Source organism: Rhodococcus sp. I2R (assembly GCF_020889545.1).
In the GTDB taxonomy this organism is placed as follows: Bacteria; Actinomycetota; Actinomycetes; order Mycobacteriales; family Mycobacteriaceae; genus Rhodococcoides.
This window is the reverse complement of record NZ_JAHUTG010000022.1, coordinates 1-55,968: the sequence shown is the minus strand read 5'-3', so window position 1 is coordinate 55,968 and position 55,968 is coordinate 1. Positions and strand designations below refer to the sequence as shown.

The window sequence follows — 55,968 nt, the reverse complement described above, 5'->3', positions numbered from 1 at the left end:
CGAGATGCTCGGTCATCTCCGCATCCAGTGCGGTCTCGAGGACGTTCTTTGTGAGCTGATTCAACAGCCCGTTCGGGCCCATCAACTCCACGCCCTGCTCCTTGGCCTGAGCCAGGAGCTGCTCGGCCAACTGCTTCTGATCCACCTCATCCGCCATGGGATCCAGTGTTTCGGTCATCTCTGATCCTTCCCGCCAAGCTCAGCTCGGCGTGTCGAACCAAGACCGGATCAACCGTTTATCTGACAGTCCCGGTCAGGCCTGCGACCGCGTCGCTGGCCCGATGTGGCGATGCGTGGCGTGCATGGACTGCCGACAGAGTGCGGGGGAGTGCCTTTTCGCCCGCGAGAGTGTGCACATAGCGCGTAGTTGCATTGTGAAGGGCGAGAAGGCATGCGAGCAAGCTTGTGCAGAAGAAGATCTGCATGATTGTCAGTGTGAGATTGCCCGCGTTCGCGGCAGTCAGCATGAAGATGAACGACCCTTCGCTTTCGGTGGCCGAGGCGACCACGTCGTCGACGCCGATGCTTCCGATCACCAGCCAGGTCGTCAGTACATAGAACGCGGCAATCGCAGCTATGGCACCGAAAGTTGCTCGCGGAATGGACCGTTCGGGTTCCTTGGCCTCCTTGGCGTAGATGATGGCCGACTCGACGCCGATGAACGACGTGAAGCCCACCATGAGCGCCGGCCCGAGTTGCCCAGAAAAGACGTGGTCGGGAGAGAAGACGTCGAGCGGCAGTGCAGGCAGGCCGTGCTTGACGAGGATGGCGATGTCGAGCACCACCAGAATGGCGAACTCAGCGATCATGAAGGCGAGGAGAAGCTTGGCTGATGAATCGACCGATCGGCGGCCGAAGACGGCGACAACGGTCATTGCCGCTGCGGTCCACGCGAACCACGGCAGTTCGATGCCGAGTCCGGCGAGGATGAGATTGGAGAAGTATCCGAACCCGGTTGCCAGTGCCAGCGCCCCGGCGAAATAGGCGACGGCGATCGCGTATGCGGTACCGCGGCCGAGGCGGGGGCCGAGACCTGCCGTGACGAACGCCGCGAAGCCGCCGGCGCTCGGGACGGCTCGACTCATCGCCACATACCCGGCAGCGGAGCACGCGATGAGAATTGCGGCAATCAGGAAGGCCACCGGGAGACCGGCTCCGTTGCCCAGGATGAGGCCGATGGGCACGTTGCCGATCACCACTCCAAGGGGAGCCGCGGCCGCGACGACGAGCATGACTATGCGCCCAGTGGTCAGGCTGCCCCGTAGATGGGGCTGCGTGCTCACCTGGACGCCTTGATGGGGGATGAAACTCTTGTGGTCGACATATGTGCTCCTGGAGTTGGTTTGGTGGATGGCAGACCGAGGCGCGGGTTCATGGCCTTGTGCGCGCGAGATCGGTGAAGGCGGCATCAGTGCGCTCGAGCGCGGCGGCGATGACTACGGGCGTATGCGCCGACGAGAGAAACATGTTGTGCCAGGGATGAAGGATGACGCCGTGCCGCACCGCAGCGGCGGTGAACGCGAAAGCAGTGGTGAGCTCGACGTCATCGCCGAACCGCAGCATGGGCATCGAGACCGGACCGGTCTGAACCAGGTCGAAGCCGTGGTCCGCCGCCTGCCGTGCGAGCCCGGTTCTGAAGTCGGCACCGGCGCGCGTCAGTTCGGCCAGACCGCCCTCGCGCAGAATGCGTGTTGTCTCGATCGACGCCGCCATGGCGACGGAGCCCATCCAGAACGAACCCGTGACGTAGACCTCGGATGCCGCATCGGCCAGCGCGTCGATTCCGGTCACGGCCGAGAACGCGTAGCCGTTGGCGATCGCCTTGCTGAACGCCGTGAGATCGGGTCGCACTCCGATTGGCTCCCAGCTGCCGGCCATGTCGATGCGAAAACCCGTGCGGACCTCGTCGAGGATGAGGACGATGCCGAGTTTCGTCGCGAGTTCTCGCACCCCGCGTGCGAACTCGGGCCGCACCTCCTCTTGGTCGACCATGGCGTCGTGCTGGTGCGGCGTGAGGATGATGGCAGCGACATCGCCGTCGGCCGAATCAACTGCGGCCTTGACGGATTCGAGATCGTTGTAGGTGAACTCGACGATATTGGCGCGGTCCTCGGCCGTCACACCGGCAGGCATCGGGGTGAACCACGGGGTCGCGCCGTGGTATGCCGACGTGGCTTTGAGCAGCTTCTTGCGTCCGGTCGCGGCGCGCGCGATCACGACGGCCATGCTGGTCGCGTCGGCGCCGTTCTTGGCGAACATTGCCCAGTCGGAGTGAGCGACCGTGTCCACCAGATTCTCGGCGGCTTCGACGAGCACCGGAGTGGGTCCGGCGATGGCGTCGCCCAGGCGCTGGTGAACGCCCGCGGCCGCGTCGACCTTGGCGTTCGCGTATCCGACCACCATCGGCCCGAAGGCGCACATGAAGTCGACATAGTCGTTTCCGTCGACATCCCACACCATGGCGCCTTCGCCGCGGGCGTAGAACTGCGGAAATCCCTCGGGCAGTACTTTTTGGACGGAGAGGTGGCCGTACATTCCGCGTGGAATGACCGCCGCTGCCCGGGCGCGCAGTGCAGCATCCGCGGCGAGTGTGCGTGGTGAGATGGCGATTGTCATGGTGTCCTTCAGTGGTCGGTGATTCTGATGCCTTTTGCCAAGTTTGTAGGACAGCTGTCCTAAATAGATTTCGTCAATGTTCCGGTCGCGTAAAATAGGTCAGACGTCCGATAAAAGAGAGAAGGCACCAGTGCCGAAGGTTGTCGACCACAGTCAGCGTCGCGTCGAGATCATCGAAGCAGCGTCACGCGTCATCGTCCGTAGCGGTCTCAACGGCATGACGATCCGCGAGGTTGCAAGGGAGGCGGGCGTGTCCAACGGGGTGATCGACCACTACTTCGACAGCCGCGACGACATCGTCATCTCTGTCCACCGACGGGCGTACGCGCAGGTGGCCGAACGTTGGGCACGGAAGCTCGACGGGCGATCGGGACTCGATGCGTTGCGCCTGCTGCTGCTCGAAGCACTTCCGCTCGACGAGGAAAGGCATCGGGAGGCTCGTCTGGACATGAGCTATTGGGCAGCGGCAGTCGCGTCGCCCGCGCTCAACGATGTTCGACGCCAATCGATTGCCGAGGCTCGCAGATGGTGGTCGAGGCTTCTCGACGAGGGGAGGCTCGAAGGTCGGATTCGTACCCGTGTTTCGGATGACGTCATTCTGGACGAGATTCAGGTCCTGATCGACGCGCTCAGCCTGCAGGCGGTGATGAACCCGGATGACATGCCACCCGAGCGCCAGCTCGCTCTCGCTGAGTCGTTGCTGGCGCGCCTGGTTCAGTCCTCGTGAACATGCGCAGCACGTAGAAAAATGAGATTGTCGCGCTTCCGAATGCTCAGATCGGGGATGCGAGCGTTGCGTTGTAGAGGGTCAGGATCGGGTCGATGAGAACTGTTCCTGTGGGACTATCGAATTGCACGGATTCTCCGGTGGCCTCGGTCATTCGAACCCCTTCCTGGCGTCGATACTGACAGCCTGAACCGTTGTCGCAGGCGTCGCAGAAAGCTCGTTGTCCTCCACAGCGCTCTTCGAGCGTGTGGTTGCGTAATCTGGAAACCGTGAGAAGTGGTCGAGGTCGTGCGTAGGGGTTCTGGTGAGCTCGAGGAGTCGATTCTTCGTCTTCTCGGGGAGCACCAGGAGCTGTCGGTGTCCGATGTCCGCGAGCGTCTGAGCGCCGATCTGGCCCATACGACTGTGATGACGGCGCTGGTTCGGCTCCGTGAAAAGGGACTGCTGACTCGTCGGCGAAAAGGTCGCTCGTTCATCTATGCCCTGCAGGCCCCGTACGCGGATCTGCCCGCACTGCGCGCGGCGATCCGGATGCGTAGCGAACTCGACGCCAGGGAGGAGCGCGCCGACGTCCTGGCCAATTTCGTGGCGGCGTTGGGCCCGGACGACGAGGCGGTCCTGCGTGAGCTGCTCGCCCGTGATCGCAGCAACCAGGACCCGGATCCGTCGTGAGCGGGTTCGGGGTCGCCGTGGCTCTGCCGTGGGTTGCATCCGCGGCACTGCACGTCTACTGCCGTCGCGTCGATCGTGATCTCACCCCACCCTGGGCGGTGATCGCGCTCCCCACGCTTGCTGCAGCGTCGGCGCTTTCGGTCGTCGCCTCGCTCGTAGCCGTGGCCACAGTGTCGTTGTCCTTGACGGTTCTTCCGATCCGCGCAGTCGGCGTGCTGGCGGTGTGCTTTCTTCTCTGGCGCCTGGTCCTCGCGATGGCGCATCTGAGAAAGATGGTCGCCAGTGCGCGCGTGGCATCGGCCTTCGGTAGGGAGGCTGCAGGTAGGGAGGCTGCAGGTAGGGAGGCGGGGAGTAGACGTGGCACGGTCGTCGTGGATTCGCCCGAGCCCGACGCGTTCGCGGTGCCGTCGGGTGGTGGCGCAGTGGTGGTCACGACCGGTCTCGTCGACGCTCTGTCCGATGCAGAGCTGCGGGCGGTGATCGAACACGAGCGAGCGCACCTGCGTTTCCGTCATTCGATGTGGACGCAGATCTGCGAGGTAGCTGCCGTGATCGATCCGTTGCTGCGTCCGGTGGTCGACCGCGTGCGCCATGCCGCGGAACGTCACGCCGACGAAATCGCCGCGAGGCACGGCCGCGCCGTGACGATGACCGCACTCGCACGGACCGCGCTGCTCGGTGCGGATCGAAAAAGAGGCGCTGCGTCCTACGCCCTCCCCGGTACGGGCGGTGATGTTCTCGCGCGGGTGCGGGCCCTGAGCGGCCCCCCGCCCGGCCGCCAGCGTGTGGTCGTCGTCATCGCCGGCGTGGTTGCGCTGATGCTGTTTTCGGTGGTGTCGTTGGCTCTGCTCGACGTCACCCAGGATGTGTTGTTCCCGGAGCCGGGTGAGGCGCCCACGTCCGTTCTGCGGTGACCACTCTCGACCGCGGGGGCCTCTAGATTCCCGCGACCCCCACCAGCTGACCGACACCGTAGGTGACGATCATTGCCAGAGCGCCACCGGCGACGATGCGGGTCACCGCGCGTCCGCGGCGCGCGCCGCCCAAAGCGGCGCTGACCGTGCCGGTGAGAGCCAATGCCCCCAGTACGACGAGGAACGTCAGCGGAATTCGAATGTTCATCGGCGCCAGGAGTATTGCCAGCAGGGGGAGAAGTGCACCGCTGACGAACGCAAGGGCAGAGGACACAGCGGCATGCCACGGATTGGTCAGAGCATCGGGGTCGATACCGAGTTCGATGTCGACGTGCGCCGCGAACGGATCGTGTGCGGTGAGCTCGCGAGCCACGGTCCACGAAGTCTCGGTGGAAAGGCCCTTGGCCTGGTACATCTCGGCCAACTCGGCGAGTTCCTGATCGGGCTCGTCGCGGAGTTCTCGCCGCTCCTTGTCCAAGAGTGATCGTTCGGCGTCGCGTTGACTGCTGACGGAGACGTACTCACCGAGCGCCATGGACACCGCACCCGCGATGAGCCCCGCGACGCCAGCTGCGAACACCGGACCTCGGTCGGTGGTCGCAGCAGCGACTCCGACTACGAGCCCGGCCGTCGAGACAATTCCGTCGTTCGCGCCGAGAACGCCGGCGCGTAACCAGTTGAGACGACTCGCGAAATTGCCGTGGGGTTCCGCTTCGTGGGGTTCGGGGCCGGTTCGATCGTCTGTCATTCTTCCGAGTCCTCTTGCACAACTTGGGAATCAGCGAAATCGCTCCACGACGCGGTGGCGCCGGTGTCGCCGATACGATACACCTGAACCATCGTCGCTGCTCCAATTACGACGGCGAGCAGTACCACGACCAGCGACTGCCACCGCGGGACCGTTGATTCGCGTCGTTCGCGAAAGTGCAGAAAGACGAGGGCAGCGGCGACCACGACAAGACCCAGTGAGAAGAAAGTCATCGAATCGCCCAGTTCGGCATGGATTTCGACCGCAGCGGTCTCGGGCACCCGCTCCTCCAGCCACTCACCGGCTTCGGTGGTCAGGGGTGTGAGAATCAGGGTGATGACCGCGAGCGCGGCGATGAGCCACACGAGTCGACTTCGCACCGGCTGAAAGATGCTCGCACCGATCGCAAGGATAGCCGTCAGTGGTGCGAGAACGACGATGAAATGGACCAGCAAGATATGTACAGGTAGGCCGTTGAACGTCGACACGCGAACTCCTTGTTGTCCGGGGGGCGCCGAATCGCACCGGTTTTATGCTACACGGCGTGTAGTAGTTGCGCCGGGTGCATCTGCGCCGACTATTCGGTCGCCGGCTCGCTACCTCCGCGGCTACGACGCGTTGCGGAATCGACCACCGCCTCGAACGCATCGACCACCAACGCGACCAACTCGTCGAGATCGACGCCAGCAGAATCGAAATAGACATCCGCGGTTCGATCGAGAAAGCCGGTCCATCCGGAGATCGCGGCGCTCACCAGTGGAGGCTGCGGATCCGGGAGGTTGACCATCCTCGCTATCTGGCGTTCACCCTCGGCCCGCGCCTGTCTCACCGCGGTTTCGACACCGCTGTCGCCGAGTTCGTCCTCCCGGACGACGCGTACATACAAGGCGCGGTGATCTCGAAGAAATTCGATGTGACGTCGCACGAAACCCTCGAGGCGGGCCCGCTCTGTTCGCTCCTCGTCCAGGGGGTCCTGGGCCTGCGTCAACTTCGACAGCACGTGCGCCAGGGCGGCTGCAACCAGGCCGTGCTTGTCTGTGAAGTAGTAGAAGAGCAGTCCGTGTGCCACGCCTGCACGACGGGATATCGCCGCCGCGCTGATGTCGGAACTGCCTTCGGACATCAGCTCGATGGCTGCGTCGATCAGGGCCTGACGACGGTCTCGTCGAGGGCGGGCGCGCCGAGACTGCTCAGAACCGGAGGATGCGTTCGGTGACACCAACGCCACAGTAGTGCACCGACATGCCTGTGATCTCGGAGTAAATTGACTATCAATCAATATATTGACTAGAAGTCAAAGTCTCCGTAGGCTCGGTCGCACGCAACGATCACCAGGAAAGGTCGTTCAATGAGCACGACGCAGGACGCGCAGAGTCGGAAGCCGCCACGGTTGGCTCCTGACTACATTGCGCACTGGGTGGTCAAGTCCACCCGCACCGAGCAGATGGTGCGGTGGTACGGAGTGGTTTTCGGTGCCGAGATCGCGTACCAGGACGATGGGATCACGTTTCTGACCTGGGACGACGAGTCTCATCGTCTCGCCATCATCGCCGTCCCCAAGCCCTTGAGGTTCATGTTTCCGCTGGCCAAGTTCCGGCGTAAGGCATACGGGATCGACCACATCGCTCTGACGTTCGTCTCGCTGGAGCGACTGCTGGAGAACTATGTGCGACTCAAGCGTGAGGGCATCTTCCCCGTGTGGTCGATCAACCACGGGCCCACGATCTCGCTCTACTACGAAGATCCCGATGGAATCCGCCTCGAGTTTCAGGTCGAGAACTTCGATCCCGAGAACACTGCCGCATTCTTCTTCACCGAGGAGTTCGCGAAAAACCCGATCGGCGTCAACATCGACCCCGACTACCTGCTCAGCCGGCTCCGCAACGGCGCAACCCATGAGGAACTGCGCCGACGCGAGGCCGGAACCCGACCGGGGCGCTCTGTGATTGCGAACAAGAAGACCATTACTCCGAAAACTCTGTAGGGGGATCGTAAGTCATGCCTGTCAACATCATTCGAACGATCGACAGCTGGTGGCGTCTCGACGGTGACCTCGCAGTTCGGATCGACACCGCCGCGCACACCACCCGCGAGCTACTGGCCGACCGGGAAGCCATCGATGCTGCGTCGGGTACAGGGACGCACCTCGCCGAGCTCGAGCTGGTCTCGCCCATCACTACCCCGTGCCGTGTGGTGGCGCAGCTGCTCAACTATCGGTCGCACGCGATCGATGCCGGTTCGGATCCGAAGACTCTCCAGCCCACCTTCTTTCGCAAGTCCTCGGCCTCGATCAGCGGCCCGAACGATCCCATTCGTCAGCCACCTGAGGTCGCTCTTCTGGATTATGAGATCGAACTGGGCGTCGTCGTCGGTGCGGATATCCCGATCGGAACGACGGTCACCGACGACAATCTGTCGGCGTACGTCGCGGGCTTCGTCGTCGCGAACGACGTCTCGGCACGAGAGATTCAGCTGACCAAAGTTCAGGTGTACGAAAGCAAGTCGTATCCCACCTTCACCCCGCTCGGGCCGCGCCTGGTACTCCTGGACAACGACGAACTGCGTCGGCTGCCGGAGTTGCACATGACGCTGGCGGTGAACGGAGAGACCCGCCAGGATCAGACCATCGGCAACGACCTCATCACCCCACCAGCGGATGCACTCACCAGGTTGGCCCGATTCCAGAACATGACTGCAGGCGACGTACTGCTCACCGGAACCCCGATCGGAACCGCCATCTCCGCACCATCGAAGGTCATACAGAAGATCGGTGAACTGATCCCGCCTGATCTGAAATGGAAGTTCTTCTTCGCACGACAAGCGAAGAATCCGAAGTACCTTTCCGTCGACGACGTCGTGACCGCCACCATTCGAACCGCAGACGGTTCGATCGACCTGGGTACACAGGAGACCGTAGTCCGATGACCGCCTCGATCGTCATCGTCGGCGCCGGGCCCGCCGGTACCACGGCCGCACTTCTACTGGCACGCAGAGGTATTCGAAGCATCCTGGTGGAGCGCCGCAGCAGCCCACTGTTCCATCCCGCCGCGCACGTGATCAACGCCCGCACGCTCGAGATATGGAACGAATACAGTCCCGAACTGGCGAAGTCGATCGCAGCGATGTCGCCACCGCACGAGACCGTCAACCTGATCAGCTGGTACGGCGGCCTGTCCGACGAGACCATCGGCTCGATCGACCTGCTTTCCGATCCCGAGCGCAAAGCCGCCGTCGAGAGCCAGAGCCCTTTCATGGTCTCGCACATCGGGCAACACATTCTGATGCCCGCGCTGTGGGACGCTGTCGAAGCCGAGCCACTGATCGAGTTCAGGCGCGGTGTGAGCGTGCACTCCGTCGAAGGCTCCTCAGATGCTGCCCGCGTCACCCTGGCTGGAGATCCTTCGGAGTTGCAGGCCCAGTACGTGCTCGCCTGCGACGGCGCGAACAGTGCGATACGCGACGCGGCCGGAATCGAGCTGTCCGGACCGGTGCTGGCAAACATGGGCAGTGCGTTCTTCACGTCCACGACGCTGTTTCCCGAGGACGCCCGCCCGCTGCTCAGCTGGATCTACACCCCGGATCTGTGTGGCGTGCTGATTGCACACGCCGATCACCGCTACATCCTGATGACGGCGTACCTGCACCCAGACCAGGAGATCGCTGTGAACAGCCGCGGCTTCTGGCGCGAGATGTTGCCGAAGGTGCTGGGCGACCACGAATTCGACCTGGAGTCGACGGGCACATGGATAATGACCTCGCAGACCGCCGACAGGTTCCGGCGTGATCGACTCCTCCTCCTGGGGGATGCGGCACATCGCTTTCCCCACACCGGCGGGTTCGGTCTCAATTCGGGCGTCCAGGACGCACACAATGTGGTGTGGAAGCTCGACGCCGTCCTCTCCGGTGCTGCCTCGCCGTCACTGCTGGACACCCACGACACCGAGCGCCGCCCGGTGGTGGAGAAGTTCGCCGAACAGAGCGTGACGAACCACTTTCGGATGGACGCCATCGGCAAGAAAGTGGGTATCACCAACGCGATGTTGGCGCGCGCCACCGCGGCCATGGGTCGGCCACCCCTGGCCAAGATCCCCGGTCGAATCATTGCGCCACTCGCCGCCGCGGCAACGCGTGGACAGATGAGACGCTCACGAAGACTGAATCCGGACGTCCCCGGCGCGGGCCAGCTGCGGCAACAGATCGCCGACGCGATTCCGCTCCAGGTGGAGCACTTCGTGTCCACCGGCTTGCAGTTCGGTTACCTGTACACCAGCCCGCTGATCGCCGGTGACTCCACTGCGAAGCCCACCGAGGACGTGGTCGACTACGTGCCCACGACGTATCCGGGTGCCCGGTTGCCACATGCGGTGTTCTCGGTCGACGGAACACTGGTTTCGGCTCATGACGCTCTCGACCCGAATTTGCTGTCGCTGTTCACCTTCGACCGCGATTCGTGGTCGCCGGTGGTGGAGGAGCTCGCAGACCTCGGACCCGGGGTGTCGCTCGTTGCCGTCGATGCGCCCGCTGGAGTCGATCGTGACGCTCTGATCGCACTGTACGAGGTCGGTGACGTCGGTGCCGTGCTCGTCCGTCCCGACGGCCATGTGGCTTGGCGCACAGCGACGTCGGCAGAGCAGGCTCGGCAGTCACTTGCCGATTTCCTCGGCCGACAATGGGGTGCCTACTTCATGGGCCGCGTCTGAGCATCAACTGCACACCATGTCCGCGAACAGGTCCAGGGCGTCGTCGACTCGGTCTTGATCCGAGGTCACCGCAAGGTCGAGTTGCAGGCCTCGGATCTGGGCGAGAACCGAGGTGGCCAGTGTGCGGGCCCGGGCGGGGGAGTGGCCGTCGGCGCGGAATCGTTCCGTGAGGGGCGAGAGAAAGTCGTCCACGAGCATGGTGGCCGATCTGCCCAGGGGGTCACTCCCGCCTCCGCGAGCGGCGATGATGGCGAACAGTAGTGAGAACTGACGCCGCTCGGCGGGTTCACACAGCAGCTGCCACAGCCGCCGCAACTCGTCGGCGATCGAACCGTTCGACGGACCATCAGCGGAATGCGCCTCGATGCGCGCCAGTAGGTCGCGCCGGATCTTGTCGAGGACGTCCACCAGCAGCAGATCCTTCGACTCGAAATGACGCAACAACGTGGCGTGTGTGACGCCGACTGCCTCTGCCGCCTGCCGCAGTGACCAGTCGAGAGTGCCTTTTTCCAAGACGAATTCGGTGATTCTCGCGAGCAGCTCGGGCCGGCGATGCTGATGTCGCAGCGTTCGCCCGTCCGATCCCGTGCTCGTAGTGTTCATGCCGGGATGGTAGTCGTGAGTCACACAGTTTTCGAGATCTGCGGGCGACGGTCGAACCAGGGGCGCGCTTGTTCGAGCTGGGCGGCCAGCTGCAGCAGCAGGGCCTCGTCGCCGAGTTGGCCGGTGAACTGCGCTCCCATCGGAAGGCCGTCCGGTGTCCAATGCATCGGAACAGTCAGCGCCGGACGTCCCGTCAGATTCGCCAGCTGCGTGTACGGAACCCAGCGCAGGTTCTTGTCGATCATCTGCTCGACGAGGGGGGGTGTCGCAGGAAGCCGGCGGTGCGCGTCTTGAGCAGCAGCGACCCCGCCCGACGCTGAAGCATCGGAGTGTCCAATTCTCCGATGCGCGGCGGCAGATCCGCCAGCGTCGGCGTCAGGAGTAGATCGTACGTTTCGAAGTACGTCGACAGTCGCCGCGTGTGGTCGTGGCGACGCGCAACCGCGTCGACGTAGTCCACGCTCGGTGTGGCCCGTCCTATGGCGGCAATGATCCTGGTGTCGAATTCGAAACTGTCTTCGCTGCAACCTGTTCGACGCTTCGCCTCGTCCAACTCCCAGGCCAGGACGACGAACCACGTCAACAGGAAGTCGCGGGCAAGCGCCTCGTCGTCGAACGGCGGGGTGTCGAGGATGTCGACGTGGTGACCGAGGTCCTCGAGTGTTTTCGCCGTTGTCTCGACGGCTGCGACCGACTCCGGATGAGGATTGGGGTTGATCGACGATTTCACGCACAGGCCGATGCGGAGGCCGCGCGGCGCGTCGTTCAGCCGGGAGAGGAACGATTCGCCTGGGATGGCAGGCTGGAACGGGCCGCTGGTTTCGCCGCCCTCGAGTACGTCGAGCATGGCTGCGGTATCGCGTACCGACCGTGAGACGACGCCCTGAACTGCTGCGCCGTGCATCATTTCGCCGAGAGCCGGACCCATCGGCAGGAGGCCGCGACTCGGCTTGAGGCCGACGAGACCGCAGCACGCTGCGGGTATGCGGATGGATCCGCCGCCGTCGTTGGCCCCCGCCACCGGAACGATCCCGGCTGCGACTGCCGCGGCGGATCCTCCGGATGATCCGCCCGGAGTACGACTGAGATCCCAAGGGTTGTGCGCCGGACCGAACAGTTCGGGCTCGGTGATCCCCTTCGCCCCGAACTCCGGCGTATTGGTCTTCCCGAAGATGACGAGGCCGGCGTCCAGCCATCGCTGTACGACGGTCGAATGCTCGGTCACCGGGGTGCTGGCAAGCGAGGCGGAACCGCTGCTCGACGGAAGTCCGGCGACATCCTGAGCGAGATCCTTGACGAGAAACGGCACCCCGGCGAAAGGCCCTGTCAGCTCGTGGTTCACGCGTTCGCGTGCCTGCGTCTGCATCGGTCGTACGATAGCGTTGAGTGCCGGATTGACGGCCTCGGCCTGGCCGGTGGCGGCGTCGAGCAACTCGGTGGGCGTTACCTGACCGGTCTGCACGAGTTCGGCGAGACCGAGTGCATCGAAACGCTGGTATTCATCGAGGCGCATGCTGATGCAGCGTATCCGCGCGCGGAGATATGTCAACCACTTGGTTTGGATATATCGGTCTTCTCTCGCAACTACGAGTAGGCGGCCGTACCGACACGTTCGAGACCGGCGACGCGCGCGGCGATGTTCTCGCTGAGGTCGCGGACTTCTGCGGCGAGCGCGCCGCGAGACTTGGTATCCGATTCGTGCACGAAGGTGGTCGATCCGACCGTCGCACCGCAGTATTCGACGATTCCGCGTTCGATCTGTGTCCGGAAAGCCTCGTAGACACCATGGCGTTCGAAGCTCTCTGCGTCGTCACCTGCCACCGGGATCAGGTGGACGGTGAGTCGGTCCAGTTTCTTCTCGAATGCGCTTCCCGAGGTGAATTCGTAGGCCCAGCCGGCAACGAAGACGCGGTCGATCCAGCCTTTGAGCAGTGCGGGCATCGACCACCAGTACATCGGGAACACGAGAATCAGGTGGTCTGCGCGATCGATTCGTTCCTGCTCGGCCAGTGCATCTGCGGGTGCATCGGCCTTGCCTTTGAAGAGGGCCAGATCGGCCTCGGTGAATCGCGGATTGAAGTTCTCGGCAGCGAGGTCGGCGATTTCGACGATGCCGCCTGCTGCGTGGATCGCATCGGAAGTGGCTCGGGCAACGTGGTGGGTCAAGGAGTTGGGGTCGGGGTGGGACACTACGACGAGGCTGGTCATGGAAGGTCCTTCTGTTGGCCAACGGGTATATACCAAGAGTAGGTTACTTTTAGTACATAGCGCAAGGAGGTGTCCGATGGTTCGGACGAGACTGTCCCGCGCCGACAGATACGAGCAACTGATCGACGTGTCCTGGGGTCTGGTGCGACAAGAGGGCGCGGATGCTCTGACGCTGGGTCGGCTTGCCGAACGTGCCGGTGTCGCGAAGCCGGTTGTGTACAGCCACTTCGCCTCACGCGCAGACCTGCTGGCCTCGCTTTTTCGGGAGTTCGACGATCGCCAAACGGCAATGCTCGAGGAGTACCTCGAAGCCTCGGAGGAGTCCTTGGTCGGGCGAGCGAATGCCATCGCAAACTCGTACGTGGGGTGTTCATTGGCTCAGGGGCGTGAACTCACGGGGGTGCTGGCTGCGCTGGAAGGTTCGCCGGAGCTCGAGCAAGTCAAACGTGAGTCCGAGCAGGCCTACTCCGACCGATGTCGGACGATCCTCGCGCCTGTCTGCAGTGCAGACCGGTTGACGCAGCCATCGATGACGGCAATTTTCGGTGCTGCGGAGGCGCTTTCGCAGGCGGCGGTATCGGGAGCGCTCTCGGCCGACCAAGCGAAGGATGAACTCGCGACGCTGATCGTTGCGGTCATCGGCAAGACCTGAAGCTGCGAGTTTGCCGCTCAGCCGCAGCGCAGTCGGATATCGTCGGCTGGGCTGCGAAAATGTGTGCCGACTGACGAACTACGACTCGACGGACAACCTATGACGGCATTTCGAACACAGATCCTGCGCGCCCGTGAGTCGTTCTGGTTCCTGCCCGCGCTGCTGGGGATCGCCGCGCTCATGCTGGCCCAGTCGTTGATCTATCTCGACCGCTTCATCGACGACAAGCAGCTCGGCGGGTGGGGCTTTCTGCTGTACCGAGTCGGTGCGAGCGGCAGTCGCGACATTCTCGGCGCCATCGGCGGATCGATGCTGGCGGTGGCGGCGACTTCGTTCTCGATCACGATTGCGGTGTTGGCCACGGCGAGCTCGACATACGGTCCGCGACTGGTTCGGAACTTCATGTCCGACAGAGGCAATCAGTTCGTCCTGGGCATCTTCGGGGCCACTTTCCTGTACAGCTTGATGGTTCTGCGCTCCATTCGTTCCGAATCGGGCGATGGGGTGAATTTCGTCCCCGACATCGCGGTCAACGTGGCCGTACTCCTCGCTGTCATCGACGTGGCGGTTCTCGTCTACTTCATCCATCACATCGCCGACTCCATCCAGGTTTCGACGCTGTCGGCGCGGGTGCGCGGAGAGCTCATGGCGGTCATCGATGCCATGTACCCGAAGGACTCGCCCGACGACGCCACCGAGACGCGTGCGTTGCCCGGTACCGCCGTCGATGTGGACTCCGAGGCTTCGGGCTTCGTCGTCAGAATCGACGAACAGGCGTTGGTCGTGGCCGCGTGCAAAGCGGACAGTGTCGTCGAACTGCGTGTTCGTGCCGGAAGTCATGTGATCGAAGGAGAATGCATAGCCGCAGTCAGCGGCAATACCGGCGACGAGATCGCGAAAGAAATTCGCGGCGCCGTGGTTCTGGGCAATACCCGCACACCGACGCAGGATATCGAGTTCGCGGTTCAGCAGCTCACCGAGATGGCAGTGCGGGCGATGTCGCCGAGCACCAACGACCCGTACACAGCCCGCAACGCACTCGCCGAACTTGCCGTCGGCCTGGTGCCGCTGAGCACCCGTCCTAGGCCTCTGCTCGGCCGCAACGATGGCGAAGGGAACTATCGGTTGGCGATCTCGCGTGCGAGCGTCTCGGAACTGATCGACCAAGTCTTCGACGCAATTCGTCAGTACGGGCTCGGCAACCCGCTGGCCGTGATCGCCGCGGTAGAACTGGGCGAGCGGATCGGCCTGGCGACCGTTCACCAGGAGGTTCGCGGAGCCGTGGTGAAGCAGCTGGCGGCTCTGCGCAACGCGTACGGGTCGGCAGAGGTGGACTCGGTCGATGCGGACAAATGCCGGCTGCGCATCGACGCGGCTACCTCGGCGATCACCGCGAAAGCCTGATCCGGCACGTGTGTTCCGTGCAGTCAGTCCTGAAGGTCTGGACGGGCAACCCTGCCGCACAGCATCATTGAGCGAAAATTTCTGCCCGGAAACTATTGGCACTCTATGGGGGAGAGTGCTAATTTAGGACTCGCACAGTGAAGAGCGATCCGCCACAGGGGCGGGTGCATCGGTTGCAGGAGGTGGTTGCTGTGCTTCGCTTCGATCCGTTCCGTGACCTCGATTCGCTCACCGCGAACATGCTCGGTGCGTCGTCAGGTTCGGACCGTGCCCCACGGTTCATGCCGATGGATCTCTACAAGGTCGATGATCACTATGTTCTCAGTGCCGATCTGCCGGGAGTCGACCCGGGTTCGATCGATGTCGACGTCGATCGCGGGACGCTGACCATCACCGCGCATCGCACGGCCCCGGGTAGCGAAGGGGTGCAATGGCTCTCGTCCGAGCGGTTCGCGGGAACCTACCGGCGTCAGCTTTCTCTCGGGGAAGGAGTCGACCCCGACCGCATCTCGGCCTCCTACGACAACGGCGTCCTGTCGGTCACCATCCCACTTGCTGAGCGTGCGAAGCCGCGCCGAGTCGATATCGCCCGCGCCGATGACAAGGGAACCCGGTCCATCGAGGCGCAGTCCACCTGATCTGCTTCCGTCCCTACGTTTGCGCGCCCTCCTGAGCGGGCACCCTCCTCGGTAGAGGGATCTGAAGAGGCGGAGGCGAGTAGATGGAAGCAGTGGTATGGACCGAAACAGCCGAGCGGCAAGCTTGGTGGAACTCGGTACTGGGAATCGACGCGCAGGCCACGGACGCCAGCGCAGCCTGAGATGCACTACAACATGAAAATACCTGCACGGATGTTCCTTATCCGTGCAGGTATTTCGTGTGCCTAGATGACGCCCTGCGCGATCATCGCGTCGGCGACAGTGATGAAGCCGGAGATGTTCGCGCCGTGCACGTAGTCGCCGGGCATCCCGAACTCCTCGGGCCGTCTCGACGGCGCGGCTGTGGATCCTGCTCATGATCGCTGCGAGTCGCTCGTCGGTGTACTGGAAGGCCCAGGAATCGCGGGATGCGTTCTGCTGCATCTCGAGTGCCGATGTCGCCACACCGCCGGCGTTGGCCGCCTTGCCCGGCGCGAAAGCGACGCCGGCCTCTCGCAGCACCTTGATTGCCGCCGGAGTCGTCGGCATGTTCGCGCCCTCGGCCACCACGTTGACGCCGTTCTTCACCAGTGCAGTGGCGGCCTTGTCGTCGAGTTCGTTCTCGGTCGCCGACGGCAAGGCAACGTCGCAGGGGACGTCCCAGATCGACCCGTCGGCGGTGAAGCTTGCGTGGGAGTGGGCATCGACGTACTCACTGACACGGCCACGCTGCACCTGCTTGATGTCCTCGAGGACCTCGAGATCGATGCCCTTGGAGTCGACGATGTAGCCGGACGAGTCGGAGCAGGCGACGACGAGTCCGCCGAGTTGCTGGATCTTTTCGATTGCGTAGATCGCGACATTGCCCGAGCCGGATACGACCACCCGGGTGCCGTCGAGCGATCGATTGTGGGTCTGCAGCATGTCGTTGACGAAGTACGCCGCACCGTACCCGGTCGCTTCGCGCCGCACCTGTGAGCCACCCCATCCGGTGCCCTTGCCGGTGAGCACCCCGGACTCGTAGCGGTTGGTCAGTCGCTTGTACTGGCCGAAGAGAAAACCGATCTCACGCCCACCGACGCCGATATCGCCTGCCGGCACGTCTGTGTGTTCCCCGATGTGGCTGTGCAGTTCGGTCATGAACGACTGGCAGAAACGCATCACCTCGGCCTCGGAGCGTCCCTTCGGGTCGAAGTCGGAGCCGCCTTTGCCGCCGCCGATCGGCAGACCCGTCAGCGCATTCTTGAAGATCTGCTCGAATCCGAGGAACTTCACGATGCCCAGGTTGACGGTGGGATGAAACCGCAAGCCGCCCTTGTAAGGGCCGAGGACGCTGTTGTACTGCACCCGGAATCCGCGGTTGACGTGTACGGCGCCGCGGTCGTCGGTCCACGGCACCCGAAAGATGATCTGACGCTCGGGCTCGCACAGGCGCTCGATGAGTCCGGCCTCGGCGTAGTGGGGATGGCGATCGAGCACGACGTGCAGCGAATCGAACACCTCGGCGGCCGCTTGATGGAACTCGGGTTCACCGGCATTCCGTGTGCGGACTGTGCTGCAGTCAGTCCTCGGTGAGCTCGGGGGCCAGCTCACGCGTCGCCATTCCGCCGTCCTTGCCGGTGTCGGTGGGGCCGGGATGACCGGCCTTCGGCTCGTCATGGTCGTGGCTGTTGTCGTTCTTGTCCTGCTCATTTGTCGTCATCGGGGGCGGATAACCGTTCGCCCCCGATTTCAACCCGGCTGCGATGTTGGCTTGCGAATGAAGAAGGAGGCTGCGACCGCGATGAGCGAGACGACGCCACCGCATAGGAACGCAGTGTGGATTCCGTCCTGGTTCGCAGCGACGTCCCCGACTCCCGAGGCGATCCGTGAGGTGGCCGTCGTCGACATGACGGTGACGAACAGGGCCGTGCCCGCCGCACCGGCCAGCTGCTGAATGGTGCTGAAGATTGCGCTGCCGTGGGAGTAGTACTGCGGCGGCAGCGACCCGAGGGACGAGGTCATCAGCGGCGTCATGATCGTCGCGAGCCCGATCATGAGGATGCAGTGGATGGCGACGACCATCGGGAGCGCGGAATCGGCGTCGAGCAGCGTCATCAGCCACAGCGCGAGGCTGACGACGATCGAGCCGGGGATGACGAGAGGTCGCGGTCCGACGCGGTCGAACACCCGGCCGACGAACGGCGCGAGCACGCCCATTGCCAGCCCGCCGGGAAGCAGCAGCAGACCGGTCGTCAGAGTGTCGAGGCCGCGGATGTTCTGGAGGTAGAGCGGCAGCAGGATAAGTGCCCCGAACAGGGCCATCATGGAAATCGTGAGCATGCCGAGTCCGATGCTGAACGTCGGCGTCGAGAACGGGCGCAGGTTCAGCAGGGCGCGGTCGGAGTCTTGGCGCGCGATCTGCCTTTGCACGAACACAGCGAGCGCGACGGCGCCCACGACGAGCGGGATCCACACCGGAACCGAGGAGCCCTCCGCCGAATGCCCGATGCTACTCAGGCCGTAGACGAGACCGCCGAAGGCGAGGGCCGAGAGCACGACCGACGCGGCGTCGAACGAGGGCTTGCTGGTGGGTGTCACGTTCTTGACCAAGCGGAATCCGACGGCGAACGCGACCAGCGCGATCGGTAGAACCAGCCAGAACATCCAGCGCCAGTCCAGTGCCTGCAGGATGATGCCGGAGATCGTGGGGCCTATCGCGGGTGCGACGGCGATGACGATGGAGATCACGCCCATCATGCGGCCGCGGCGGTGGGCTGGCACCAGATTGAGCACGGTGTTCATCAGCAGCGGCAGCATCAGGGCGGTGCCGCTGGCTTGGACGATGCGTCCGGTCAGGAGCAGTTCGAACCCCGGTGCGGTCGCGGCGAACAACGTTCCCACCGTGAAGAGCGACATCGATGCCACGAACACCTGGCGCAGCGTGAACCGCTGGAACAGGAAGCCGGTGGTGGGGATGACGACGGCCATGGTGAGCATGAATCCGGTGGTCAACCACTGTGCGGTGGTCGCGGTGATGGAGAGGTCGGTCATCAGGCGCGGTAGCGCGACGCTCATGATCGTCTCGTTGAGGATCATCACGAAGGAGGACACCACGAGGATGCCGATGAGCAGGCCGGCGCCGGGTGGTAGCTCCGAGGTGCCGGACTGGCTCTTCGATGAGTCGATCGCGTCTGTCTGCATGTCTGTCGATGATCCTTCTGGGAACTGCGGCGAAGTGGGTGTCGATAGTGTGAGTTCAATTGAGAGTGACTGTCAACATGATTTCCGCTGGTAAGTTGGCGTCAACGAAAAGGAGTGGTCGTGATGGACCCGAACGTGCCGGACCTTCGAGAGCGTCGGCGCCGCGCGACCCGCCACGAGATATCCCTCGCTGCGCTCGACCTGTTCGAGCAGCGCGGTGTCGCTGCCACTACCGTCGACGAGATCGCGAAAGCGGCGGGAGTTTCCGCGAGCACCTTCTTTCGGCATTTCAAGACGAAGGAGGAGTCGATCCTCGCTGTCGACCTCGAGATCGACGCGGAGATCGACGCGTGGCTCGAGGCCGTTGCGCCCCCCGAGGTCGACCTGGCCGGCATGGAGGCGATCTACGCCCGCGCCGCGGCTCGCCTCGTCGAGGCCTCGGACGAGATCAAGAGTCGTGTCCTGCGCACACGTCGGCTGATCGTGGGCGACGCACACCTGCGCTCGGCGGCGATGGCCCTCGACGCGACTACCCTGTGCCGACTGGCGGACGTGGTCGCAGACAAACTCGGCGGGCGTGAGTCCCTGACGCCCGCCCGGTTGCTCGTCGAGGGGGCCGGAATGACACTGCGGATCGCGTTCGACGAGTGGGCCACCCGCGTCGATGCGGGCGAGGACGCCGATTTCGGCGAGATCTATGCGAACGCGCGGGCCGAACTGCGCCGCGTGGTGCGCTGACACTCGGGTACTCGGATACTCAGATCCCCAGGGCTCCGGTTGCCATGGCACGCAGTAGGATTCGTGACCGCTTGGACACCGTGCGGTTCGCGCTGAACGGAGTCGAGTTCATCAGCCCGAAGGCAGCGTGCGCGGTGGTGCGCGCGTCCGATTCCTCCAGGGTGGGATCGAGGCGGCGCAGCACGGACACCCAGATCTCGACGTACTCGCGCTGCATTCGGCGCACTTTGCGGTGCGCGGCGTCGGGAAGCGATTGCAGGTCTCGGTCCTGGATCTCGATCAGTGCGGGCGAGGTGAGCGCGAAGTCGAGGTGGAAGTCGATGAGATCGCCCAGCACCTCAGCGGGCGTCTTCTCGGTTGACGCCACCCGCTGCCCGCCGGTGAGCAGGTACTCGGAAATGTCGACGAGCAGTTCGACCAACACCGCTTCCTTGTTGGGGAAGTGCCGGTAGACCGCGGGTCCGCTGATGCCCACCGCTGCGCCCAGGTCTTCGAGCCGCACGCCGGCGAAGCCGCGGTCGGCGAACAGCGTGGCCGCGGCAGCGAGAAGCTCGGCTCGGCGTTCGGCTTTTTTCACTTCCCGGCTGGTGGGGGCGCGGGTATCGACGGTCATCTCGTGCTCGCTTTCGAAGAAGTCCTCGACAACTCGGTTAATCGTAGTTTACTGTTCACACGGTTAGTCACGATTAACTGAAACTGACCCGCCGACCAACGAAACGAGGGCACGACCCATGGCAATCGACTCGGCCGGGCACCGCGCACAGCACGAGAAGCTGGCCACCGAACTCGCGAACGAACTCGCGAGGGCCGCCCTCGGTGGCAGCGAGACATCACGGCAGCGTCATATCGACCGAGGCAAACTCCTCCCACGCGAGCGCGTGAACGAGTTGCTCGACCCTGGCAGCCCCTTCCTCGAAATCGCGGCGCTCGCAGCTCACGGCATGTACGACGGTGAATCACCGGGTGCAGGCATGATCGCGGGTATCGGTCGTGTGTCGGGACGAGAGTGCGTCGTCGTCGCCAACGACGCCACCGTCAAAGGTGGCACCTACTACCCGATGACGGTGAAGAAGCACCTGCGGGCCCAGGAGATCGCCTCGCAGAATCGGTTGCCGTGCGTCTACCTGGTCGACTCCGGCGGCGCGTTCCTCCCGCGGCAGGACGAGGTGTTTCCTGACCGAGATCACTTCGGCCGAATCTTCTACAACCAGGCAAATCTGAGTGCCCGAGGGATCGCGCAGATCTCGGCCGTGATGGGGTCCTGCACCGCGGGCGGCGCCTACGTTCCGGCGATGAGCGACGAGGCGGTGATCGTCAGAAACCAGGGCACCATCTTTCTCGGCGGGCCGCCGCTGGTGAAAGCAGCCACTGGGGAGGTCGTCACCGCAGAGGAACTCGGCGGCGGAGACCTGCATTCGAAGGTCTCCGGCGTCACCGATCACCTCGCCGACGACGACCGTGATGCGCTGCGGCGCGTGCGCGCGATCGTCTCGACACTCGGGCCGCGTTCCGAACGTCCCTGGGGCACAGTCCCAACGCGCCCGGCGATCGCGGATCAAAGCGAGCTCTACGACGTCGTTCCCACCGATCCCCGGACGCCATACGACGTGCGAGAGGTGATCACGCGGATCGTCGACGCCGGCGAGTTCGACGAGTTCAAGGCCGAATACGGCAAGACGCTCGTCACCGGCTTCGCGCATCTGCACGGGCACCCCGTGGGCATCGTCGCCAACAACGGCGTCCTTTTCGGCGAGTCGGCGATGAAGGGCGCGCACTTCATCGAGCTCTGCGATAAGCGCAGTATCCCACTGTTGTTCCTGCAGAACATCTCCGGCTTCATGGTCGGCCGCGACTACGAGGCAGGCGGCATCGCCAAGCACGGCGCGAAAATGGTGATGGCCGTCGCGTGTGCGCGCGTGCCCAAGCTGACCGTCGTCATCGGCGGCTCCTACGGCGCGGGGAATTACTCGATGTGCGGCCGCGCCTACTCACCGCGCTTTCTGTTCATGTGGCCCAATGCGCGGATCTCCGTCATGGGCGGTGAACAGGCGGCGTCGGTGCTGGCCACCGTGCGCAGCGACCAACTAGACGCTGCTGGAAAGCCCTGGTCCGAGCAGGACCAGGAGAAGTTCAAGGAGCCGATCCGCGAGCAGTACGAATCGCAGGGCAACCCTTACTATTCGACGGCTCGACTGTGGGACGACGGCATCATCGATCCCGTCGATACCAGAGAAGTTCTCGGACTGGCGCTCTCGGTGTGTGCGAATGCACCTCTCGAGCCGGTCTCCTACGGCGTTTTCAGGATGTGAGTGAAGTGAGAAGCAATTTCGACACCGTCCTCGTCGCCAATCGTGGTGAGATCGCGGTACGAGTCATGCGCACGCTGCGGCGCATGGGAATTCGATCCGTGGCAGTCTACAGTGATGCCGATGCCGACGCCCGGCACGTACGTGAGGCGGACACCGCGGTACGGCTCGGGCCGGCGTCGGCGCGGGAAAGCTACCTCGTCATCGACAAGGTGATCGCCGCTGCCGTGGAAACCGGTGCACAGGCCATCCATCCCGGCTACGGATTCCTTTCCGAGAACGCCGGTTTCGCGGCTGCCTGCCACGCCGCGGGTATCGCATTCCTCGGCCCGTCCGCCCGCGCCATCGAGGTGATGGGAGACAAGATCACCGCCAAGAACGCGGTCTCGGCCTTCGGTGTCCCCGTCGTCCCCGGCATCGCCCGCCCCGGACTCACCGACGCCGATCTGATCGACGCGGCCGGCGATATCGGCTACCCCATTCTGGTGAAACCCTCGGCCGGAGGCGGCGGGAAGGGTATGCGGCTGGTCGAAAAACACGAGGACCTCGCCGCGGCGCTCGCGAGTGCCCGCCGCGAGGCATCGTCCTCCTTCGGCGACGACACGCTCTTCCTCGAGCGGTTCGTGTTGCGACCCCGCCACATCGAGGTCCAGGTCCTCGCGGACGAGCACGGCAACGTCGTGCACCTCGGTGAGCGCGAATGCAGCCTGCAGCGGCGCCACCAGAAGGTGATCGAGGAGGCGCCGTCGCCGCTGCTCGACGCCGAGGCTCGGGCGCGCATCGGCGAGGCCGCCTGCAATACCGCGCGCAGTGTCGACTACTCGGGGGCCGGGACGGTGGAGTTCATCGTCTCCGCAGACCGTCCCGACGAGTTCTTCTTCATGGAGATGAACACCCGCCTGCAGGTCGAGCACCCCGTCACCGAGATGGTGACGGGCATCGACCTCGTCGAATGGCAGGTCAGGGTCGCCGCGGGGGAGAAGCTGACCCTCGCGCAGAACGACATCGTCCTCACCGGCCACGCCATCGAGGCCCGCGTCTACGCCGAGGATCCCGGTCGTGGATTCCTGCCTACGGGTGGCGACGTGGTGGGGCTGCGTGAACCAACAGGTGACGGCATCCGCGTCGACTCCGGGCTGTCCGTCGGCACCGTTGTCGGCAGTGACTACGACCCGATGCTCTCGAAGGTGATCGCGTACGCCGACAGCCGCCCCGCCGCGTTGCGCGCGCTCGACCGTGCACTCTCCGACACGGCCGTCCACGGCGTCGTCACCAACATCGAGTTCCTTCGATTCCTGCTCGCGGACACCGATGTCGAGGCAGGGCGACTCGATACCGGGTTGCTGGATCGACGAGTCGCGGACTTCGTCCCCGCCGCGGTGCCCGAGGAGTACGTCATCGCCGCGGCCGCTCAGCTGTGGGTGTCCGGGTGGCCGAGCGGCGACGCCGATCCGTGGTCGATACCGAGCGGATGGCGGATCGGCGCGCACGCGCCCACGGTCTTCCGGCTTGCTTTCAGCGGCGGCGACGCCCACGTGAAGATCACGGGCACTCCGGGAGCAGCGACCGTGGTGGTCGACGACGGTGAGCCACGCACGCTCACGGCATCCACTGCGGCGGGTGCGGTGACGGTGGTACTCGGCGGCCGCCGAACCACTTTCGCTCTCGCGTGCGGAGGTGACGCGCTGTGGCTGTCGGGATCGGCGGGAACCTGGTCGGTGCGGGTGGTCGCGGAGGCCGCTGTCCGCGAGGACGACGCCCATAGCGGCGACGCCGAGATCACCAGCCCGATGCCAGGATCGGTCATCGCCGTCGGGCTCGCCGACGGTGACGACATACAGGCCGGCGCGACAGTGGTCGTCGTCGAGGCCATGAAGATGGAACACGCGTTGACCGCGCCCACCGACGGCACCGTCGAACTGCTCGTCGGCGTCGGGGACCAAGTTCGCGTCGACCAACTGCTCGCACGAGTCATCCACCGCATCGAATCCTAAGGACACATCATGAACGCTTATCTCTCCACCGGAATGCTCCCGGACGAGTACGAACAGCTGCGGAAGACTGTCGCGGACTTCGCCCGCACCGTGGTGGCCCCGGTATCGGCCAAACACGATGCCGAACATTCGTTTCCGTACGAGGTCGTCGCCGGAATGGCCGATATGGGACTGTTCGGGCTGCCGTTCCCCGAGGAATACGGCGGCATGGGCGGGGACTACTTCGCGCTCTGCCTCGCGCTCGAGGAACTCGGCAAGGTCGACCAGAGCGTCGCCATCACACTGGAAGCGGGCGTCTCACTCGGCGCGATGCCGGTGTACCGCTTCGGCACCGAAAAGCAGAAGCAGGCGTGGCTGCCGCAGCTCGCGAGCGGAAAGAACCTCGCGGCGTTCGGGCTGACCGAACCCGGCGCCGGCAGCGACGCGGGAGGCACCAAGACCACCGCCAAGCGCGACGGCGACGACTGGATCATCAACGGCAGCAAACAGTTCATCACCAACTCCGGCACCGATATCACCTCCCTGGTGACGGTCACCGCCGTCACCGGAGTCGACGAGGCGACCGGCAAGAAGCACATCTCCTCGATCCTGGTGCCCGCGGACACACCCGGTTTCGTGGCCGGGCCCGCCTACGACAAGGTCGGCTGGAACGCCTCGGACACGCATCCGCTGAGCTTCACCGACGTTCGGGTCCCGCAGGAGAACCTCCTCGGCGACGAGGGCCGTGGGTACGCGAACTTCCTGCACATCCTCGACGAGGGACGCATCGCGATCGCCGCCCTGTCGGTGGGCGTCGCGCAGGGATGTGTGGACGAAAGCATCAAATATGCCCGCGAGCGTGAAGCGTTCGGCACGCCCATCGGCCGAAACCAGGCGATCTCCTTCAAGATCGCGCGCATGGAAGCCCGCGCACATGCCGCGCGCGCGGCCTACTACGACGCCGCCGCACTGATGCTGTCCGGCAAGAACTTCAAGAAGGAAGCCTCCATCGCCAAACTCGTCGGCTCCGAAGCGGCGATGGACAATGCCCGCGACGCCACGCAGATCCACGGCGGCTACGGCTTCATGAACGAGTACACCGTCGCTCGGCATTACCGCGACAGCAAGATCCTCGAGATCGGCGAGGGCACCACCGAGGTTCAGCTGATGCTCATCGCACGGGGGTTGGGGCTGTGACTCGTATTCGGCAGCGCGGGTTGTGGTTCGAGGAGATGGAGGTCGGCGCTGTCTACGAGCATCGGCCGGGTCGGACGGTGACCGAGGCCGACAACACGCTGTTCACCACCCAGACGATGAACACTCAGGCGCTGCACCTCGATGCCGCCTACAGCTCGACCACGACATTCGGTGAGCGATTGGTCAATTCGATGTTCACTCTCTCGACCCTGGTCGGGCTGTCGGTCGGGCAGTTGACGCAGGGCACCATCGTGGCGAACCTCGGCTTCTCGGAAGTGTCGTTTCCCAAGCCGCTCTTCCACGGGGACACGCTGTACGCCGAGACGCTGATCTCGGACAAACGTGAATCGAAGAGCCGGCCCGGTGAAGGCGTCGTGACGTTCACGCACACGGGCCGCAATCAGCACGGCGACATCGTCGCACTCGCAACGCGCAAGACCCTGGTCCAGATGCGACCTGCCGAGGAGGGCGCGTCGTGACGTGGGAACCCGCCGGACCGGCGTGGTTGTTCTGTCCGGCTGATCGGCCCGAGCGGTACGGCAAGGCGGCAGCTGCCGCCGACGTGGTGATCATCGACCTCGAGGACGCGGTTGCCGCAGCGGACAAACCTGCAGCACGCGAGGCGCTGGCTGCGTCCTCGCTCGATCCCGATCGCACCGTGATCAGGGTGAACGCCCACGGGACGGGTGATCTCGGGGCCGATCTGGAGGTTCTGACGCGGACCGACTACCGCCGGGTGATGCTGGCGAAGACCGAGAGCGCCGAGCAGGTGCGGGCACTGGAAAGCTACGAGGTTGTGGCACTGATCGAGTCCCCGCTGGGTGCGGTGATGGTGAACGAGATCGCCTCGGCGGAGAACGTGATCGGTGCGATGTGGGGTGCCGAGGATCTGATGGCTGCCCTGGGCGGCAACTCCAGCAGGTTCTCCGACGGCAGCTACCGCGATGTTGCTCGTCATGTGCGGACATCGACGCTGTTGGCGACCAAGGCGAGGGGCCTGTTCGCACTCGACTCGGTGGTACTCGACATCGAGAACGTCGACCGATTGCGTAGCGAAACCGACGACGCCGTCGCAGTGGGTTTCGACGGCAAGGTGGCCATCCATCCGCGTCAGGTGCCGGTGATCCGCGAGGCCTACGCCCCGTCGGAGGCGGACCTCGCGTGGGCGCGCAGGGTGTTGGGCGCGGTGTCCTCGAACAGGGGAGTCTTCGAATTCGAGGGCAAGATGGTCGACGCGCCGGTGCTCCGGCAGGCGGAGAGAATCCTGGCCCGGGGGGCGTCCGCGCAGTCTCGGTGATGCGGTCAGGTCCTGGGAGTGGTCCGGCCAGTACCCCGTCCTATCCGATCGGGTAGTTCGGACCCGCGGACGGGCGGTTCCCAGCAGATTGTCTTGTCGTGAGACACATCGAAGCGTCAGAGTGAGCAGAGTCACACAGCACTCACCAGGAGGATTCGATGGCTATCGAGCTCAATCAGATCTGGGACTTCCCGATCAAGGAATTCCACCCCTTCCCTCGCGCCCTCCTCGGAGTCGGCGCGCACGACATCATCGGCGTCGAGGCAAAGAACCTCGGCTTCAAGCGCTCGCTGCTCGTCACCACCGGCCTGCGCGGCTCCGGCATCATCGAGGAACTGATCGGCAAGATTGAGTACCAGGGCGTCGAGGTGGTTCTGTTCGACAAGGTCGAGTCGAACCCCAAGGACTACAACGTCATGGAGGCCGCGGCCCTCTACCAGAAGGAGAAGTGCGACAGCATCATCTCCGTTGGTGGCGGCTCGAGCCACGACGCGGCAAAGGGTGCGCGCATCGTCATCGCCCACGACGGCCGCAACATCAACGAGTTCGAAGGATTCGCCAAGTCCACGAACAAGGAGAACCCGCCTCACATCGCCGTATCCACTACGGCGGGAACGGGTTCGGAAACCTCGTGGGCATACGTCATCACCGACACCTCCGATATGGACAACCCGCACAAGTGGGTCGCCTTCGACGAAGCGTCCATCGTCACCGTCGCCATCGACGACCCGCTGCTCTACTACACCTGCCCTCAGCACTTCACCGCGTACTGCGGATTCGACGTGTTGGCGCACGGCAGTGAACCGTTCGTCTCCCGCCTCGACTTCGCGCCTTCGCTGGGCAACGCCCTGTACTCGGTGGAACTCGTCGCGCAGAACCTGCGGGAAGCGGTCTACGAGCCGCGCAACCTCAAGGCCCGCGAGGGAATGATGAACGCGCAGTACATCGCCGGTCAGGCATTCAACTCGGGCGGACTCGGCATCGTGCACTCGATTTCGCACGCGGTCAGTGCCTTCTTCGACTCGCACCACGGCCTCAACAACGCGATCGCACTGCCGCGTGTGTGGGAGTACAACCTTCCCTCCCGCTACCAGCGCTACGCACAACTTGCCGGAGCGCTCGGCGTCGACACGAGGAACCTCTCCACCGTGCAGGCCGCCGACGCGGCGGTGGAAGCTGCGATCAGGTTGGCCAAGGACGTCGGAATCCCCGACAACTTCGGCCAGGTGACCACCAACTCGTACGACAAGAACCGGATGAACACCGGCAAGTACACCGGTCGCGGCGACGTCATCACCGGTGACGACAAGACCGTGCTGCGGATCTCGGAGCACATCCAGGGTGACTGGTGCACACCGGGCAACCCCCGCGAAGTAACCGTCGACTCGATGATCCCCGTGGTTTCGCACGCGATCAACGAATCCTACTGACCCGCAAGTAACGGACAGGGAGCTTCACAGACATGACATCGGCCGGCTTCGAGACCAACAGTGATTCGATCTTTTCCGACAGCGCGATCACCGTCCGCGACGGCTTGCGCGAGACGGGCTACATAGCGGGCGACGATCTCGCCGTCGTGGTTCATCTCGCGCTTGCATTGGATCGGCCGCTGTTGCTCGAAGGTCCGGCCGGTGTCGGCAAGACCGAACTGGCCAAGGCGCTCGCCACCGCAGGCGGGCGCCGGCTGGTCCGGCTGCAATGCTACGAGGGCCTGGACGACAACCGTGCCCTCTACGAATGGGACTACGCCAAACAGCTACTGCACGTGCAGATGTTGCGCGAACGCATCGGCGTCGAACTGGCAGACGCCGAGAGCACCGAGGAGGCGTCGGCGATACTCGCAGGCAAGGACTTCGGGTTGTACTCCGAGAAGTTCCTCTCGGTACGGCCACTGCTCGACGCCATCCTGTCGGAGGAGCCCGTCGTGCTGCTCATCGACGAAGTCGATCGAACCGAGGAATCGATGGAAGCGCTGCTGCTCGAGATTCTCGCGGAGAAGCAGATCACCATCCCCGAGGTGGGCACCTTCACCGCCCGATCCAACCCGTGGGTCATCCTGACCTCCAACGACACTCGTGAGTTGTCCGCGGCGCTCAAGCGTCGCTGTCTGCACTTCTCCGTAGGATTCCCGACGATGGAGCAGGAGCGGGAAATCGTGTCCTCCCGCGCCCCCGAAGTCGAGGAGAACACCGTAGCCGACGTGGTCGACTTGGCTCGATCGCTACGCGAGCTGCCGCTGCGCAAGAGCCCCTCGGTTTCCGAGGTCATCGACGCCGCGCGAGCCGCCATGCTCTTGAAAGACCATGACACCGAACGCACCCGCGAGATCCTGATGGCGGCTCTGCTCAAGTACGGCAGCGATGTCGACCTCGTGCGCGGCCGTGCCGACCTCCCGGTGGAACCGTCGCGGGAGCAGCCCCGTCCGAGCGTCGCCTCGCGTCCTCCGAATACCACCACGGCGGCATTCCGGGGTCGCGGTGGCAAGGATCGTGGGGGGATCGGCAAGTAATGAGAACTCCGGCATACGTACTCGACCTGATCTCGGCGGTCTTCGGCCGTCTGCTGCGTCGATACGGCGTCGCTGCCTCGCCGGCCGAGGTGATCGAGGTGCGACGCGTCCTCGGTCTGCTCGGTGCGGGCGATATCGCCGTGCTGGAAGCGGCCCTGCGGGCGACGTGCGCGAAATACACCCACGAGCAGGACGGCTTCGACGCCGCCTTCGAGGCCCTGTTTCGTCCGCGAGCGGTGACGGTACTCGACGATTTTCGGCCCAGCCGGGCGGAACCACCGGCGGGTGCGCCGACGGACCTCGAGATCTCGAACGACGATCACGAGACCGGGCGCTACGCCGACTACAACGAGCGTGCAGCCGAGGTCGGCGAGTTCTTCGACACGCCGGAGGCGGACGCCGGGTTCAACCCGCACAAGGACGACGACGATCTCTCCATCACCGGAAGCGACTCCAATTTGGCAGTCGACACCGAAAGCGACAGTGGCCGCCGCGGGGTGTCCTTCACCGTCGATGTCGACCATGCCGACTCCGCGGTGGTCGGTGACCTCTCGTCGGCCCAGGCGATGGTCTCGCAGGGCACGCTCCGATGGGACGATCCCGAGGGGATTCTGGGTTGGCTGGACGCCTACGACCCCAACGCGTTCTACGGTGGCCAGAGCAGCGGTGAACAACTCACCGCAGCGCAGCTCGAGAGACTGGTCGACGCGGTGGAGGCTTTCGTCGCAGCTGTTGCCGGCAGCGGACGAGAGGTGGCGACGCCGTCGATGGCGCCCGCCGCCGAGATTCCCTCTCGGGCGGAGGTGAACAACGCGTGCCGGGAAGTGTTGCGCCGCATGCGCGGTACACCGCGCCCTCGTCCGCGAGAGGCTACCAACGGTCGACTGAACATGCGCCGCACGGTGCGGGCCAGTATGGGTACCGACGGTGTGCCGTTCCATCTGATGGTGGACAAGCCCGTGCCGGAGCGGGTGCGACTGCTTATCCTGGCGGATGTGTCGCTGTCGGTACGGCCGATCACTGCCTTCACCCTGCGTCTCGCGCAGGCGATGCGGCACCGCACCAACAGGTGCACGGTGCTGGCCTTCGTGGACCGTCCCGTCGACGTGACCGACCTGCTGGCCCGTAGTACCGGGGACGACGCGCTCGCATCCGTGCTCGCGGCCCCAGAACTCGATCTCACTGCGAGCAGCGACTACGGCCGAACCCTCGAAGAGTTGCTCACCACACACGGATCGAAGGTGACCGCGCGGACGTCGGTGCTCATCGTCGGTGACGGTCGATGCAACGGGCTGCCGCCGCGGGTGGACAAGCTCGAGGAACTGGCCCGTAAGGTCCACCGCCTGGCCTGGGTGACGCCGGAGCAGGAGCGGTACTGGACACAGGCCTCGTGCGCGATGGGCGACTACGCGAAGGTGTGCAACGGCGTCGTCACCGCCCGTGACGCCCGTCAGCTGATAGAACAGGCGCCCGAACTGGGCAACGCCCTGCGCTGACGGACGCTATTTCCACCCCGCGCTCTCTTCGGCGGCTCGGTGAGTTTGCTCCAGGAACCGCATGAGCATCGCTTCGGGATCGGGTGCCTGACGCACCAGATGGTATGGAAGTACGTACTCACCCAGTGTCGAGTCCCAGAATGCCGGTGCCTCCACGCCTGGGTGGGTGTCGTAACCCTCCGGGTGCGGGTAGGCGTAGGCGTAGAAGATGCCCTCTTCCGCGCCGCCCGGCCAGTAGCCGGCACTCGATACCTCGTCGCTGTAGGCCTCGTGCATCACCCAATCCGGGCAGTTCGGAACACCTCCGGGATGTTGCGGTGCAGGTCGGCCCGAGAATCGGGTCACCGCGAGATCGAAAGCACCCCAAAAGAAGTGGACCGGGCTGGACTTGCCGCGGAAGTCTGCGCGAAACTGCGAAAATACCGAATACGCGCTGACGAGGGATTGCCAGAATGCTGACATGGCTTTCGCGTTGTAGGCCGAGTGTGCGGTGTCCTCGGCGAAGGGGGTGGCATCGGGGAGTTCGACAGGGGTGCCCATGATGGGAATGTCGAATCCGAGTTCGGTGAGGTGGCGGGTGTACTCGCTGTAGAAATCGGCGACCGTTCGTGGCTGCAGTTTCATCCGTCGCGTCGAACCGTCGGTGACCAGGAAGATCAACTCGTGGTCGAGAAAATCGAATCGGATCTCGAGTCCACGCGTTCCGGCGGGCATCAGGGATGTGGTGAGCCCCCGCGCGTCGACGTACAGCGTCACTCCCCACCAGTGGTTGGTGGTCGGCCCGAGGGCCATGCGCGTTTTTCCCACGATCTGTGTCCACAGGTGGACGGTGTCGCGAGTGTCGATCCATGAATCCACGGGCAGAGCAGGCCAAGCATCAGGCGTGTGAGTCATGTAAACCATGATGGACTCTCCGGCCCGTCCGCGCATCGGTGATCGACGGATGCGTCGCGGTCCGACCTCCCTAGTCGAACGTCACCCGCACGGATACCGGTGTCGTCGCCAGGGCGGCGAAGGTGGCCCCGACGAGTCGGCCGAGCACCGCGTTGTTCGCGAACGATCGGGCGCGGACCGCGACATCGTCGCCGTGCACGAATTCCGCGATCCCGCTGCGCCACCGGTCACCGACCCGCAGCCGCACCCGCGGGTCGGCGGTGATGTTCGCGCCCCATCCCGACCGGGTTCCGTGCTGGGAGATGATCCACGCGCCGGTCTCGTCGAACTTCGCCGATACCGGTACCCGACGGGTCAGAGCGGACTTGCGTCCCACGGTCTCGATGTCGGTCATGAGCTTGACCTGGACACCGGCACCGGTGAGTCCGCGTACGAGCGGGTTGGCGACGTATTTTCCGACGACGCGTTCGACTTGGAACTTTCGAGAGGTGTCATCGGTGGCCGCAGTTCCGCCGCGACGGCTACGGAAGGCGTCGAACCCGTTGCGGCGCAACGTGGTCACTGCGGTTCGCCACACGGGTCGCTGCGGATCGGGCTCTCCGCCGGCCCCGATCAGATGCAGTTGGTCGGTGTGCCACTGCAGATCGAGGGCGCCGTCCAGAGCTTTCAGTGGTGCATAACGTTTGGGGAGTCCGAGGGTGATGCGCGGCGATTCCAGCCGGTCGACCTCGTCGCGGATCAACGCGTGGCCTGCGTCGGTGGCGACGGCAGCCGGCCGGCCCAGTCCGACCACGTCACAGTCGCTCGATTCGACAGCGAGGGTCATCGCCGAACGCGTCCGGAAGCCGCCGGTCACGGCGAGGGGGACTGCGCCTGCGGCGAGCCGAACCTCGCGCGCATAGTCCAGGAAATACGCTTCACGCTGGGAGGTGCTGTCCGGCGCAGCCTTGTGCGAGAGCCCCATCATCGCCGGGGATTCGTAACTGCCGCCACTGATCTCGATGAGGTCGATGTGCTCGTGCACGAGACGTTCGACCACCAGGCGAGACTCTTCCTCGCTGAACCCGCCCTTCTGGAAGTCCGCGGAGTTCAGTTTGATGCCGACGGCGAAACCTGGCGATACTGCGGCGCGGATGGCGCGGACCACGGCGAGGGGGAATCGCATCCGCCCCTCGAGATCGCCGCCCCAGGCGTCATCCCGCTTGTTCGCACTGGGGGAGAGGAACTGCGAGACGAGGTAACCGTGCGCCCCGTGAATCTGGACGCCGTCGAAACCCGCGGTCTCGGCGACCACGGCTGCTGTTGCGAAGCGGTCGACGATGTCCTCGATCTGTTCTGACGTCAGCGCCTCGGGTACCGGCAGCCCTGGAACGCTCGACGCGATCGCCGACGGCGCGACCGGCCTGGCCCGGGTCGCGAGGGGATTGGCTTGGCGGCCCGGGTGGTTGAGCTGCATCCATATCGACGGGCGTGCATCTGCTGCGGACGCGCCGGTCTTGAACGCGTCGGCCCAGCGGGTGAGGGCGTCGAGGTCCCGGTCGTCCTCGATGACCACGTTGCCCGGTTCGCCGATGTGCATGCGGTCGACCATGACGTTTCCGGTCACCACGAGCCCGTAGCCGCCCGATCCCCACTGGGCGTAGAGGCGCTCGAGCCGGGCGTCGGGGGCGTGTGAGGCGGTGCCCAGCCCCTCGCTGAGTGCTGCTTTCATGAGCCGGTTGGGCAGGGTTTGCCCGCACTCGAGTGTCAGTGGTGTGGCGAGGGTGTCGGACGGGCGGTGTTCAACGGTGGTCATGCCACTCCCGGGGATATGATGAACTGCATATTGAAACCAGGTTAAGCGTAACCGGCGGTTACGTCAATGGAGTTGCAGTCGCGAGGGGTGGGTATGGCCAGAAGTACGGCACGCGAGGATATGTTGCGCAGCGCCGCGCTGCTCTTTCGTGAGCGGGGCGTCGAGGCGACCTCTCTCGCCGACGTCATCGACCACGCGGGTGCACCTCGCGGGTCTATCTACCATCATTTTCCCGGAGGGAAGCCGCAGCTCGTGGAAGAGGCGACGCGGACCGCGGGGGCTCTGATGGGGTCGATGATCTCGGCCGGGCTCGCCGCAAGTGGCCCGGCGGAGACGTTGCGCGCACTCATCGCCGATTTTCGTGACCAGCTGGTGGCGACCGACTACGCCGCCGGATGTCCCGTCGTTCCCGCGGCTCTCGAGGGTTCTGCGTCCCCAGCGGCGCTTGCCGCGGCGGGGGAGTCGTTCACTTCGTGGGAGGACACCATTGCGGCCTCGCTGTGGCAGCGCGGGTTGGCGCAGGAGCGCTCGCGCAGTCTCGCAACCATGGCGATTGCAGCCTTCGAGGGGGCGCTGATGATTGCGAAAGCCCAGCGCAGCACCCGTGCGCTCGACCGAACGGAGGCCGAGTTGATTCGGTGGATCGACGCCGCGCTGGAGGGTGCGGATTCAGTCCGCGCGCACTAGCCCTGTTGCTATAACTCGCGGTTACGTATAACTTTCGATTCGTGTCGCTATGTCGAGCGTCATAGTCGAAGGGATTTCCCAATGCCTCTGCCAATGCAACTCCGTCCTGCCGAGCACGGCCTGACCGCCCATCGGCGCTGGGTGGCGCTGGCGGTGATCTGTACCGCCGAACTGCTGGTGGTGCTGGACAACACCATCGTCAACGTCGCACTCCCGTCGATGGGCCTCCAACTGCGAGCGAGCATGAGCGGCCTGCAATGGGTCGTCGACGCCTACACGCTCACCTTCGCCGGACTGCTGTTGGCATTCGGTCATCTGGGCGACCGGCACGGTCGCAAGAAAGTGATGATGATCGGCCTGGTCGGCATTGCCGTCATGTCGATCGGCGGCGCGATCGCAGCCGACCTCGGCCAGGTTGTCGCGGCCCGGGCCGCGATGGGAGTGTGCGCAGCCGCGGTGTTCCCGGCGACACTGGCGCTGATCATCAACATCTTCACCGACGCCCGGGAGCGAGCCCTGGCAATTGCCGCCTGGACGGCCATGGCCGGGTTTGCCATTGCCATCGGCCCCACTGCGGGAGGCTTTCTCCTCGAACACTTCTCGTGGCACTCTGTGTTCTGGATCAACGTGCCGGTCGCCATCGGAGTACTGGCCGCTGCTGCGCTCTTCGTTCCCGAGTCGCGGGCTGCGCACGTCGGCAAGTACGACCCGCTGGGAATCGTGCTGTCCCTCGTCGGTATCACCGTTCTCGTCTGGGCCGTGATCGAAGCGCCGCATCGCGGTTGGGTGTCCGCGATCAGTGTCGCCGCCTACGTGGGCGGCGCCCTGTGTCTGGCAGTGTTCGTCTGGTGGGAACTGCGCACCGAATCGCCCGTGCTGGACATGAACCTGTTCCGAATACGACGATTCGCATTGCCCGCGTTGGCCATCGCCGTCGGCTACTTCAGCATGTTCGGCTTTCTGTTCATGATCACCCAATACTTCCAGGGCGTCATGGAGTTGAGTCCACTCGAATTCGGCATCCACTCGCTCCCGTTTGCAGCGTCCATCGCGGTGGGTGCCCCGATGGCCACCCTCATCGCGCAACGGGTCGGCACGACTGCAGTGATCGTGCTCGGGCTCATGGTGATGAGCGCAGGAATGTTCATCGCCGGGCAGGTGCAGGTCGAGACGCCGTACCTGGGGCCAGTCCTGATCTCGATGGTCCTGATGGGCCTGGGGCTCGCGATCGTCCAGGGCCCGGCGACGGAGTCCATCATGTCCTCGGTCTCGCTCGACGAAGCCGGCGCCGGGTCCGCCGTCAACGACACCACCCGCGAGGTCGGCGGCACCCTCGGCGTGGCGGTACTCGGATCGATCGTCGCCTCGGTCTACACCACGAAGGTGGGGCCGCTCGTCGACGCAATCCCCGACGCCCTCATGGAGCCGTATCAGAAAGCGTTCGCGAGAGAAACGGTGGTCAGCGTCATCGAGATCGTGAAAGCGCCGACGAACCCCATGTTCGCCACGCAGAAGGCCGATCTGGTCTACGCCATGAAAGCGGCCTCGCTCGAGGGATTCCAGTTCGCCTCGTTCGTCACCGTCGGATCGTGCCTGCTCTGCGCGGTGGCAGTGGCCGCGTTCCTGCCCTGGGGTCGACCGCAGGGCGACGGGGTCCTCCTCGCCTGGCGCAAGTAGTGCGGCTTCGCCGCCCGTGTGTGCATAGGTACCGCCCGCGGTAGCCATGCACGCACGGGCGAACCCGCACTACACTTGCCGAGCATGGCCGAGTCGATCGACGAGAACTTCACGCGCACCGTCTCGACCCTTGTTCGTCGGCCACGTGCACTCGACTCGGGTCTGTCACCGGATCGCGCGCTCGAACTGTTCGACGCCCAACTCGGCAGTCGCCATCTGGATTTCGCGGCCCGCTGGCTGCGAGCGGAGGGCGCCGGCTTCTACACGATCGGATCTGCCGGGCACGAGAGCAACGCCGCGGTCGCGGGTGCGCTGCGATCGACCGATCCTGCTCTGCTGCACTATCGTTCGGGGGCGTTCTATCTCGAGCGTGCTCGAGCCGTCGGTGGCAGCAATCCGATCAGGGACGTGCTGCTGGGCGTCGTCGCCTCGACGGCTGATCCGATCGCCGGTGGTCGGCACAAGGTGTTCGGGCGTGCCGATCTCGCGGTGATTCCGCAGACGTCCACCATCGCCTCCCATCTCCCGCGCGCCGTCGGCGTCGCATTCTCGACGGTGCGGGCGAGCAAGTTGGGCGTGGCCTCGGCGTGGCCGATGGACGCGGTGACGGTGTGCAGCTTCGGCGACGCCTCGGCGAATCATTCGACTGCGCAGGGTGCGATCAACACAGCGATCCACTCGGCCTACCAAGGCGTCCCCATCCCGCTGCTGTTCGTCTGCGAGGACAACGGGCTGGGGATCAGTGTCCGCACCCCGGCGGGATGGATCGAGACCACCTTCCGGTCGCGGCCAGGTCTCGAGTACTTCCATGCCGACGGCAGCGATCTGGAAGCCACCCACGCGGCGTCGACGGCGGCAGTGGACTGGGTACGACGCCACCGCCGGCCCGCGTTTCTGCACCTCGGCACCGTTCGGCTGATGGGCCACGCTGGATCGGACGTCGAATCGTCCTACCGTAGCCCCGCCGAGATCGTGGCCGAGTTCGGTCGCGATCCGCTGATCGGGACCGCGACACTGTTGATCGACGCCGGCATTCTGACGCCCACCGAGGTGGTCCAGCGTTACGAGCGTAAACGGAGCGAGGTCATGGCCGTCGCCCGCGACTGTGTCCGAGCCGAACACCTGACGGACGCAGCCGCGGTGATGGCACCGCTGACGGAGGTGAGCGCAGCGGTGGTGAACACACGGTCCGAGGAGATCGAGCTGCCACCGGATTCGACGCTGGCACAGGCGATCAACGCGGCACTGAAGCATATTCTGGCGCGTTACCCACAAGCCATCCTGTTCGGTGAGGACGTCGCTCGCAAAGGCGGCGTCTACGGCGTCACACGCGGGTTGATGGCCGAATCGGGTTCGGTGCGAGTGTTCGACACCGTGCTGGACGAGCAGTCGATCCTCGGGTTGGCGGCCGGCGCAGGGGTATCCGGTCTGCTGCCCATCGCGGAGATCCAGTACCTCGCCTACCTGCACAATGCCGCAGACCAGCTCCGCGGGGAGGCAGCGACGCTGCAGTTCTTCTCGAATCGCAGCTATCGGAACCCGATGATCGTCCGCATCGCCGGGTACGGGTACCAGAAGGGCTTCGGCGGACACTTCCACAACGACAACGCAATTGCAGCGCTGCGCGATATACCGGGCATCGTTGTCGCCTCCCCGTCGCGACCGGACGACGCCGCCGCGATGCTCCTCGCCTGCGCATCGGCCGCGGAGCAGCACGGCGCGGTGTGTGTGTTTCTCGAGCCCATCGCGCTCTACCATTCGCGCGACCTGTACGAGGACGGGGACGGAGACTGGCTCGCCGGCGGATGGACGTCGCCGGTGCAGATCGGGAAAGCGCGAACCTACGGGGAGGGAGCGGATCTGACCATCGTGACCTTCGGCAACGGCGTGCCGATGAGTCTGCGTGTGGCGCGAGAACTCTCCGTGCAGGGGATCGAGGTGTGCGTGGTCGATCTGCGGTGGCTTGCGCCGCTCCCGGTGGACGACGTGCTCGCCCAGGCCCGACTGAGTGGACGTGTGCTCGTCGTCGACGAGACGCGCCGGACTGGCGGAGTGAGCGAGGGCGTGGTGACGGCGTTGATCGACGCGGGATGGCGCGGCAGTCTCCGGCGCGTCACCAGCGCGGACAGCTTCGTTCCGTTGGGTGACGCGGCACTCGAGGTGCTGTTGTCACAGGAGACGGTCATGACGGCGGCACTCGAGATGCTGCGCGACAGGGGCGCTCAGGCAGAGCTGTGAATGCTGTCCACGAAAGGCGCGAGCAGCGAAGCCAGGTCGGCGGCGACGTCGGACGAGTTGGTCGGCGGCATGGACACGTAACCGAGGGCGAGGCGGACAACCGCGCGGCCGAGCACTTCCGCATTATGCGCCGACGCCCGCAGCCAACTGCGTTCGAAAGTCTGTGCCAGTCGAGCGGTCGCGTGCTCGATCAGCAGTCCGCTCTCGGTGGTGACCAGTCGCAACAGATCCGGCGGGGGGTCGTCGGTGAGCAGGGAGAGCACCAGCGGATCGGAGGCACTGCGCTCGAAGAACTCGGAGAACGCAACGTTGAGCGTGCGGAGACTGTCACCCTCGTTGGCGTAGACGGCGTCGTCCACAGCGGAGACGAACGTGTCCGCCAGCCGCAGGGCGTAACCCTGGGCCAGCCCTTTTCGCGTACCGAACTCCTTGTAGAGGGTTTGACGACTGATACCGGCGGCCTTGGCGACGTCGGTCATGTTGACCGCCGACCAGGTCTTGTCCAGTAGCAGTCGTTGCAGCCCGTCGAGGATGGTGGTGCGCATCAGGTTGGTGGCCGCGTTCCGGTAGGGGCTCGGGTTGACCGGTTGCGCTGTCACAACGACAAGTCTATCCGCGCGCCGAACGGTCGTGTTTCCGACCGACAGGCCCCCAGCCCCCACCGCCGCGGTCACGGCCGGCTTACCTCGACCATGAAGAAGTCCGATTTTGCAGCGCCGCAGTCAGGGCAACTCCAGTCCTCGGGGATGTCCTCCCACTTGGTGCCCGGCTCGATACCGTCATCGGGCCAGCCGAGTTCCTCGTCGTATTCGAAGCCGCACTGCATGCACTGGTAGAGCTTGAAATCGGTAGCCATGTCATCCTGCTTTCTGTTCGAAGTCGACCTTTTCGCGGACGCCGCAGTCGGGGCAGGGCCAGTCGTCGTCGACGTCGGACCATGGGGTGCCCGCCGGAAATCCTTCACGCGGGGCGCCGGCGGCCTCGTCGTAGACGAAGTTGCACACCGGGCACTCGTAGCTCGCCATCAGCGGTCACTCTCTCGAGTCGAGTCGGTTCCGGCAGTGACGCCGTACCGGGCCAGCATCTTTTCACGCTTGCTCGGGTCGATGTTCACCTTGGTGATGTCGCCGTCGTAGTGCTCGATCACCCGGTGGTCCATCACTTTTCGCCAGATCGGTGGGAAGTAGGCGAGTGAGATCATGCTGGCGTATCCGCTCGGGAGGTTTGGTGCGCCTTCCATGCTGCGCAGGATCTGGTACCGCCGAGTGGGATTGGCGTGGTGATCACTGTGACGCTGCAGGTGGTACAGAAAGATGTTGGTGACGATGTGATCGGAGTTCCAGCTGTGTTCCGGCGCGCACCGCTCGTACCGACCGGATTTGGTCTTCGCGCGGAGCAGGCCGTAGTGCTCGAGGTAGTTCACCGTCTCCAGGAGTGAGAAGCCGTAGACGGCCTGGATCAGCAGGAACGGAAGGATGCTCACGCCGAAGACAGCGGTCAGCGCCCCGAACAGCACGACCGACATCAGCCATGCGTTGAGAACGTCGTTGCGAATGTTCCAGGTGGACTTGCCGAGGCGCTCCATGCGCGTCTTTTCGATGTGCCAGGACGACTTCAGGCTGCCCCAGACGCTGCGGGGGAGGAACTTCCAGAAGCTCTCACCGAACTTTGCGCTGGCGGGGTCCTCCGGCGTCGCGACGCGGACGTGGTGGCCGCGGTTGTGTTCGATGTAGAAGTGTCCGTAGAAAGTCTGGGCCAGAGTGACCTTCGAGAGCCACCGCTCCAGGCTGTCCTTCTTGTGGCCCATCTCGTGCGCGGTGTTGATGCCGACGCCGCCCATGACGCCGACGCTGATGGCGAGCCCGATCTTCGAGATCAGGCCGAGTCCACCGTCGATGCCGAGCCAGCTCAGGTTGTCAGCCGTCCACAGGTAGCACGCGAGCACGAGGGAGGTGAGTTGGAATGGGATGTACGCGTAGGTGCAGTAGCGGTAGTACTTGTCGTTCTCGAGTCGTTCCATCACCTCGTCGGGCGGGTTCTGGCCGTCGGGGCCGAAGAAGAGGTCGAGAAGGGGAAGAAGTCCGTAGACCAACAGCGGACCGATCCACCACCAGATGGGGGAAACCGCGTTCCATCCGAGCTGGTTGAATGCCCAGATCATGCCGAGCGCCATGAAGATCGCGGTCGGCGGAATCAGTCCCATCAGCCAGAGGAAGCGCTTCTTGTCGCGCCACTCCTCGACGGGCGTACCCGGCTGCGGACTCGTCTGAGTTGCCACGACTGAAGCTCCTTCTCGAGAACTAAGTGGTGTCTGTCACCTGCAAGATGACAATACCGCGAAATTGTAAAGCTGGAAAGACAAAACGCAGAATTTGTCCAACCTGCTGTGATTCTGTGCACGTAGTGGAAGCAGATGCGGCCGCCACCTCGCCTCGCAGTCGATACAGCGGCGAAACACGGACGCCACGATGCATTCGTACAGTTCGCTGGTTGGCTTCGCGAAACAGCAGCGAAGCACCAGGCCGAGGGGTAGAAGCGTATGAGTGGAAATGCCGTTCGTCTGCAGGCGATCAAGGACGTAGAGGCGTACGTACCGCCTGCGGTGAGTTTCGTCGGAGACGAGAAGCCGGGTGAGATATTCGGTGATAACGTCTTCAGCAAGGTCGTCATGCAGAAGCGACTGCCCAAGTCGGTCTTCAAGTCTGTGATGGCAACGATCGACAAAGGCAAGCCGCTCGATCCCATGGTCGCCGACGCGGTTGCGTCGGCGATGAAGGATTGGGCGCTCGAGAAGGGTGCCACGCACTACGCGCACGTCTTCTACCCACTGACCGGCCTGACGGCCGAGAAGCACGACAGCTTCTTCGACCCTGTCGGGGACGGATCAGCACTGGCCGAGTTCGCCGGCAAGACCCTGATCCAGGGTGAGCCCGACGCCTCGAGCTTCCCCAACGGCGGACTCCGCAATACCTTCGAGGCTCGCGGGTACACCGGCTGGGACGTCACCAGTCCCGCGTACGTGCTCGAGAACCCGAACGGAAACACCCTCTGCATCCCGACGGTGTTCGTGTCGATGACCGGTGATGCGCTCGACCACAAGACTCCGCTGCTGCGTTCACAGCAGGCAATGGGCGGGCATGCCGAGCGGATACTGAAGCTGTTCGGACACGAGGACATCGAGAACATCGTCTCGTTCTGCGGACCCGAGCAGGAGTACTTCCTCGTCGACCGCCACTTCTTCCTCGCCCGCCCCGACCTGCTCAACTCCGGCCGCACCCTGTTCGGGTCGAAGCCGCCCAAGGGCCAGGAATTCGACGACCACTATTTCGGTGCCATCCCCGAGCGGGTGCTCGGATTCATGATGGACACCGAGCGCGAGTTGTTCAAGCTCGGGATCCCGGCCAAGACACGCCACAACGAGGTCGCGCCCGGGCAGTTCGAGGTAGCGCCGATGTTCGAGCGGGGCAACATCGCCGCCGACCACCAGCAGCTGCTGATGACGACGTTCAAGACCATTGCCAAGAAGCACGGCATGGAGTGTCTGTTCCACGAGAAGCCGTTCGAGGGCGTCAACGGTTCGGGCAAGCACGTCAACTTCTCGCTGGGCAACTCCGAACTGGGTTCGCTGCTGGTACCCGGTGACAATCCGCACGACAACGCTCAGTTCCTCGTGTTCTGTGCCGCGGTCATCCGCGCGGTGCACAAGTACGGCGGCCTGCTGCGCGCCTCGGTGGCGTCGGCGACCAACGATCACCGCCTCGGCGCGAACGAGGCTCCGCCGGCGATCATCTCGATCTTCCTCGGTGATCAGCTGGCCGATGTGTTCGATCAGATCGCCAAGGGAGCGGCTACGTCCTCGAAGGGCAAGGGCACCATGATGATCGGCGCCGACACGCTTCCTGTGCTGCCGACCGATCCTGGTGACCGCAACCGCACCAGCCCCTTTGCCTTCACCGGCAACAGGTTCGAATTCCGCGCACCGGGCTCGATGCAGACGGTCAACGGCCCGATGGTCACCATCAACACGATCATGGCCGAGGCGCTGGACTACATGGCTACTCAGCTCGAAACTGCGGTGGCGGACGGTGTCGAGTTCGATACGGCGGTGCAGAATCTGTTGACGGAGATCATCACCGAGCACGGTGCTGTCGTGTTCAACGGCGACGGCTACTCCGACAACTGGCAGATCGAGGCCGAGTCGCGGGGCCTGCCGAACCTGCGGACGACGCTCGATGCTCTACCCGAGCTGATCTCCGAGTCTGCGATGGAACTGTTCGAGAAGTACAAGGTGTTCAACCACCGAGAAATGCACTCGCGCTACGAGATCGGCTTGGAGCAGTACGCCCTGACGGTGTTCGTCGAGGCGCGCTTGACGCTCGAGATGGGACAGACTTCGGTGCTCCCGGCAGCAGTGCGGTTCCAGACCGAGTTGGCTCAGAATGTCGCTGCGCTCGCGGCTGCGGGTATCGACGCCGATACTGCGGCATTGAAGGCAGTTTCGGCGCCGCTCGCCGATCTCCGGTCGGCTCTGGCGACGCTGAAGTCCGCCCTCGAGAGCGATCCGGGCGGTGACGCACTGGCCGAGGCCATGCACGCGAAGGACGCGCTGCTTCCGGCGATGTCCTCGGTGCGATCGGCTGCTGACGTACTCGAATCGATGGTGGCCGACGATCTGTGGCCGCTGCCGACGTACCAGGAAATGCTGTACATCCTCTAAAGACGGCTCCGCCGCATGTGAGTGGAAATACATAGCAGGACAAGTATTTCCACTCACATGCGCGAAGCGCCTACTCAGAAGTCGGCTTTGGCGCGCGAGCGGACCTTGCTGACGATGGTGAACACGATGGCGATCGTCAGCAGCGTGTAGAGCACGACGGTGATGCCGCTGCCGATGAGGATGCTCGGATCGCCTTCGCTGACGGCAAGCGCACGTCGCAATGAGTCCTCGGCGAGGGGACCGAGGATGACAGCGATCAGCACGGGAGCAAGCGGAATGCCGTAGCGCCGCATCATGAACCCGAGGATGCCGAGACCGAGCATGAACATCAGATCCACGATGGACGCGCTCGATGCGTAAACACCGAGGGCCGCGAACACGGTGATCCCCGCGTACAGGTAGTTCTTGGGGATCTTCAGCAGTTTCGCCCACAACGGCGCGAACGGCAGGTTCAGAATCAGCAGAACCACCATCGCGACGAACAGGCTGGCGATGAGTGCCCAGACGATATCGCCGCTGCGCTCGAACAGCAGCGGTCCCGGCTGCATGCCGTACTGCTGGAACGCAGCGAGCATGATTGCGGCGGTAGCCGATGTCGGCAGACCCAGTGCGAGGAGTGCGCCCATCGCCGTACCTGCGGTGGCGTTGCCTGCTGCCTCCGGTCCGGCGACACCGCGGATGGCGCCCTTGCCGAACATGGGATTTTTCCTGTTGCGGTCGAGCCTGCGCTCGGCGCCGTAGGACAGGAAGCTCGGCACCTCGGCGCCGCCGGCCGGGATGACGCCGAACGGGACACCGAAGGCGGTACCGCGCAGCCAGGCAGGGAGAGCATCTCGGAACTCGGCTCGACTCAGGAAGGGGCGCCCTTCGGAGGCGATGAGCGAGGTGTCCTCCGGGCGTCCTATCTTCGACGCGACGTGGATCACCTCACCGAGAGCGAGCATCGCCACGGTGATGACGACGATGTGGATGCCGTCGAACATCGCGGGCACCTCGAAGGTGAAGCGTGAGGCGCCGGATGGCCCATCGATGCCGATGACGGCGAGAGTCAAGCCGATCAGCAGCGCAGTCAGACCCTTGAGCGCCGAGTCCGATACCACCGCGGAAGTTGCGACGAAAGCGAAGACAGCCAGCGCGAAGTACTCGGCAGGACCGAAGTTCGTCGCAAGATCGGCCAATGCGGGTGCGAAGAACACGACCAGCGTGGTTGCGACGATGCCACCGATGAAGGCGCCGATCGCCGACGTGGCGAGTGCCTGAGGCGCCCGGCCGTTCTTTGCCATCCGATGGCCCTCGAACGTGCCCGCGATCGCGGTGCTGTTGCCGGGGGTGTTCATCAGGATGCCGGAGATCGAGTCACCGAAGAGGCCACCGAAATACACGCCGGCGAACATGATGAGCGCCGCGGTGGGGTCGAGGGTGAACGTGACGGGAAGCAACAGTGCAACGGCCATGGCCGAACCGAGGCCGGGCAGAACGCCCACCGCGGTACCGAGCATGGCGCCGACGAGAACCCACACGAGGTTCATCGGCGTCAGGGCTGTCCCGAAGCCCTCGAGGAGATTGCTCAGCGAATCCATCAGAACACCTCCGCCAGGATGCCGCCGGGGAGCGTGAGTCCGAGTCCGGCAGAGAACGCGATCTGCACCGCGGAGGAGACCAGCAATGCGATGGCGGCGTCGAACACGTACCGACGGCTACCGAGTCCGATCGACACACCCCAGAACAGGAGTGCACCGGCCAGAACCCATCCGAGCGGGTCCAGCAGAGCGATGAAGACGGCCACCGAGGCGACGGTGATCCCTGTGGTGCGCCAGTTGCTGACACTGCCCGTGTGCACGACGCCGTTCTCGTCGACTCCGCGGTCGATGACATCGGGCTTCAGGAGCAACTGGATGGTGACGAGGATGGCGATGATGAAGCATCCACCGGCAACGATCGACGGGAATACCTGTGGGCCAGGCGATGTCGCTGTTTCCGGAACGGTCATCGTCACCGTGCCGTAGACGAGGAACAGGCCGAGGGCGACGAGCAACGCTGGAACGACGAGGCCGCTGCGTCCGGTCCAGAACGAAGCCTCGGGGGTTCGGGAAGGAGAAACCGGATCGTTGTCCGCGGAGGACTTCGTCTCGGAGGTCATACGAGTCCCAACTCTCGAAGGATGTCGGTGATGCGGGTTTGTTCGACCTCGAGGAACTCGCCGAACTCATCACCGGTCAAGAAGGATTCTTTCCACCGATTTCGTTCGACGGCGCTGGCCCACTGCTCGGTCTCCGACATCTCCGTGACGATATCGATCAGGGTCTGGCGGTCCTCGTCCGAGATTCCGGGCGGTGCGACGAAGCCGCGCCAGTTGACCAGGTCGACGTCGTATCCGAGTTCGGCGAAGGTGTCGACGTCGATTCCGTCCACCGGCTCGGGTGCCGCGACGGCGAGTGCGCGTACGTTGCCGGCTTCGATCTGATCGCGAAAGTCGTTGTAGCCGCTGACTGCAACGCCGACGGTGTTGGAGAGCAGTGCGGTGAGCACTTCGCCGCCACCGGAGTAGGCGATGTAGTTGATCGCCGCCGGATCGATGTCCGCCTGCTGTGCGAGCTGGCCGGCGACGATGTGGTCGATGCCGCCGAGCGAACCGCCGCCGATGGGCAGGCCGCCGGGATTGGCACGCCAGGCCGCAATCATGTCCTCGACATTTTGGTACGGCGATTCCTTCGGGACGACGAAGACTTCGAAGTCCTCGGCGAGCTTGGCGATGGGCACCGTGTCGGCCAGCGTGGTCTCGGAGTTGTTGATCGCGATTCCGCCGAGCATGACGGTGCCGGTGACCATCATCGTCGTCGCCTGGCCGGACAGGCTCTCGAGTTGGCTCAGTCCGATCGTGCCGCCGGCGCCCGGCACGTTGACCACTTGCGCGTTGTTGACGATGTTGTCCGAGCGCATCGCCTGCTGTGCCTCTCGCGCAACGAGATCCCAGCCTCCACCGGCTGCTGCGGGCGCGATCATCGTGAGCTTGGACCGGGCGTCGGAACCGCTTTGGCTGCGGCTTGCATCGATGCCCGCGACGGTAACGGCGCCGATGACTGCGATCGCCAGGAGTGATTTGGACAGTGTGGGCGAAACCCCCATCAAATGCCTTTCGTGTGATGTGTCACAGTCGGAGAGTAGTTAAGCTGCATCTGCAAAGTCCAGTCGGACGGTACGGCGTATCAAGTAAGTGTGACCCCCATGAACAGCTAACGAGTGGAGACGAGCGATGTCGGTAGCCGTAGTAACGAGTGATTCACCCGAGGGCCGTGAGGCGTTGGTGCGCGGAGTCGAGGAATCGAGGCTACGGGGGCAGGAACTGATTGCGCTCGCCGTCGTCGACGCCAAATCCGTCAGCGAAGAGGACAGGGAGGCAACACGTCTCGCGACCGAGCAAATGTTGACCAGCCGCGACTTGGCTGACGCGCAGTTCTCGATCAGAGTCGAACCCGATGCAGGGGATCCGGCCGGAGCCATCGTCGATCTGGCCGCCGAGATCGGAGCGACGTTGCTGGTGATCGGGTCGCGCCGACGCTCGGCGGTCGGGAAATTCTTGATGGGAAGCACCGTGCAGCGTGTGCTGCTCGACAGCCCGGTGCCCGTTTTGGTGGTGAAGGCGCCAGAGGAGCGCTCGACCCGCTAGAATCGGGCAGCACTCCCACCATCCACAAGCAGAGGATTCATGGACAGCGATAAACCCGGGCCGGACACGGCTCCCCGCACTACATCGATTATGTGCGAGGCGGTGTCCGGCGAATGAGTGCAGTGCTCACTCTTCTGCTCGGCTTCCTCGTAGTTTTTCTCATCACGGTGGCCACCGGCTACTTCGTGGCGCAGGAATTCTCCTACATGACCGTGGACCGGTCCCGCCTGAAGGCGCGCGCCGAAGAAGGCGACGTAGTTGCGCGTCGAACACTGCAGGTCACCAAGCGCACGTCGTTCATGTTGTCCGGTGCACAGCTGGGCATCACCGTCACCGGCCTGCTCGTCGGTTACGTGGCCGAACCCCTGATCGGACAGTCTCTGGGGACCATGATGGGCGGCGTCGGCGTCCCCACCGCGGTCGGCGTGGGTATCGGCGCGGTCGCAGCGCTGCTGTTCTCGACCTTCGTGCAGATGCTCTTCGGCGAACTGTTCCCCAAGAACTTCGCGATCGCGCGCCCCGAACCGGTGGCACGGTGGCTCTCGCTGTCGACCACGATTTACCTCAAAGCGTTCGGTTGGCTCATCACCATCTTCGACCACGCGTCGAACCTGCTACTCAAGGCCTTGAAAATCGAACCTGTGCACGACGTGGAGCACTCGGCCACGCCCAGGGACCTCGAGCACATCGTCGCCGAGTCCAAGGACTCCGGCGATCTGCCCGACGAGTTGTCCGATCTGCTCGATCGCATCCTCGACTTTCCGACGCGCACCGTCGAGCATGCGATGATTCCGCGGTCCCGAGCAGCCACCGTCCGTGCCACGGACACGCTTGCAGAGGTCGAAGCGCTGATGGGACAGGAGCATTCGCGTTATCCCGTTCTCGACGAGGACGACGGCATCGTGGGTGTCGTTCATCTACAGGACATTCTCGCGATCGTCGGTCGACCCGAGGCGAAAATCAGCGAGTTCGTTCGACCTGCCCTGATCCTTCCGGAGACCCAGGCGCTACCCGATGCGGTCGGTGAACTTCGTAGCTCGAAGAACCAATTGGCCTGTGTCATAGATGAATACGGCGGGCTCACGGGTGTCATCACGATCGAGGATCTGGCCGAGGAACTCGTCGGCGAGATCACCGACGAGCACGACGACGACATCGTCGACTACGCCCCGATCGCAGGCGAGGACGGCACCTGGACCATGTCGGGTGAGATCCACGTCGACGAGGTCGAACGGTCCATCGACCACGACCTGCCCCAGGGTGACTACGAGACCATCGCCGGGTTCGTCATCACGCACCACGGCGCGCTTCCCGTCGTGGGGACGCGTATCGAAGTCGATCTACCGGCGGACTCCGCCGATCTGATCGGCGCCGACGACGATGCTCCGGAACGGTTCGTCTCCGTCGAAGTTCTGGAAATCGACAACTACGTGCCTTCTCTGGTCCGTCTCGAACTGGGCCAAAGGGAGAGCGGCAGTAGGGAATCCGGTAGCGGGGATTCCGACACCGAAGACAATACGAGCGATCGAGAATTGGACGAGCACCGATGAGCAACCTGTGGGTATTTCTCGCGGTCACTATCGGCCTCATCGCCTCGAGTGCCTTCTTCGTTGCCGTCGAATTCGCGTTGCTCGCAGCCAAACGTCACCGTTTGGAGGATGCGGCCATGACCAGCAGGGCCGCGCGCGCGGCCCTGCGAAGTTCCAGCGAACTGACCGTGCTCCTGGCTGGATCGCAACTCGGTATCACTCTGTGCACGCTTGCGCTCGGTGCGTTCACGAAACCGGCGGTGCACCATTACTTCACGCCGGTGTTCGAGCATTGGGGCCTGCCCTACTGGGTCGCAGACGTGACCGGGTTCGTGTTGGCCCTGATCATCGTCACCTTCCTGCACCTGGTGGTGGGCGAGATGGCGCCGAAGTCATGGGCCATCGCGCACCCCGAGAAGTCCGCGACCATGCTGGCGATCCCGATGCGCGGCTTCATGTTCTTGACACGGCCGATTCTGACCGTGCTCAACAACATGGCCAACTGGTGCTTGCGCAAAGTGGGGGTCGAACCGGCGGATCAGATCGGGGCGGGTCAGAGCCCGGACGATCTCCGTCAGTTGGTCGAGCATTCGGTCAACGTGGGTGCGCTCGACGCGAGCTACTCGGTGCAGTTATCCGGTGCCCTCGAGCTCCAGCGGCTGACGGTGGGTGACCTGGTTCGCCACGGCGTCACGACATCCGTGCCGCCGACGGCCACCGTCGCCGACGTGCGGGCGGCCTCGCTGCGCTCGGGGCATCTGCGCATCCTCGTCAAGGATGGCGAGACTGTCAGCGGAGTCGTGCACGTGCGCGACACGTTGAACAGTGAGGTGGACTTGGCGGAAGTGACCCGTCCGGTCTTCACGATCGCAGCGGATACCCCGGTCTATGTCGCTCTGGCGTCGATGCGCGAGACGAGCAGCCACCTCGCACTGGTGGTCGACGGCGACGCCACGGTCGGCGTGGTGACGATGTCGGACGTGCTCTCTCGACTGCTTCCGGCTGCCGGAGTTGCGGTCTGACCTGTCCACAGAACGAGAGGGGCCGCACCGACGATGTCGGTGCGGCCCCTCTCGTATGTGCGGTGCTATACGGGTTTGATGACGAGCAACGAAGCCCAGTAGACGGCAACGTCGTGACCGACCTGGGGTAGTAGCGCGTCGTACAGCAGGTAGGACATCATCGGGCTGGCTCCTGATCTGGTGTGCGACCGGGTCCGGCCGCGAAGGGGTTGCTACCCGCTCATGCTTCCCCAGAACAGGGTTGTAGGTCAACAGATGCGCGCGAGAGCACCTCAGCCGATGCAGCCCTGCAATGTGGTGAAGCTTCCGGCGATTCCCGGTCCGTCGCAGACCGCGCCGGTCGGTGTCAGGGTGATGGTGGCGCCGGGGCCGGCCACTGCGATGGACAGGCCTGGGCCGACGCCTTCGTTGGCCGCGACGCTGCCGGGACCGAAGGCGATTGCTGCCGGGCCACCTCCGAACGATGCGTCGGCCACTGCGGTGCCGCCTTCGAGTCCGAGCGCGAGCGCCGCTGCGTTTGCCACGGCGGTTGCCGAGCCCCAGCCTGCAATGCCGTAACCGGCAGCAGCGCTCGTGGCGTCGGCGACACTGTCACACTGCGAGGTTCCGTCGAGGGCGACCTGCGCTGCGCCGCCCGGTGCGGTGGTGCATGCGGCGGGAGCAGCAGAGGCGGTTCCCGGCAGCAGAACGGCAGCTGCACAGGCTATTCCGATCGCTGCTGCGCCGCCGACTGTCCGCGTGACGGCCTTTCCCGACCTCGCGATTGCAGACTTGCTGGTTGCGACTGTGGTGGACATGAAGAGCCTCCCGATAGGTTCGTGCCGGTCGAGGGTCGCTCGCTCGTTCGCCCGCGGCGCCCTGCACTTCACGGTCCCCGTCTTCGGACACGACCACAGAAATCGATGGTCACGAGTGGGAAACCATACGATAACGGAGAGGGAACGGTGCCGCCTGCCCAGTCAGCGGGCGTCGTGGCGCTCGCGGGCCTCGAGGACGGCAGGCAGGTTGGATTCGAGCAGCTCGATCAGGCTTGTCAGTTGCGAGGCGACCTGTCGGCCCAGCGGGGTGAGGCTGTATTCGACCTTCGGTGGAATGGTTTCCAGCACCGTGCGTACAACCATTCCGTCGCGTTCGAGGGCTTGGAGTGTCTGCGACAGCATTCGTTCGCTGACGCCGTCGACACGCCTGCGCAATGCGTTGAACCGGTAGTCGCCCTCGCCGAGTGCGGCCAGCGCGAGTGTGCCCCAGCGGCTCGTCGCATTTTGCAGCACGTCGCGGGAGGAGCAGTTGCGTGCGAAGACGTCGGCTTCGAGTGAGGGGTCCGCTTCGCTCATTCCCCCATGTTAGCGCAAACAGTCCCGTAATTGCTGCGCATTTGTATTGCACTATCGAAAAAGTAAGTGCATAGTGGTGGGGAATCGACTTCCCAACCTCAGGAGATGGCATGACCACAGCAGTAACAGGTGCAACAGGGCATTTCGGCGCTCTCGTCGTCGACGGGCTCATCGAGCGCGGCGTCGCCGCCGGTGAGATCGTGGCAATCGTGCGAGATGCCGCCAAGGCGCAAGCGCTGGCAGCGCGCGGCGTCCAGGTGCGCGTCGCCGAGTACGGCGATCGCGACGCTCTGAAGGTCGCATTCGACGGCGTCGACAAGCTCCTGCTTGTGTCCGGATCCGAGATCGGACAGCGAACTGCTCAGCACACCAACGTTATCGACGCAGCGGAGTCGGCCGGAGTGTCCTTCATTGCGTACACCTCCCTGCTTGCCGCAGACACCTCCGGCGTGAGCCTCGCCGCCGAACATCTGGCGACGGAACAGCGTTTGGCTGCCTCGTCGATCCCGTCTGCCTTGCTGCGAAACGGTTGGTACTGGGAGAACTACCAGAGCTCGCTGCCGCAGGTGGCCGAGACCGGGGTGCTCCTCGGATCTGCTGGTGACGGCAAGGTGGCGGGCGCCTCGCGCGCCGACTTCGCGGCCGCAGCGGTCGTGGTGCTGGCATCGGAGGGTCACGCCGGAAAAATCTACGAACTCGGCGGCGACGAACGACTCACCTACACCGAGCTTGCTGCCGTGATGGCGCAGGTCACGGGCAAGCCGGTGGAATACCAGGACGTCCCGGAAGCGACATACCGCGAGATTCTGCAGGGGGCCGGACTTCCCGATTTCGTCGCCGAAATGCTCGCCAGTGCCGACGCCGGTATCGCTCGCGGCGAACTCGACACCGAATCCGGGGATTTGCAGAAACTGATCGGCCGCCCGTCGACCCCCGTCGCAACCGTCCTGAGCTAGTCTTCGCGTCCCGGATTCGGTCCCGGATTCAGGGGAGCAGGCAGGTGCTGGCGGTCGCCGATTTCGATCGTCACAGCCGCTACGGTGATCCCGATCAGCACCCCGACGAGGGTGTCCCCGACACGGTCGATAGCGACGGCGGGTGATAGGTGGCCAGCAAGACCGGTGAGAATCAGCGCCATCGGCGTGACTGCGATCGACAGCAGGGCGTAGTTCTTGACCACCAGCAGCTCGGCGGTGACCTGGAATGCCACTACGGCGAGGACGGCTTGCCAGTAGCCCGGGGACAAGGCGAGCAGCCCGGCCGCGATCGCGGCGCCCGCCATGTTTCCGAGTAGGCGCTGAATTCCGCGCTGAACCGTGGACTGGAACGTGACGCCCTGCATGGCGGCCACCGCGCCCATCGTCGCCCACAGTGGGTGTTCGAATCCGAGGGCGCTCGCGCACCACGCGGCGAGCGCAGCAGCGATTGCGATGCGAATCCCATTGAGTATCAGGGGGCGTGAGGTGATTCGCGCGAGGCCCTCGGCGAAGAAGCTTCTCGGTGGCGCGGGAAGGGCGACCGCAGCGCCTGTCGGCAGCCCGTCGTAGCGGCGCAGCGCGCGTAGTGCGCGCTCGTGGGCGAGGACGGTCTCGGCGTGTGCGGGATCGTCCCCCCGCGCCCAGGCCTCGAGCAGACCCTCGGCGTCGTCGAGGAGGGTCATCAGCGCGAGCCGGTGCCGGTCCGCGCGTGCGCCACCGTTGAGCGTGACGACGGTGCGAGCGTGTGCGATCGCGGCGCGCGCGGGTTCGTCGCGGGGTGTGCCGCGGTGCGCATCGACGGCGGCGAGAGCGCGTGCGACGGCGAGCTGCGCGGGTCCGGCGGGGTGAAGAAGCGCTGGTAGTAGCGCCGTGCCGAGGCCGACGAGCATGCCGACTGCCGTCGCCAGGAACACCGTCACCACGTCCGCGGCGGTGTGCGCGAAGGCGATGGCCGCGGTCGAGGCGAAGACCGGGATGACCGCGCCCGGCCCCATGACGGCGAACGCTGCCAGGAGCAGGGCAGCGACACCTGCGGCGATCGAGACCGCAATGACCTCGATCGCGGCGGAGGGCGCTACTACACCGACCAGCGCGGCCAGCGTCGCGTACAGCACGATCATCCCGCCGACCAGGGCCAGTTTGCCGGCGCGCCGCGGGTACGGCTCGTAGCGTCCGAACGCCGAGCATGTCGCCCCGAGTGCGGCGAAACCGGCGAGCTCGGGTCGTCCGATCAATCCGCCTGCGATGAGAACCACCGCAGTGGCGAGGCCGACGCGGATGGCGGGCGCGAGGGTCGCGTCGGATCGGCCGAGCGAGAGGGCCTGACGCCAGGTTCGGCTCGACACCGCGTGGGCGAGTGCTGAGCGGGAATGTTCGATTCGGTCGGAGGGTGCGGCCACTCGAATAAGTTTACTGATGTTTCACTAGTAAACAAACTGGCGAGCGTCGTACTGTGAACGCATGATCCAGGGGAAGACATCAGGCGGCGATATCGTCGACCGAGTGCGACGCGAATGGGCCTCGGCGCTCCCCGATCTCGACACCTCACCGATCGAGATACTGGGACGAATCGGCAGGATCGCGTCCAAGTCCAACGCCGTCTTCGAGGCGGCACTGGCGCCCACCGGTGTTTCCCGCGCCGAATTCGACGTCCTCGGCGCGCTGCGGCGTGCCGACCGGCCACTGCGGGCCAGTGAGGTGACATCGGTGACGCTGATGAGCGGCGCATCGACGACCAAGATCTCCGAGCGGCTCGTGAGCCAGGGACTACTCGAACGCCTCAAGCTCGAGCGCGACGGGCGCGTGGTGCTGCTGCGGCTCACCGACACCGGCCGCGAGCTCGTCGACCGCGTGTTTCCTCTTCGCATCGAAGCCGACCGCGAACTCCTGGAGGGTTTGAGCGCCGAGCACATGGCCACGCTGGCCGACTTGCTGCGCAGGGTGGCGCTGAACGCCGACTGAGGCGGCTTCGCCGCATGTGAGTGGAAATGCATAGTGGGACACGTATTTCCACTCACATGCGCGGAGCGCCTAGTACGTCGAGAGCGGGCGGATGTCGGTCGCCCCGCCGGGTGTCGGTGACGTGAGAATGAATGCCGAGTTGTAGCCCTTCGACTCGGCAACCGCACGGATCTCGCGGAACTGCTCCGGCGAAACCTCCGGGGAGCGCGAGAGGACGAAGCCGGACGTACGCAGCGGATCGCCGACGAGTGCCCACGAGTAGTCCTCGGCGATGTAGGCGACGATGTAGTTGGTCGGGCCGTCCGGGTCGCCCTGGGTGGGCACACTTGGGAAGCTCACGTGCAGCTGCGCATTGGTGACGGTGTCGTTGACGCGCGCGTTACCGACGATGCCGTTCTGGCCACCGGTCCACGTGGTGCAGGTGTTCTCCACCCGGATGTTGCTGGCATCGATGAGTTGGTAGTTCGCCTGGGTGTCCCGCGCGCAAGCCAGGTTGAACGGCTGCGGAACCGCGGCCACCTGGTTCCAGGTTCCGAGGTAGCGCTCGACGTCGAGCGACGGAACCGGCGCCAAAGGCTCGAACGTCGGAAGCTCGAACGTCGGAAGCTCGAACGTCGGAAGCTCGAACGTCGGAAGCTCGAACCCGGCCGATCCGGAGGGTGCAGGCTGGGCCCCGGCGACGCCCCCGCTCAGGAGAAGTCCTGCCGCGCATGCCCCGCCCACAACGGCCCGTGCTGCGATCGAACGTATCTTCATCAATTCACTCCTTCTGATCCAGATGTTCGGCATTGTTGGAGTCGATGCGGTTCGGCCACCATATCCCCGGGCCGACGAGGGTGAACAGGGCCGGGATGACCAGCGTGCGTACGACGAAAGTGTCGAGCAGAATGCCCAGGCCCACAATGATTCCCAGCTGGGTGAGCGTGATCAGTGGGAGAACGCCCAGCACGCAGAAGACGGCCGCCAGTACGATGCCTGCGCTGGTGATGACGCCGCCGGTGGCCCCGACGGCGCGGACGATGGCCGCCCGGGTGCCATGTCCGGGCGTCTCCTCGCGCGTGCGTACGACCAGGAAGATCGTGTAGTCGACGCCGAGAGCGACCAGAAACAGGAACGCGAAAAGCGGGACATTGTCGTCCAGTGCGGGGAATCCGAAGATGTTGCTGCTGACCCAGCTGCCAACGCCGAGGGCTGCGAACGCGCTCAGCACGGTGGTCCCGACGAGTAGGAGGGGCGCCACGAGTGCACGCAGCAGGACGAAAAGCACGATGAGTACGACGAGCAGAATCGCGGGCACCACGACGAGTCGATCGCGCGCAGCGGCCTCGCTGGTATCGAGTGCCTGGGCGTCGCTACCGCCGACGAGCGCGTCCGGTATACCGTCGAATGCACTCCGCAGGTCGCCGACCGCAGTGAATGCTTCCTCTGACGCGGGTGCGGTGTCGGTCACGACGGACCATTGCGTCAGGCCGGTGCCGGACTCGGCAACCCTGGTGAACGAGGAGACGGCTCCGACCGAGTTGAGCGCCGCTTCGACGTCCTCGGCCGAATCGGTCGGCGCGATCACGGTGGTGGGATCGGCGAGACCGGCCGGGAAGTGTTCGGCGAGGGTGTCGAATCCCTCGACGGACTCGGCGGACACGCGGAACTGCTCGGTCTGCGACAGGCCGATGCCGGTTCCGAACAGGGCCGCCGAACACGCGAGCAGTGCGACGATGGTGACGGTGGCAGTCCTGATCGGGTGCCGCGATACCGCTGCGGCGATGGAGAACCAGGCGCCGGAGGTGGCGGTGTCCTTGTCCTCGGGCTTGGGCACGAACGGCCAGAACAGCTTGGGGCCGAACAGCGCCAGCAGGGGTGGTAGTACGACGAGCACGAAGACGGCTGCGACGACAAGTCCGGCGGCTGCCAGTGCGCCGAGGCTGCGGGTGCTGGGCAGGATCGCGAGAAGCAGGGTGAGCAGCGCGAGTACGACGGTGGCGTTGCTGGCCAGGATGGCGGGTCCGGCATGACGGACGGCACGCGCCAGCGCGGCCCGGGGGTCCTCCCTCCCGTCGCCGTGGCGCAGTTCCTCTCGATACCGCGAGATGAGCAGTAGGGCATAGTTGGTACCTGCGCCGAAGACGAGGACGCTGGTGATGCCCGAGGTGGAGCCGTCGAACGACAGCCCGGTCACCTGTGCAAGAGCGGTGCCGACGGAGGTGGCGACGCGATCTCCGAAGCCGATGACCGTGAGGGGGACCAGCCACAGGATCGGCGACCGATAGGTGACGATGAGAAGGATGGCGACGACGAGGGCTGTCACCGCAAGCAGTGTGACGTTGGCGCCGGAGAACGAGTTGGCGATATCGGCTCCGAACGCGGGGCCGCCGGTGATCTGCGTGACCAGCCCGTCGGGGAGGCCGTCGGCGGCTGCGTCGCGCAGGGAAGTTATCTGCTCGGTCAGGTCGAAGCCGGACAGGGACGAGTCGATTTCGACCGTCCCGAGTGCCGCCTCACCGTCCGGGGCGGGAATGAGTGGTGAGGCGGTGGTTTCGGTATCGCCGAGCCTTGCCGTGAGTCGGTCGAGTGCTTGCTGACCGGCGACGAGATCGGCGGCGCTCAATGCTGCGCCGTCGCTGCGGCTCAGCACCAGTAGGGCAGCGGCGGTATCGGCGTCGGGGAACTGGGCCAGTAGGTCGGTAACTTGGGCGGATTCTGCCGCGGGCGGTACCGAGGACGGTGCCTGACCTGCGGATTCGTTCTCTCCGACGGCAGCCATGAAACCTAATGGGACTTGATCGGCGAGTCTTCGGCTGGAGCTGGTGCAACCGGAGAACGCTGGTCACCGAGCCGCTGGTGGGTGAGCACTATTTCAACCTGGAGTGATTGTGTGACTCCTAACCCTA

Annotated in this window: 52 protein-coding genes and 2 pseudogenes (1 of these 54 only partly in view); 27 read left to right on the top strand and 27 right to left on the bottom strand. The window is 64.6% G+C overall.

All coding sequences use genetic code 11. The features are described from left to right. From KVY23_RS19860 to KVY23_RS19850, 3 genes are all read right to left on the bottom strand, one after another. A protein-coding gene (locus tag KVY23_RS19860; RefSeq protein ID WP_374108748.1) for an IS256 family transposase crosses the window boundary here: on the bottom strand, positions 1-157 show its 5' portion. Its footprint begins 1,085 nt before the window's first position; 157 of the gene's 1,242 nt are visible here — the first part of the coding sequence; it begins with the start codon at positions 155-157; its stop codon lies beyond the left edge, outside the window. A gap of 79 nt (positions 158-236) precedes the next feature. Beyond that, positions 237-1,283 carry an APC family permease gene (locus KVY23_RS19855; protein ID WP_230557938.1) on the bottom strand — a complete coding sequence of 349 codons (1,047 nt, stop codon included), beginning with the start codon at positions 1,281-1,283 and terminating at the stop codon, positions 237-239. An 88-nt stretch (positions 1,284-1,371) separates the two neighbouring features. After that, positions 1,372-2,616, bottom strand: a complete 1,245-nt coding sequence (locus tag KVY23_RS19850; protein ID WP_075840981.1) for an aminotransferase class III-fold pyridoxal phosphate-dependent enzyme — start codon at positions 2,614-2,616, stop codon at positions 1,372-1,374. A gap of 130 nt (positions 2,617-2,746) precedes the next feature. Between KVY23_RS19850 and KVY23_RS19845 the strand changes: the two genes are divergently transcribed. The 3 genes from KVY23_RS19845 to KVY23_RS19835 all read left to right on the top strand — a co-directional run bounded on the left by KVY23_RS19845 (position 2,747) and on the right by KVY23_RS19835 (position 4,929). Continuing rightward, entirely contained in the window at positions 2,747-3,343 is a 597-nt protein-coding gene (locus KVY23_RS19845) for a TetR/AcrR family transcriptional regulator (RefSeq protein ID WP_206508448.1), read from the top strand. Between the two features lie 288 nt (positions 3,344-3,631). Next, positions 3,632-4,015 carry a BlaI/MecI/CopY family transcriptional regulator gene (locus tag KVY23_RS19840; RefSeq protein ID WP_230557937.1) on the top strand — a complete coding sequence of 128 codons (384 nt, stop codon included), beginning with the start codon at positions 3,632-3,634 and terminating at the stop codon, positions 4,013-4,015. Then, positions 4,012-4,929: a M56 family metallopeptidase gene (locus KVY23_RS19835; protein ID WP_230557936.1), complete on the top strand. Its 918-nt coding sequence runs from the start codon at positions 4,012-4,014 to the stop codon at positions 4,927-4,929. Before KVY23_RS19840 ends, KVY23_RS19835 begins: the two co-directional genes overlap by 4 nt. Positions 4,930-4,951: 22 nt before the next feature. Here KVY23_RS19835 and KVY23_RS19830 read toward each other — a convergent pair whose 3' ends face one another. From KVY23_RS19830 to KVY23_RS19820, 3 genes are all read right to left on the bottom strand, one after another. Next, positions 4,952-5,677, bottom strand: a complete 726-nt coding sequence (locus KVY23_RS19830; protein ID WP_230557935.1) for a VIT family protein — start codon at positions 5,675-5,677, stop codon at positions 4,952-4,954. After that, positions 5,674-6,165, bottom strand: coding sequence for a DUF2231 domain-containing protein (locus tag KVY23_RS19825; RefSeq protein ID WP_075840986.1), 492 nt, complete (start codon positions 6,163-6,165; stop codon positions 5,674-5,676). The genes KVY23_RS19830 and KVY23_RS19825 overlap by 4 nt, the downstream gene beginning before the upstream one ends. Before the next feature lie 89 nt (positions 6,166-6,254). Beyond that, complete coding sequence (locus KVY23_RS19820; protein WP_230557934.1) at positions 6,255-6,896, bottom strand: TetR/AcrR family transcriptional regulator; 642 nt, start codon at positions 6,894-6,896, stop codon at positions 6,255-6,257. 129 nt (positions 6,897-7,025) lie between these two features. On the opposite strand from KVY23_RS19820, the gene KVY23_RS19815 reads away from it, so the two are divergent. Genes KVY23_RS19815 through KVY23_RS19805 form a run of 3 tightly spaced genes read left to right on the top strand, consistent with a single transcriptional unit; the run spans position 7,026 to position 10,377 of the window. Further along, positions 7,026-7,661, top strand: coding sequence for a VOC family protein (locus KVY23_RS19815; protein ID WP_075840988.1), 636 nt, complete (start codon positions 7,026-7,028; stop codon positions 7,659-7,661). Between the two features lie 14 nt (positions 7,662-7,675). Further along, positions 7,676-8,602 (top strand): fumarylacetoacetate hydrolase family protein, encoded by a 927-nt coding sequence (locus KVY23_RS19810; protein ID WP_206508436.1) that lies wholly within the window; start codon positions 7,676-7,678, stop codon positions 8,600-8,602. Next, positions 8,599-10,377, top strand: coding sequence for an FAD-dependent monooxygenase (locus KVY23_RS19805; protein ID WP_230557933.1), 1,779 nt, complete (start codon positions 8,599-8,601; stop codon positions 10,375-10,377). The genes KVY23_RS19810 and KVY23_RS19805 overlap by 4 nt, the downstream gene beginning before the upstream one ends. Before the next feature lie 3 nt (positions 10,378-10,380). Here the strand turns inward: KVY23_RS19805 and KVY23_RS19800 are convergent, their stop codons facing one another. The 3 genes and pseudogenes from KVY23_RS19800 to KVY23_RS19790 all read right to left on the bottom strand — a co-directional run bounded on the left by KVY23_RS19800 (position 10,381) and on the right by KVY23_RS19790 (position 13,188). Then, positions 10,381-10,980, bottom strand: a complete 600-nt coding sequence (locus KVY23_RS19800) for a TetR/AcrR family transcriptional regulator (RefSeq protein ID WP_075841089.1) — start codon at positions 10,978-10,980, stop codon at positions 10,381-10,383. 20 nt (positions 10,981-11,000) lie between these two features. After that, positions 11,001-12,493 (bottom strand): annotated as a pseudogene (locus KVY23_RS19795) (amidase). Positions 12,494-12,564: 71 nt separating this feature from the next. Then, positions 12,565-13,188 (bottom strand): NAD(P)H-dependent oxidoreductase, encoded by a 624-nt coding sequence (locus KVY23_RS19790; RefSeq protein ID WP_075840991.1) that lies wholly within the window; start codon positions 13,186-13,188, stop codon positions 12,565-12,567. Between the two features lie 76 nt (positions 13,189-13,264). Here KVY23_RS19790 and KVY23_RS19785 point away from each other — a divergent pair, with 76 nt between their 5' ends. The 3 genes from KVY23_RS19785 to KVY23_RS19775 all read left to right on the top strand — a co-directional run bounded on the left by KVY23_RS19785 (position 13,265) and on the right by KVY23_RS19775 (position 15,882). Further along, positions 13,265-13,840 (top strand): TetR/AcrR family transcriptional regulator, encoded by a 576-nt coding sequence (locus tag KVY23_RS19785; protein WP_075840992.1) that lies wholly within the window; start codon positions 13,265-13,267, stop codon positions 13,838-13,840. A 99-nt stretch (positions 13,841-13,939) separates the two neighbouring features. Further along, positions 13,940-15,244, top strand: coding sequence for a DUF2254 domain-containing protein (locus KVY23_RS19780; RefSeq protein WP_075840993.1), 1,305 nt, complete (start codon positions 13,940-13,942; stop codon positions 15,242-15,244). 191 nt (positions 15,245-15,435) lie between these two features. After that, the gene (locus KVY23_RS19775) at positions 15,436-15,882 is read left to right on the top strand and encodes an Hsp20/alpha crystallin family protein (RefSeq protein WP_075841090.1); all 447 of its coding nucleotides are present in this window, start codon (positions 15,436-15,438) and stop codon (positions 15,880-15,882) included. A 245-nt stretch (positions 15,883-16,127) separates the two neighbouring features. Here KVY23_RS19775 and gdhA read toward each other — a convergent pair. The 3 genes and pseudogenes from gdhA to KVY23_RS19760 all read right to left on the bottom strand — a co-directional run bounded on the left by gdhA (position 16,128) and on the right by KVY23_RS19760 (position 19,065). Beyond that, positions 16,128-17,475, bottom strand: a pseudogene (gdhA, locus tag KVY23_RS19770) (NADP-specific glutamate dehydrogenase). Further along, complete coding sequence (locus tag KVY23_RS19765; RefSeq protein WP_230557932.1) at positions 17,444-17,584, bottom strand: hypothetical protein; 141 nt, start codon at positions 17,582-17,584, stop codon at positions 17,444-17,446. The pseudogene gdhA and the gene KVY23_RS19765 overlap by 32 nt, the downstream one beginning before the upstream one ends. 29 nt (positions 17,585-17,613) lie before the next feature. Beyond that, entirely contained in the window at positions 17,614-19,065 is a 1,452-nt protein-coding gene (locus KVY23_RS19760; protein ID WP_230557931.1) for an MDR family MFS transporter, read from the bottom strand. A 123-nt stretch (positions 19,066-19,188) separates the two neighbouring features. Between KVY23_RS19760 and KVY23_RS19755 the strand changes: the two genes are divergently transcribed. Then, positions 19,189-19,803, top strand: a complete 615-nt coding sequence (locus KVY23_RS19755) for a TetR/AcrR family transcriptional regulator (RefSeq protein WP_230557974.1) — start codon at positions 19,189-19,191, stop codon at positions 19,801-19,803. A 19-nt stretch (positions 19,804-19,822) separates the two neighbouring features. Here the strand turns inward: KVY23_RS19755 and KVY23_RS19750 are convergent, their stop codons facing one another. Next, complete coding sequence (locus KVY23_RS19750) at positions 19,823-20,416, bottom strand: TetR/AcrR family transcriptional regulator (protein ID WP_230557930.1); 594 nt, start codon at positions 20,414-20,416, stop codon at positions 19,823-19,825. 118 nt (positions 20,417-20,534) lie between these two features. Here KVY23_RS19750 and KVY23_RS19745 point away from each other — a divergent pair, with 118 nt between their 5' ends. The 8 genes from KVY23_RS19745 to KVY23_RS19710 all read left to right on the top strand — a co-directional run bounded on the left by KVY23_RS19745 (position 20,535) and on the right by KVY23_RS19710 (position 30,581). Beyond that, entirely contained in the window at positions 20,535-22,112 is a 1,578-nt protein-coding gene (locus KVY23_RS19745; protein ID WP_075840996.1) for a carboxyl transferase domain-containing protein, read from the top strand. A gap of 65 nt (positions 22,113-22,177) precedes the next feature. Continuing rightward, positions 22,178-24,103 (top strand): biotin carboxylase N-terminal domain-containing protein, encoded by a 1,926-nt coding sequence (locus tag KVY23_RS19740; protein WP_230557973.1) that lies wholly within the window; start codon positions 22,178-22,180, stop codon positions 24,101-24,103. A gap of 9 nt (positions 24,104-24,112) precedes the next feature. Then, positions 24,113-25,279 carry an acyl-CoA dehydrogenase family protein gene (locus KVY23_RS19735; RefSeq protein WP_230557929.1) on the top strand — a complete coding sequence of 389 codons (1,167 nt, stop codon included), beginning with the start codon at positions 24,113-24,115 and terminating at the stop codon, positions 25,277-25,279. After that, positions 25,276-25,758 carry a MaoC family dehydratase gene (locus tag KVY23_RS19730; protein ID WP_331284339.1) on the top strand — a complete coding sequence of 161 codons (483 nt, stop codon included), beginning with the start codon at positions 25,276-25,278 and terminating at the stop codon, positions 25,756-25,758. The genes KVY23_RS19735 and KVY23_RS19730 overlap by 4 nt, the downstream gene beginning before the upstream one ends. Then, positions 25,755-26,576 carry a CoA ester lyase gene (locus KVY23_RS19725; protein ID WP_230557928.1) on the top strand — a complete coding sequence of 274 codons (822 nt, stop codon included), beginning with the start codon at positions 25,755-25,757 and terminating at the stop codon, positions 26,574-26,576. The genes KVY23_RS19730 and KVY23_RS19725 overlap by 4 nt, the downstream gene beginning before the upstream one ends. A 158-nt stretch (positions 26,577-26,734) precedes the next feature. Further along, on the top strand, positions 26,735-28,006 hold the full coding sequence (mdo, locus tag KVY23_RS19720; protein WP_075840997.1) for an NDMA-dependent methanol dehydrogenase: 1,272 nt from the start codon (positions 26,735-26,737) through the stop codon (positions 28,004-28,006). 32 nt (positions 28,007-28,038) lie between these two features. After that, positions 28,039-29,085 (top strand): MoxR family ATPase, encoded by a 1,047-nt coding sequence (locus KVY23_RS19715; protein WP_075840998.1) that lies wholly within the window; start codon positions 28,039-28,041, stop codon positions 29,083-29,085. After that, positions 29,085-30,581, top strand: coding sequence for a VWA domain-containing protein (locus tag KVY23_RS19710; protein ID WP_230557927.1), 1,497 nt, complete (start codon positions 29,085-29,087; stop codon positions 30,579-30,581). The genes KVY23_RS19715 and KVY23_RS19710 overlap by 1 nt, the downstream gene beginning before the upstream one ends. A 6-nt stretch (positions 30,582-30,587) precedes the next feature. On the opposite strand, the gene KVY23_RS19705 is transcribed toward KVY23_RS19710, so the two are convergent. Further along, a complete protein-coding gene (locus tag KVY23_RS19705; protein WP_230557926.1) occupies positions 30,588-31,475 on the bottom strand; it encodes a DUF5996 family protein in 888 nt (295 codons plus the stop codon). Between the two features lie 70 nt (positions 31,476-31,545). Continuing rightward, positions 31,546-33,270 (bottom strand): nitroreductase family deazaflavin-dependent oxidoreductase, encoded by a 1,725-nt coding sequence (locus KVY23_RS19700; protein WP_230557925.1) that lies wholly within the window; start codon positions 33,268-33,270, stop codon positions 31,546-31,548. Between the two features lie 93 nt (positions 33,271-33,363). Here KVY23_RS19700 and KVY23_RS19695 point away from each other — a divergent pair, with 93 nt between their 5' ends. The 3 genes from KVY23_RS19695 (at position 33,364) to KVY23_RS19685 (ending at position 37,872) form a co-directional block, all read left to right on the top strand. Further along, the gene (locus KVY23_RS19695) at positions 33,364-33,957 is read left to right on the top strand and encodes a TetR/AcrR family transcriptional regulator (RefSeq protein ID WP_230557924.1); all 594 of its coding nucleotides are present in this window, start codon (positions 33,364-33,366) and stop codon (positions 33,955-33,957) included. A gap of 81 nt (positions 33,958-34,038) precedes the next feature. Further along, a complete protein-coding gene (locus tag KVY23_RS19690; RefSeq protein WP_230557923.1) occupies positions 34,039-35,634 on the top strand; it encodes an MFS transporter in 1,596 nt (531 codons plus the stop codon). 84 nt (positions 35,635-35,718) lie between these two features. Next, entirely contained in the window at positions 35,719-37,872 is a 2,154-nt protein-coding gene (locus KVY23_RS19685; protein ID WP_230557922.1) for a thiamine pyrophosphate-dependent enzyme, read from the top strand. On the opposite strand, the gene KVY23_RS19680 is transcribed toward KVY23_RS19685, so the two are convergent. From KVY23_RS19680 to KVY23_RS19665, 4 genes are all read right to left on the bottom strand, one after another. Beyond that, complete coding sequence (locus tag KVY23_RS19680; protein ID WP_230557972.1) at positions 37,857-38,417, bottom strand: TetR family transcriptional regulator; 561 nt, start codon at positions 38,415-38,417, stop codon at positions 37,857-37,859. The two genes, KVY23_RS19685 and KVY23_RS19680, sit on opposite strands and share 16 nt — an antisense overlap. A 125-nt stretch (positions 38,418-38,542) precedes the next feature. Then, positions 38,543-38,728: a rubredoxin gene (locus KVY23_RS19675; RefSeq protein ID WP_075841002.1), complete on the bottom strand. Its 186-nt coding sequence runs from the start codon at positions 38,726-38,728 to the stop codon at positions 38,543-38,545. Between the two features lies 1 nt (position 38,729). After that, entirely contained in the window at positions 38,730-38,897 is a 168-nt protein-coding gene (locus KVY23_RS19670; RefSeq protein WP_075841003.1) for a rubredoxin, read from the bottom strand. Next, a complete protein-coding gene (locus KVY23_RS19665) occupies positions 38,897-40,075 on the bottom strand; it encodes an alkane 1-monooxygenase (protein ID WP_230557971.1) in 1,179 nt (392 codons plus the stop codon). The genes KVY23_RS19670 and KVY23_RS19665 overlap by 1 nt, the downstream gene beginning before the upstream one ends. A gap of 336 nt (positions 40,076-40,411) precedes the next feature. Between KVY23_RS19665 and KVY23_RS19660 the strand changes: the two genes are divergently transcribed. Then, the gene (locus KVY23_RS19660; protein ID WP_230557921.1) at positions 40,412-42,589 is read left to right on the top strand and encodes a glutamine synthetase III; all 2,178 of its coding nucleotides are present in this window, start codon (positions 40,412-40,414) and stop codon (positions 42,587-42,589) included. A gap of 74 nt (positions 42,590-42,663) precedes the next feature. Here KVY23_RS19660 and KVY23_RS19655 read toward each other — a convergent pair whose 3' ends face one another. The 3 genes from KVY23_RS19655 to KVY23_RS19645 are packed head-to-tail and all read right to left on the bottom strand — an operon-like array spanning position 42,664 to position 45,715. After that, entirely contained in the window at positions 42,664-44,169 is a 1,506-nt protein-coding gene (locus KVY23_RS19655; protein ID WP_206508384.1) for a tripartite tricarboxylate transporter permease, read from the bottom strand. Next, positions 44,169-44,729, bottom strand: coding sequence for a tripartite tricarboxylate transporter TctB family protein (locus KVY23_RS19650; protein ID WP_075841004.1), 561 nt, complete (start codon positions 44,727-44,729; stop codon positions 44,169-44,171). The genes KVY23_RS19655 and KVY23_RS19650 overlap by 1 nt, the downstream gene beginning before the upstream one ends. Further along, positions 44,726-45,715 (bottom strand): tripartite tricarboxylate transporter substrate binding protein, encoded by a 990-nt coding sequence (locus KVY23_RS19645; protein WP_075841005.1) that lies wholly within the window; start codon positions 45,713-45,715, stop codon positions 44,726-44,728. Before KVY23_RS19645 ends, KVY23_RS19650 begins: the two co-directional genes overlap by 4 nt. A 127-nt stretch (positions 45,716-45,842) precedes the next feature. Here KVY23_RS19645 and KVY23_RS19640 point away from each other — a divergent pair, with 127 nt between their 5' ends. From KVY23_RS19640 to KVY23_RS19630, 3 genes are all read left to right on the top strand, one after another. After that, entirely contained in the window at positions 45,843-46,256 is a 414-nt protein-coding gene (locus tag KVY23_RS19640; RefSeq protein ID WP_230557920.1) for a universal stress protein, read from the top strand. A gap of 113 nt (positions 46,257-46,369) precedes the next feature. After that, a complete protein-coding gene (locus KVY23_RS19635; RefSeq protein WP_230557919.1) occupies positions 46,370-47,806 on the top strand; it encodes a hemolysin family protein in 1,437 nt (478 codons plus the stop codon). Beyond that, complete coding sequence (locus KVY23_RS19630) at positions 47,803-48,807, top strand: hemolysin family protein (RefSeq protein WP_230557918.1); 1,005 nt, start codon at positions 47,803-47,805, stop codon at positions 48,805-48,807. Before KVY23_RS19635 ends, KVY23_RS19630 begins: the two co-directional genes overlap by 4 nt. 272 nt (positions 48,808-49,079) lie before the next feature. Here the strand turns inward: KVY23_RS19630 and KVY23_RS19625 are convergent, their stop codons facing one another. Both KVY23_RS19625 and KVY23_RS19620 read right to left on the bottom strand, forming a co-directional pair. Beyond that, entirely contained in the window at positions 49,080-49,604 is a 525-nt protein-coding gene (locus KVY23_RS19625; protein ID WP_230557917.1) for a DUF6764 family protein, read from the bottom strand. Between the two features lie 162 nt (positions 49,605-49,766). Continuing rightward, positions 49,767-50,141: a helix-turn-helix domain-containing protein gene (locus KVY23_RS19620; protein ID WP_230557916.1), complete on the bottom strand. Its 375-nt coding sequence runs from the start codon at positions 50,139-50,141 to the stop codon at positions 49,767-49,769. A gap of 110 nt (positions 50,142-50,251) precedes the next feature. Between KVY23_RS19620 and KVY23_RS19615 the strand changes: the two genes are divergently transcribed. Continuing rightward, the gene (locus KVY23_RS19615; protein WP_230557915.1) at positions 50,252-51,097 is read left to right on the top strand and encodes an SDR family oxidoreductase; all 846 of its coding nucleotides are present in this window, start codon (positions 50,252-50,254) and stop codon (positions 51,095-51,097) included. Here KVY23_RS19615 and KVY23_RS19610 read toward each other — a convergent pair. Then, positions 51,094-52,518: an FUSC family protein gene (locus KVY23_RS19610; protein ID WP_230557914.1), complete on the bottom strand. Its 1,425-nt coding sequence runs from the start codon at positions 52,516-52,518 to the stop codon at positions 51,094-51,096. The genes KVY23_RS19615 and KVY23_RS19610 overlap by 4 nt on opposite strands. A 61-nt stretch (positions 52,519-52,579) precedes the next feature. Between KVY23_RS19610 and KVY23_RS19605 the strand changes: the two genes are divergently transcribed. Beyond that, positions 52,580-53,080, top strand: coding sequence for a MarR family winged helix-turn-helix transcriptional regulator (locus KVY23_RS19605; RefSeq protein WP_230557913.1), 501 nt, complete (start codon positions 52,580-52,582; stop codon positions 53,078-53,080). 69 nt (positions 53,081-53,149) lie between these two features. Here KVY23_RS19605 and KVY23_RS19600 read toward each other — a convergent pair whose 3' ends face one another. Continuing rightward, positions 53,150-53,836 carry a lipocalin family protein gene (locus KVY23_RS19600; RefSeq protein WP_230557912.1) on the bottom strand — a complete coding sequence of 229 codons (687 nt, stop codon included), beginning with the start codon at positions 53,834-53,836 and terminating at the stop codon, positions 53,150-53,152. 4 nt (positions 53,837-53,840) lie between these two features. Then, positions 53,841-55,841, bottom strand: a complete 2,001-nt coding sequence (locus tag KVY23_RS19595; protein WP_230557911.1) for an MMPL family transporter — start codon at positions 55,839-55,841, stop codon at positions 53,841-53,843. Positions 55,842-55,968: the final 127 nt, after the last annotated feature.

What these genes read in the sequence shown, in the direction of transcription:
- KVY23_RS19850 (WP_075840981.1), bottom strand. Translation starts at nt 2,616, where the DNA reads ATGACAATCGCCATCTCACCACGCACACTCGCCGCGGATGCTGCACTG.
- KVY23_RS19830 (WP_230557935.1), bottom strand. Translation starts at nt 5,677, where the DNA reads ATGACAGACGATCGAACCGGCCCCGAACCCCACGAAGCGGAACCCCAC.
- KVY23_RS19815 (WP_075840988.1), top strand. Translation starts at nt 7,026, where the DNA reads ATGAGCACGACGCAGGACGCGCAGAGTCGGAAGCCGCCACGGTTGGCT.
- KVY23_RS19810 (WP_206508436.1), top strand. Translation starts at nt 7,676, where the DNA reads ATGCCTGTCAACATCATTCGAACGATCGACAGCTGGTGGCGTCTCGAC.
- KVY23_RS19805 (WP_230557933.1), top strand. Translation starts at nt 8,599, where the DNA reads ATGACCGCCTCGATCGTCATCGTCGGCGCCGGGCCCGCCGGTACCACG.
- KVY23_RS19800 (WP_075841089.1), bottom strand. Translation starts at nt 10,980, where the DNA reads ATGAACACTACGAGCACGGGATCGGACGGGCGAACGCTGCGACATCAG.
- KVY23_RS19790 (WP_075840991.1), bottom strand. Translation starts at nt 13,188, where the DNA reads ATGACCAGCCTCGTCGTAGTGTCCCACCCCGACCCCAACTCCTTGACC.
- KVY23_RS19785 (WP_075840992.1), top strand. Translation starts at nt 13,265, where the DNA reads ATGGTTCGGACGAGACTGTCCCGCGCCGACAGATACGAGCAACTGATC.
- KVY23_RS19780 (WP_075840993.1), top strand. Translation starts at nt 13,940, where the DNA reads ATGACGGCATTTCGAACACAGATCCTGCGCGCCCGTGAGTCGTTCTGG.
- KVY23_RS19765 (WP_230557932.1), bottom strand. Translation starts at nt 17,584, where the DNA reads ATGACGACAAATGAGCAGGACAAGAACGACAACAGCCACGACCATGAC.
- KVY23_RS19760 (WP_230557931.1), bottom strand. Translation starts at nt 19,065, where the DNA reads ATGCAGACAGACGCGATCGACTCATCGAAGAGCCAGTCCGGCACCTCG.
- KVY23_RS19755 (WP_230557974.1), top strand. Translation starts at nt 19,189, where the DNA reads ATGGACCCGAACGTGCCGGACCTTCGAGAGCGTCGGCGCCGCGCGACC.
- KVY23_RS19750 (WP_230557930.1), bottom strand. Translation starts at nt 20,416, where the DNA reads ATGACCGTCGATACCCGCGCCCCCACCAGCCGGGAAGTGAAAAAAGCC.
- KVY23_RS19745 (WP_075840996.1), top strand. Translation starts at nt 20,535, where the DNA reads ATGGCAATCGACTCGGCCGGGCACCGCGCACAGCACGAGAAGCTGGCC.
- KVY23_RS19740 (WP_230557973.1), top strand. Translation starts at nt 22,178, where the DNA reads ATGCGCACGCTGCGGCGCATGGGAATTCGATCCGTGGCAGTCTACAGT.
- KVY23_RS19735 (WP_230557929.1), top strand. Translation starts at nt 24,113, where the DNA reads ATGAACGCTTATCTCTCCACCGGAATGCTCCCGGACGAGTACGAACAG.
- mdo (WP_075840997.1), top strand. Translation starts at nt 26,735, where the DNA reads ATGGCTATCGAGCTCAATCAGATCTGGGACTTCCCGATCAAGGAATTC.
- KVY23_RS19715 (WP_075840998.1), top strand. Translation starts at nt 28,039, where the DNA reads ATGACATCGGCCGGCTTCGAGACCAACAGTGATTCGATCTTTTCCGAC.
- KVY23_RS19710 (WP_230557927.1), top strand. Translation starts at nt 29,085, where the DNA reads ATGAGAACTCCGGCATACGTACTCGACCTGATCTCGGCGGTCTTCGGC.
- KVY23_RS19705 (WP_230557926.1), bottom strand. Translation starts at nt 31,475, where the DNA reads ATGACTCACACGCCTGATGCTTGGCCTGCTCTGCCCGTGGATTCATGG.
- KVY23_RS19700 (WP_230557925.1), bottom strand. Translation starts at nt 33,270, where the DNA reads ATGACCACCGTTGAACACCGCCCGTCCGACACCCTCGCCACACCACTG.
- KVY23_RS19695 (WP_230557924.1), top strand. Translation starts at nt 33,364, where the DNA reads ATGGCCAGAAGTACGGCACGCGAGGATATGTTGCGCAGCGCCGCGCTG.
- KVY23_RS19690 (WP_230557923.1), top strand. Translation starts at nt 34,039, where the DNA reads ATGCCTCTGCCAATGCAACTCCGTCCTGCCGAGCACGGCCTGACCGCC.
- KVY23_RS19685 (WP_230557922.1), top strand. Translation starts at nt 35,719, where the DNA reads ATGGCCGAGTCGATCGACGAGAACTTCACGCGCACCGTCTCGACCCTT.
- KVY23_RS19680 (WP_230557972.1), bottom strand. Translation starts at nt 38,417, where the DNA reads ATGCGCACCACCATCCTCGACGGGCTGCAACGACTGCTACTGGACAAG.
- KVY23_RS19675 (WP_075841002.1), bottom strand. Translation starts at nt 38,728, where the DNA reads ATGGCTACCGATTTCAAGCTCTACCAGTGCATGCAGTGCGGCTTCGAA.
- KVY23_RS19670 (WP_075841003.1), bottom strand. Translation starts at nt 38,897, where the DNA reads ATGGCGAGCTACGAGTGCCCGGTGTGCAACTTCGTCTACGACGAGGCC.
- KVY23_RS19665 (WP_230557971.1), bottom strand. Translation starts at nt 40,075, where the DNA reads ATGGGACTGATTCCGCCGACCGCGATCTTCATGGCGCTCGGCATGATC.
- KVY23_RS19660 (WP_230557921.1), top strand. Translation starts at nt 40,412, where the DNA reads ATGAGTGGAAATGCCGTTCGTCTGCAGGCGATCAAGGACGTAGAGGCG.
- KVY23_RS19655 (WP_206508384.1), bottom strand. Translation starts at nt 44,169, where the DNA reads ATGGATTCGCTGAGCAATCTCCTCGAGGGCTTCGGGACAGCCCTGACG.
- KVY23_RS19650 (WP_075841004.1), bottom strand. Translation starts at nt 44,729, where the DNA reads ATGACCTCCGAGACGAAGTCCTCCGCGGACAACGATCCGGTTTCTCCT.
- KVY23_RS19645 (WP_075841005.1), bottom strand. Translation starts at nt 45,715, where the DNA reads ATGGGGGTTTCGCCCACACTGTCCAAATCACTCCTGGCGATCGCAGTC.
- KVY23_RS19640 (WP_230557920.1), top strand. Translation starts at nt 45,843, where the DNA reads ATGTCGGTAGCCGTAGTAACGAGTGATTCACCCGAGGGCCGTGAGGCG.
- KVY23_RS19635 (WP_230557919.1), top strand. Translation starts at nt 46,370, where the DNA reads ATGAGTGCAGTGCTCACTCTTCTGCTCGGCTTCCTCGTAGTTTTTCTC.
- KVY23_RS19630 (WP_230557918.1), top strand. Translation starts at nt 47,803, where the DNA reads ATGAGCAACCTGTGGGTATTTCTCGCGGTCACTATCGGCCTCATCGCC.
- KVY23_RS19625 (WP_230557917.1), bottom strand. Translation starts at nt 49,604, where the DNA reads ATGTCCACCACAGTCGCAACCAGCAAGTCTGCAATCGCGAGGTCGGGA.
- KVY23_RS19620 (WP_230557916.1), bottom strand. Translation starts at nt 50,141, where the DNA reads ATGAGCGAAGCGGACCCCTCACTCGAAGCCGACGTCTTCGCACGCAAC.
- KVY23_RS19615 (WP_230557915.1), top strand. Translation starts at nt 50,252, where the DNA reads ATGACCACAGCAGTAACAGGTGCAACAGGGCATTTCGGCGCTCTCGTC.
- KVY23_RS19605 (WP_230557913.1), top strand. Translation starts at nt 52,580, where the DNA reads ATGATCCAGGGGAAGACATCAGGCGGCGATATCGTCGACCGAGTGCGA.
- KVY23_RS19600 (WP_230557912.1), bottom strand. Translation starts at nt 53,836, where the DNA reads ATGAAGATACGTTCGATCGCAGCACGGGCCGTTGTGGGCGGGGCATGC.
- KVY23_RS19595 (WP_230557911.1), bottom strand. Translation starts at nt 55,841, where the DNA reads ATGGCTGCCGTCGGAGAGAACGAATCCGCAGGTCAGGCACCGTCCTCG.